The following is a 57,671-nucleotide window of genomic DNA, read 5'->3' on the forward strand; positions in this document are numbered from 1 at the left end:
GCCGCCGTTGCCGCCGCCGCCGCCGTTGCCGCCGCCGCCGCCGAGGCCGCCGTTGCTGCCATCGCTGCCATTGTTAGCTGCTATCTTCTGCAACGCAATACCACCACCAAACTGCACATTGCCCCCTTCGCCATTACCACCTATAGCTTGATTCCCCTCAAACTTCACCCCATCAACCGTGACATTGCCATCATAAATAAACAGTGCCCCTCCCATCCCAGCACCGCCACCTGAGTTAAAGCCATCGCCTCCCTTAGCGACTCCGTTTTTCAGGGTGAGGTTCTTAAAACTCACATTCCCTGATTTGACAAAGAAAATCGGACGGTCATTTTTATCAGGGATGCCATTATTATTGTTATCCCCATTGATGGTATGTCCTTGCCCATCAACAGTCATATCGCTATCAATCAAACTCCACATCCGAATCACATCGCTACCAAAATTCAGACGCACATCGGTATTGAGTTTGATGGTATCGGCTCCGGCTTTCTCGTTAGCCGTTTTAATTGCCCAACTCAGGCTTCCTTCCGTGTCTCCCTTACCGTTATCTAAATCGTTGGTGACGGCAATGTAGTCCTCCGGTAATGTAGAAGGTAGCTCAAATGGCTCTGTTGTAGAATTTGCCGGTCCTGTAGGTGTAGGAGTTGGTGTGGGAGTTGGTGTGGGAGTTGGTGTGGGAGTTGGTGTGGGAGTTGGTGTGGGAGTTGGTGTGGGAGTTGGTGTGGGAGTTGGCACTGCCGCTTGAACACTCACTCCAAACGAATCGCTAACGCTTTTCCCGCTGCTGTCTGTGGCTGTAACTTGGATTGTGAGTTCACCAGAATCGCTATTAGTCGGAGTGCCGCTGAATTGCCCCGTTACACTATCGAAACTTAACCAACTGGGTAAAGGCGAATTGGCTAAAGGCGAATCAGCCCATATTGCACTATAAGTTAAGGTATCCCCCGCATCAGGGTCGCTAAAATTCCCAGAAACATCCAGACTGAGACTTTTTCCAGTCTCCAGACTTTGGTCGGCAATTTCGCTGGCAACCACTGGCGCTTGATTGGTCTGGGTGGGAACAGCTTTCGTAATCTCCAGAGTGTAGCCTGTAGTGGCGTCCGGTGTATTCCCCACGGTGGGGTCGTCTACCTGTACTGTTACGCTGTAGCTGCTTTGGCTGGCAAAATCCAGACTTGTCCCCGCTTTCAGATATAAACCAGAATCAACGATTTCAAATAAACTGGCATCGGCACCAGCCAGACTCAGGTTATTTGTGCCTTGCCCATCATCGGTAATCCCAATATCAGCAACTTTAATGGCATTGGTAGTATCCGCGTCTTCTGCCAAGGTGGTGGTACTGTTACTCAGAGTAATCGCCGTGGGTGCTTGGTTTTCCACTTCATCGGTGACAGTCACGCTAATGGTTTGGGCTGCGGTTCCCCCCTTGCCATCATTGGCAGTTACTTCCACCTGATAGACATTATCGCTATTGCTATCGGTAGGCGCTTCATAATCGGGAGCGCTAGTAAAAGTCAGGGCACCATTGCTGCTGTCGAGACTAAACTTATTTTGGTCATCTCCCCCAGTAATGAAATAAGTCAGAGGGTCGTTATCTGTATCAGTAGCGACTACAGTCAGGACTGCGGTGCTGTTTTCCGCGATGCTGGCTGTGTTACTGGAAGTAATGGTCGGAACTGCGTTGCTTTCTCCCGTGGCGCCAAAAAAGGCTAAACCCACATTTTCTGGATAGTCATAGTTACTTGTGGCTTTGACAGTGATGCTATTCAGGGTTTTGGTGGCATCTGCGGCAAACCGGACGCCAAAAATTGCCACACTGTTTTGGGACAAATAGCTGCCATAGCTGGCACTATTTCCGCCCACGTCAAGACCGTTGGCTAGATAATATAGATCCTCGGATTCAGTAGTAGTCGTGTCCTGCCAGTCAGGAACGGTGATGGTGTTGCTGGTTTGGTTGCTGCCATCACTGTAGTTAAAGGTGACGCTGACATCCATCGGTGCGTGTCCGTTGGGACTGAGGGCTAGATGGATATAGCTGTATTGTCCGCTGGTGACATTAAACTCAAAAGTTTGGGTTGGTGCCGCAGTGCTAAAGCTGTTAATTAAGTAGCCATTCGTACCATCATTATCGTTGCTGTAGCTGAGTTGAATCTCAGGATGGTAGCCGTTCGCGGCAAAGATGCCATTGTCGGGCAGTCCGTTGCCGTTGGTGGCATCTTTGCTGGTGGCGAAGGACTGGGTTACGAAGTCGGAACCCATGTAGTCTACCCCATCTTGGGTGGTATCGGTGCCGTTGGTGCCTTGGTTGACAATTAAATCTTTGTCAAGTAGCGAACTTACGTCAAATTTGGTTGCGGCCATTGTGTTTGTTGATTCCTCTTTGAGATCGGGATTGTAAGTAGAGGCAGCCCGGTTTAGACAATATAGAGAATATATAGAGAGCGAGAAAGGGAACGCGCGACTTTTGATGCTTACTCAATTTTATTCTGGTTTTTAAGCGGCGCCAGGAGTTTGAGGGAAATAGTTAGTAAAACTTAATCAAGGTTCGGTAATTTCGGTAATGATACCAAGCCCGAAAAATCATTGCGACACATCAACCAGCATCGATCCCCCCAACCCCCCTTCTCAAGGGGGGCTTAAGCTGGAGTTTGTTGCATAATTTATTGAAATTGGTATTAAAAGGAGGAGGAAGGGGAGGGTGGGGAGAAGGTTATTCAGCAGTGGATGATTCACCAACATCTACTTACATCCGCTAACATAAGGCTTTGATGGATGCGCCAGCATCTTGCATTTGTTAATGTTTTAGGACTTACGCAACGAATCTATATATGGCGTATTGGTGCGTTACGCTTCGCGCTTCACACCCTACAGATAGCGTTCATGCGTAAGTTCTGTGTTTGTTAGCAGTTTGTTAGCAAGAAGGTATCGGTAACGGCATGAATTTTAAGGCAGATAGCAAAGTTTTAATCCAGGGGATTACAGAATCTTTGGGAAAAGTTCACAGTCAATTGATGAAAGCTTATGGCACTCAGGTAGTTGGCGGTGTTAGTGCGGGCTATGGTGGGCAGCAGATTAATGGTCTGCCAGTGTTTGATATGGTCGAACAAGCTTTGCTGGAAGTCGGCCCCGTGGACACCACCGTGATTTTTGTCTCCCCTTATCAGGTGCTGGATGCGGCTTTAGAGGCGATCGCTTCGGGAATTAAGCAAATTATTATCATTACTGAAGGGGTTCCCCCTTTGGATATGGTGCATTTGGTTAGAAAAGCGGAAGCGTCGGAAACTTTGGTGGTTGGCCCGAATACTCCTGGGGTAATTGTGCCAGGAAAAGTCCTCCTGGGTACTCATCCCCAAGAGTTTTATACTCCGGGCAAAATCGGCTTGATTAGTCGCAGTGGGACTTTGACTTATGAAATTGCTAATGAGTTAACTAAGGCGGGTTTGGGTCAGTCCATTGGGGTGGGCATTGGTAGTGATGCGATTATTGGGTCAAGTTTCGCCCAATGGCTGCAAATTTTGGATGAGGATGACGATACTGAGGCGATCGTTTTGGTGGGTGAAATTGGCAGTGGAGGCGAAGAAGCTGCCGCTGCTTATATTGAGGAGGCGATCGATAAGCCGGTGATTGCTTATTTGGCAGGTACTTATGCCCCGAAGGGAAAACGTCTCGGTCATGCGGGGGATTTGATTGCTGCCCAGTTGTCTGTAGGCAACCCGGATAAGGTTAGACCAATTGGGGCTGACCCGGAAACCGCCCAGAGAAAACTCTCTGCCTTTAAAGCGGCAAAAATTCCGGTGGCGGAACGTCCCTCAGATATTCCTAGCTTGGTCAAAAAAGTCCTGAAGCCTGCGAGTAAGAAAAAGTAAATTTTTTTGGTTATTTGTTATTGGTTAGTGGTTAGTCGTGATTCTTGGCCATATTTTCAAATAACAAATAACCAAGAGCCAAGAATCAATAACAAATAAAAGAAATGATTGCTGAAATTGAGTTCCTGAGATCCCAAATTTCCTCATTGCTGATTTATGAAAATTTGCTTCAAGATGCGAGGGTTCAAGCGTTTGTCAATTTGTTAAATGTGTTGGTAAAAGACCCAGATAAAAATTTTAATTGTTTGCCCGCCTATGGCCATTGGTTTAGATCCTTAGCCGATCAAAATATCTCGTGGCAAGATTATTTAATTCAGCAAATTCTCGCAGCAGAAAATCCTTTTACCCAGCAGGTAAAAAAACAACCTTTGGCGGATTTATCCCCGTCACTGATTGCAGCGGTAAATCATGATTTAGAAGTGCTACAAACGGTTTATAATTGCAGCGGAGAACAAGTCAGTCAATGGGTGAAATTTGCGGCAAAGTTGTCTCAGCCACCCGTGGCATGGAATCAGATAGAAAATCCGGCGGCGTTACCAGAGTATCAAGTGCCATTATGGATGGCGTTTAAATCAGCAAAGAAATGGCCCGATCTTCTGGAAAGTTTAGCAGCCTATTATCACGAGTATGGCTGGGGAATTTTTACAGAATATCGGGCTTTTCGTTGGCAGTCAGGTGAGTTAGTTAGCATCCCACATCCTGACCGGGTTCGGTTGACTGAATTAGTGGGCTATGAGTTCCAAAAAGTAACATTACTTAATAATACCCAAAGTCTTTTAGCCGGTTTACCCGCTTTGAATGTGTTGCTTTATGGGACTCGCGGGACGGGCAAGTCTTCTTTGGTTAAGGCTTTATTAAATGAGTATGGCGATCGCGGTTTACGGTTAATAGAAGTGAGTAAATCTACCCTGAAAGATTTGCCCGCGATCGCGGAACAGTTGCGCGATTTGCCCCAAAAGTTTATTATTTTTGTTGATGATTTGTCTTTTGAAGAAGATGATGATGATTTTAAGGCGCTGAAGATGGTTTTAGAAGGCAATTTAACCGCTAAACCTCAAAATGTGGTGGTTTATGCTACTTCTAATCGCCGCCATTTGGTGCGAGAGTTTTTTGGCGATCGCCCCCGTCCCAGTGTTGAGGAAATTCACGCTTGGGACTCGGTACAAGAAAAGCTTTCATTTAGCGATCGCTTTGGCTTAACCTTAACCTTTGAAGCGGCGAATCAAGACAAATATTTAACCATTGTGCATCATCTTGCTGCTTTAGCTAATATTACCATTTACCAGGCAGAATTAGACTATGAAGCATTACAATGGGCGACCCAACATAATGGGCGATCGGGACGTACTGCCCGTCAGTTTATTGACTTTCTCATGGGCAAGTTAACCGCTAAATCACCGATGAATTAAAATCTATCCCTACAATAAAAAAATCCGCTAATAGCGGATGATCAATTCTTCCTTAAGACCGAGGCGGTAAATTTATGATCGACGGTTACACGCAAACATTAATAACCAGGATTTCTTAAAATGATTGATGAAACTGAATTACTTAATCTAGCGATTAATCATATCAGCAAAGTTCGAGAGTTTGACCCCTACAAAAGTTATCAGGGTGTCAATAGTCGAGAAGAATTTCAACAACTCATTTCACGGGATCCGGCATTTAGTGCTTTAGGGTTAGACGATGAGAGATATATTATTGCCAGAGTGGGCGGAAATCTGATCACATCTCTACATCGTAAGCTGGGTGATATGTATCAGGCTTTGTTTGGCTATCTTTTGAAACAAAGTTTTGACTTAGATGAAAATGATTTGTATTTCAGCGTAGATGTTCAAATTGGCGAACGAATTCAAAAGCGTTCTACTGATGGTTTAATCAAAAAAAATAAGTTTAATCAGCGGATTCCTCAAGATTGGATGTCTTATCAAGGAATCGGTTTTGAAGTTCGCTCTTGTTATCAAATTGGCGATTCCAAGAGAATTCAAGCTGATTATGATATGTCATTAGCATTGAAGTCTTATGACATTTTACCTGTCATGTTGGTTTTTTGTAACACATCACTGAGAAGTCCTTTAGCCCGGTTATCTAAAAGTTGGCATCTTTACGAAGGAATTTCCAGTTTCAACTTAGTCGAATCAATTACGGGTTTTAACCTTTACAACTTTTTGCAGAATAATTCTACTATTCTGACTCAAGAAATCGATAATATTCTTTCTATCCTCTAATGCAAACAGCCGTCTCATACAATCGCTTTTTGCCCCCTCGCTTGCGAAAACAGATTATTTTTTCCACATCAAACCCTTCGTGGGCAAAAATTTTGCCTAAGATAGATTCCGTAAATATTTCTACCCCGGAAAGTCTAGAATTTCCCACAATATAAGCCCCCCGAAAATTTTTACTTTTAACCTGCTGGAGTAATTTGATATGTCTCCACATATCAATAAAGTATTTGGTGGCATAATTACACATTAAAATACTTTGTTCTTGGAGGGGTTCATAATAGCAAAGATAGGGTTTTATCTCACGGGGAACCGGAAGCAATTCATTTTGCAAAATAGATGTCGCCCGACCCCAAGTTCCTCCCACCGCCTTTAAGTCAATTTCTGTAGCTTGTCCAACATTCTCTAAAATTTCCATAAAGTGTAATTGGGGTCTAGTTTGATGAACGTAGCTATACCGATTGGGATAAGGCGGTGATGTAATGACAAAATCAACGGGATGCTTAATTAGTGTTTTTAAGTCATCCGTTGAATTGCCTAAGCGAATTGAGTTGAGTTGTGAAAATAATCTTTGTTCTGCATTTAGGTTAATTAAATCATCATAAACTATTTTTAAATTATTGGCAATTTCTTCCATAACATCAATGTCTCTTTGATGATTGTCGTCAAAAGTTATTGTGGGATGATTTCTGTGAATATTGGCGCAGTCTAAACAGGCTTTATTTACCGCCAGCCATAGATAATCCTGCACGGGAAAGTATTCTGCTTTTCCTAAAATTTCGCGGCAGATGATTAGGTTTTTCAGCACAGGCTTTTGCCACCATCTAAAAACGTTATGAATAATCGGAATCCTGGTTTGAAATTCCGTGACTACCTCTTCGATGGTTAAATTTTTATAAGCTTCGATTAAATTAGAGACTTCCGTGATATATTTTGCCAATAAATTTAGATGGCTGGTATCCCATTTTAGAGATTTATTGCCCACTTGTTCTAACACTGGGTTAATTTCAATGCCGATAGTTTTTATGCCATGTTTTTGGCATTCTATAGCGGTGGTGCCTCGACCGCTAAAGGGATCGAGGACAAAATGATTTCTGGAAATGCCCAATTCTTTGAGCAAAAATCTGACTAAACCGGGGGAATAGCTGGGAGTTAGACGATACCATCTATGCACCGATTCCACTTGTCCGCCTTTGAAGGTAATATCGCCGATGTCTAATTCTTGATAATCAAAACCAGACTCTTGGATATTTGTGTGAAAAGACCTGGTGCGATTCGGCAAAGCCGATCGCTGCCGCGAATCGCGGGTTTCTGGAGAAAATAATGATAACTGTTCAAACATCGTGAATCTGATGATCTGATTTATGATCTAATGATAGTTTATTTTATTTTAGCATATTTTGTTAATTTTAATTCTCAAAAAATGATTAGTCGTGATTTCAAATTTTACTTGGTCAACGACTGGCGTAAAACTAATGGTTTATGTTCCCTTATTTTAAATTGCCTTAATTGGTGGCCTGATTGTCCAACTTATTATGGAAAGTTTATAATTCTTGAACTAAGAAACCCGGTTTCTTCTGGGCGGTTCAGAAACCCGGTTTATTCAAATTTCGGCTTCGATGCCAAGAAACCGGGTTTCTTGGCAAAGTTAATCCGTTACGATGCCAAAATTATCGCAGAAACCCGGTTTCTCCACAGTCCTGGACGCTGGGCGATTCCGCGAAGCGGATCGCTAAAGCGAATTGCTCCTAGCAACTTTTCCGAATACCCACTATAATAAATAATATCAGTGTTAATGCTTGTAGTCAACTAATATACCCAAAAACTATGACAATTGCTCAAGAAAAACAACCGATAATTATTCCCGAAAATGTTATAATACCAGGGAGTGATTTATACAGTGATGAACCTCCCTTGGAAAGTAACCTACATTTGCGGCAAATGATGCTGCTGATTGAATGTTTAGAATGGTTATGGCAAGACCGGAATGATTTTTTTGCTGCCGGAAACCTAACCATTTACTATAGTCCGAATCAAAAGAAATCAGAAGATTTTAAAAGTCCAGACTTTTTTGTGGTACTGAATACTAAGCCTGACCGAACTCGCAAAAGTTGGGTAGTTTGGCAAGAAGAGGAAAAATATCCCGATTTGATCGTCGAAATTCTCTCGGACAGTACGGCTAAAACTGATAGAGATTTGAAAAAACAGCTTTATCAAGACACTTTTCAGACCTCGGATTATTTTTGGTTTGACCCATACAGCTTAGAATTCGCAGGCTTTCATTTAGTTGATGGCAAATATCAGCCCATAGAACCGAATGAGTTTGGTTATTTATGGAGTGATTTACTCAAGTTATACTTGGGAGTATATGAGGAAAAATTGCGCTATTTTACGGCTGATAATAGCTTAGTCCCGACTCCAGAAGAAGCGGCTTTATGGGAAAAACAGCAAAAAGAGTTAGCCCAACAGGAAAAGCTGCGGGCTGAACAGGAAAAACTGCGGTTTGAACAGGAAAAACTGCGGTTTGAACAAGAAAAACTGCGGGCTGAAGAAAAAAATGCCAAGTTAGCGGCGAAATTGCGGGAATTAAATATCGACCCAGATAGTTTATAATTAACAGGTAATTAACGATGACAATTGCTCAAGAAAAACAACCGACAATTATCTCCGAAAATGTTATAATACCAGGGAGTGATTTATACAGTGATGAACCGCCATTGGAAAGTAAAATACATCTACTCCAGATTATCATACTAATGCAATGTTTAGAATGGTTATGGCAAGACCGGGACGATTTTTTTGCGGCGGGAAACCTGACCATTTACTATAGTCCCAATCAAAAGAAATCAGAAGCATTTAGAGGGCCAGACTTTTTTGTGGTAATTGGCACTCACCGTTATCCACCCCGCAAAAGTTGGGTAGTTTGGCAAGAAGATGGAAAATATCCCGATATTATTGTGGAAATTCTCTCAGAGAGTACGGCTAAAACTGATAGAGATTTGAAAAAACAGCTTTATCAAGACACTTTTCGTACCTCGGATTATTTTTGGTTTGACCCATACAGCTTAGAATTCGCAGGCTTTCATTTAGTTGATGGCAAATATCAGGCGATAGAACCGAATGAGTTTGGTTATTTATGGAGTGATTCACTCAAGTTATACTTGGGAGTATATGAGGGAAAATTACGCTATTTTACTCCCGAAGTTAAGTTAGTTCCTACCCCAGAAGAATTAGCGGCGAAGTTAGCGGCGAAATTGCGGGAATTAAATATTGACCCAGATACTCTGTGATTTTTCAGAGGATTAGAGAAGTGATGATAAGATTAGAATTGGCAGGGGAATAGAAACCGGGTTTCTTGAGCGATTTAGCGATACAATCAAGATTTTTGGCAGAAACCCGGTTTCTTTGCATTCAAGATTTATTTTTTCCGCAATTCATCAGCTTTCTGAAAATCTGCTTTTGCTTTTTCATTTTCACCTAATTTCCGGTAAGCAAAACCCCGGAGGCCGTAAGCATTAGCATCCTGGGGATTAATTTCAATCGCTTTAGTGTAATCTGCGATCGCTTTTTCAGATTCACCTAATTTACCGTAAACAACACCCCGGTTGTAGTAAGCATCAGCATACTGGGGATTAATTTCAATGGCTTTGGTGAAATCTGTGATCGCTTTTTGCGATTCACCTAGATTATCGGAAGCAATACCCCTGCCGAAGTAAGCATTAGCAAACTGGGGATTAATTTCAATGGCTTTGGTGTAATCCGCGATCGCTTTTTTATATTCACCTAATTTCCGGTAAGCAACACCCCGGTTGCGGTAGGCACCAGGCAACTGGGGATTAATTTCAATAGCTTTGGTGTAATCCGCGATCGCTTTTTGCGATTCACCTAATTTCTTGTAAGCAATACCTCTGCCGAAGTAGGCATCAGCAAAATGGGGATTAATTTCAATTACTTTAGTCCAATCCTCGATCGCTTTTTTATATTCACCTAATTTACCGTAAGCAAGACCCCGGTTAGAGTAGGCAGAAGCAAACTGGGGATTAATTTCAATGGCTTTGGTGTAATCTGCGATCGCTTTTTCAGATTCACCTAGATTATCGTAAGCAACACCCCGGTTTTTATACCCTTCAGCTAAATTAGGATTAACTTCAATGGCTTTATTACCATCGACCAATGCCAGTTGATACGCTTCAAGCTTCCAATGGGCAAAACATCTTTGACTATAAGCTTCGGCAAAATTAGGATTAATTGCGATCGCTTTATTCAGATAGATAATAGCCTCGTGGTATTCCTCACGGTCTAAATGGGCAACTGCTTGCTGATAATAATCGGTATGATCGGGGGTCGTAGGGGCAGAATTGCTGGCTGGTTTTATTGTCCACCATTGCTGGATATTCTTCGGTCGTTCTTCTTGCGACAAATGCAAAGCAGCCGTGACAATACTCTGCCAAGGTTCGCTTAAATTCGCTTGCCAATTTTTACCAATCATTCGACCGAGTGCCGGTTCTGGTAGAGTACCCGTCAGCATTTCATGCAGCATCATCCCCAACTCAAAAATATCGCTTTCTGGGCCAACAACTTGACCGGGAACTTGTATTTCCATTGGCGCATAGTTAGGAGTAAAAGCACGAGTGCTGTGGGTTTGATTCGTGGTATTTGTTTGCTTTGCTGCCCCAAAATCGATTAAAATCACTCGCCCTTCTGGTGTCAATAAAATATTATCCGGCTTAATATCTAAATGATAAACTCCAGCGCCGTGAGTCAGCGCCAACGCATCAACTAAACAGGTGACAATTTCTGTCACTTGTTGAGGAGATAGCTTTTTATTCGGTCGATCGTCTAATTCTTGCCGCAGGGTTTTTCCTGATAAAAATTCCATTACCAGATAAGCCGTACCCCCAGCTTCAAATAAATCTTGCACTCGCACCAAATTAGGATGATTCAGTTTCGCTAAAATCCGCCCTTCGCGAATAAATCGATTTAACCACCGTTGATAGATATCTTGTTTATTTTGGGGTACAGAAAGGTCGCCGTTATTTATCTGGCGGTGGGCTAATTCTTGAGGATAATATTCTTTAATGGCTACGGTCTGTTCCAGCATCGTATGATGAGCCCGGTAGGTGATACCAAACCCACCCCGACCGATCGCATAGTCGATTTCATAAGTATCCGCTTTTAAACGAGTCCCAGTAGGCAGCACATCTCGCAGCAGGGTCGGCAAGTGAACGCCACATTTAAAGCAATATTGAGCTTGCGGGAGAATTCCCTCGGTGTGACAATTGAGACAGCGCATGGCTTCAATAATTTGTAGGAATTAATCTGATTGTACTCCTGAAAATAACCTCAGATACAGCTTGTTCGCCATTCGCTTAAAACATTGCCCTCACCCTAAATCCCTCTCCCTTTTTGGGAGAGTCCGTAGGGTGGGCAAAAAATTTTACGCACCCTACCATATATGATGGTGAATTTTTGCCCACCCTACAATATAAATACTTATTATAAATTTTTGTAAATGGTATAAATAGAGAAACCGGGTTTCTTTCCATAATTTTTGCTGTTGTTGCCGCAATTGTCGCAGAAACCCGGTTTATTTATCGTTGCGACTATATAGCGGTTATTGTCCGAATTACAGAAGTTTTCTGGATTCCCGCCTTCGCGGGAATGACAAATTTTTTTTGTACTTCATAACTATGACAATCGCTATATAGCAATCCTAAATGACTATAATTGTAGGGGTAAAGGGTTTGGTTTGGTGAGCTTACCCCTAGACGCTGCGGGGCAACCACCGCCTGGGAAAAGCCCCTACAAAAATATTACGATTGAAATAGGATTGCTATAAAATATCTTGAACTTTGGCTAAAAACCGTTTTACTTGTTTTTCCCAAGTCCAGTTTTCCATAAACTTGGCAGCTTTTAAGCCTTTTTGTTCGGCTTCTCGACGATTCACATAGACTCTTTCTAGGGCACTAATTGCCTCACTGACTTCAGACTCTCCCCACCCAACTACCCCAGTAAAAAAATGAGGGGTGGGTTGCACTGGACGCTGACGAGATAAGGCATAACAATGGTGGTCATGGATTAAGTCTAAGTGGCCGGTATTTGCTGATAAAATAGTGGGAATTCCACAGGCCATAGTTTCCATTGCTGCGAGGTTTGTTCCCCCTTCACAACGACTGGTGAAAATTGCTACATCCGCTTCTCGGAGAATTTGGCCGATTTGATGATTGGGAACTATTCCTAGGTCAATAAATGAATCTGGGGGTAAGCCATTGGCGATTAACCATTCCGCAATTTTAATTTGGTTATTTTCCCCAACTTCGGGCAATCCAACTACATTGCCTGCTTGTTCTAAGCCTTGCATATATTGCGGCCAAAAGTTATGCCATGCAGTGATAAGTAAGGCTTCAGGATGGCGGCGGTGAAATTCTTTAAATGCAGCAATGACAATATCTTGTCCTTTGCGAAATTCTAGTTTTCCACCGGAAAAAATTACAAAGCGATCGCTCCATAAGTTTGATTTTGGTGCATGATGAAATATGGTCGGATCGATGCCTTGTTGCACGGTGCAAACATGGTTAATTCCGTGATACTTTAATAATTTTTCATTCCAGGTAGAACCGGCAATAATCAGATCGTATTTTTCGGCATTTAGACGCGCTTCTGCGGTCATATTGGTATCTTCTAAGAAAATAACGCCGATATTTTTATTGCCCCTGGGAATATCTAAGCTAGTCAGGTTTTTGCCCAAGGCATGAATCACGGGAAAATCACAGGCAATTTGTTTCCCCGGATTCCGGGAAATTAATTCTTGCAGTTTTTGATAATTGCTAAATACTGGCTGTAATAATGCCCGATATAAGGGATTTAATTCCGCTGGATTTATGGCCGGGGGCGTTAACAGAACCGGATAAAATCCAGAACTAACGCTGGGAGATTTTAATAATTGTAGGGTGAGATTCATCCCATAAATTCCCCAGCCAGTCATTTGACTTAATTGCCAACCTAGTCCTAGTCTTAACCGGCTATTAGATGATAGATTCATAGGTGTTGATGATGTAAGATGTGCATAAATTGGTGATAAATTGTAGGGGCGATCCTCCGGCGATCGCGCTTCATCCTCCCGTGGTAGTCCTCGATCGGATATTTCTTCATAATCCGGTTGCTGGGCAATAATTTGCTGTAAATTTTTTCCCTCTACTTCATAGCTATCTGGAGAATTGCGCCATTCCGTCAGAGTTGCTTCTATGGCAGCAAAAACTCGCTGAAATAACTCATCCCAGTCACCGGATTTTGACAGCCGAAATAGTCTCATGGTGGGATACCAAGGACTATCGTCTCTCTCTTGCATCCAGCGCCAATCTTGATGATTTCCTAATAATAACCAGACGGGTTTACCCATTGCCCCGGCTAAATGCGCGATCGCTGTATCCACCGTGATGACTAAATCTAATTGGGCAACAATAGCGGCAGTATCCGCAAAATCATTTAACTGACTATCTAAATTTTCAATATTACATAAATCTGTTTTTATTTCCGACGCTATGGTTTCTATATCTTTAACGCGATCGCCTTTTTGCAGACTATATAACTTAACCTCTGGTAAATTCAGCAATGGTAAAAAATATCTCAAATCACAAGAACGCAACGCATCTTGTTTATGATTGGGATTACCAGCCCAAACAATGCCGATTTGAAAATTAGATGTAGGGGCGAAGCATTCGCGATTAAAATTGTTGCTTTCTTCGGAATTTAAAGCCGCGAATGCTTCGCCGCCCTGACTTTCTTGGATTCCCGCCTTCGCGGGAATGACAGGTGTTAGCCCTTCCTGCAAAAAGAGGGGGATGACGATCGGCGGAAATAAATAAGGAATTGGGGCGGGAATGGTTGCTAAGGTAGTGCCGAAAATATGCGGTAAACTCATTAAAGGACAATGCCAATCAAATTCTGGTAGAGGTTCTCCTTTAATCACAATTTGCTGGACACAAGGAACCGTTTCAAATAAGCGGGCTAAAGGTTGCGGACATTCAACAATTATCCGTCCTCCCTGTTGGGCAACTAAGGCAACATAGCGGATAAATTGAATTTGATCGCCGAATCCTTGCTCACTATATAATAGAATTGTTTTGCCGTTTAATGGGGTGCCATCCCAAAGCGGTTGCGGGAAAGAACGGCGCGGAAAATCTGCGGTTTGCCACCGCCATTCATACTCAGCAAAACCCCGTTTTAAGTCTCCGGTAGTTAATAAACTAATCCCTAAATTCCAATGGGCTTCAGCATAATCGGGTTTAATCGATATGGCTTGTTCATAACAGTTAATTGCCTCCGCTAATTGGTCAATATTTTTCAAGATATTGCCTAAGTTACTATAAGCTTGGGCAAAGTTGGGCTGATATTTGATGGCTTCTCGGTAATGCCATATTGCCGCTTCTGTCTGACCAGCGTTTTCTAATAAGCGGGCTAAATTATAATGGGCTTCGGCAAAATTTGGAGATAAATTAATTGCCGATTGGTATGCGCTAATCGCCTCAGCAAATTCGCAGATTTCTTCTAAAGTTACGGCTAGGTTATGATAAATTGTGGGTAAGGGTAATTCACTGGCATTACCAAATTTAACCGCTTGACGATAATGATCGATCGCTTCTAATAAATTTCCTTGCTGTTTTAAAGCAACAGCTAAATTATTATGGGTTTTGGCATAATTCGGGTTAATTTCTAACACTTGGCTATAATAGGCGATCGCCTCTGATAAATTCCCCGCTTGATAAGCACTTACTCCTTGTTTATGCAGGCGATCGCTTTCGGTTTCATCCGCAGACAAACCAGGAATATGCAAACTTTTTAAAGGGGAAGCATTATGGCGATTAATTTCCGCTGGTGAGTTATCGATTTTTTGCCCAAATACTTCGCCCTTACCAGTCGGATTAATTAAATCTTTTAAAGCCAATTTAACTCCATCGAATACCCCCTCCCAGTCTCCCGGTTTAGGTTGGCGAAATAGCCGCATAATTGACGGATACCAAGGGCTATCTACACGATTTAACATCCATCTCCAGTCTGGGGCAAAAGGCAATAAAACCCAGACAGGTTTACCCATTGCCCCAGCTAAATGGGCCACTGCTGTATCGACGCTAATCACTAAATCTAAGGGCGCGATCGCATTTGCCGTATCCGCAAAATCTTTCAACTTACTGCCAATATCTCGGATATTATTAGCCGATAAAAGAGGTAATTCTGCCTCGGTGACTTCCTTTTGCAAACTATATAACTGAATGGGAAGATTCGCCGCTATTTTATAATCCAATAACTGCAAAAAATGCTGGGGCGAACAGGCGCGATAACGACTGCGATCGCCTGGATAAAAAGGATTACCCGCCCAAACAATACCAATTTTCAGCGGAACTTCTCTCACCGCTGCTTCCTTCTTGAACAAATAGAAGCTGGTGGGTATATCTTCCGCATATAAATAAGGAATATCTGCGGGAATAGTTGCCAGAGTTGTCCCCAAAATTCGCGGCAAACTCATCAACGGAGCATAAACATCAAACTCTGGTAAAGCATGACCTTCAAGAATTAGTTGATCCAAACGCAGCAGCGATTCGCATAATCGGAACAAAGGCTTAGGACATTCTAAAATTACTCGCCCGAATTCCCCTACCCGTTGTTTGACTAAATCCACATAACGAACAAATTGGATTGTATCCCCAAATCCCTGTTCACAATGTAATAAAATTCTTTTGCCCAATATGTCTGAACCATCCCAAAGGGGTTGGGGAAAATTCCGGGGAGAACGAAAATTGCCGCCCCGCATTTGCCAGCGCCATTCATACTCTGTAAAACCCCGTTGTAAGTCACCAGCTAATAATAAAGTAAACCCTTGATTCCACCTTGCACCCGGATGATTTGGATTCAGTTCTAGGGTTTTTTTGTAGCAATCTAATGCCTCTTTTAACTTCCCTTGGGCTTGCAGCACATTGCCTAAATTATTATAAGTTTCGGGATAATTAGGATTACGGCTTAATGCTTGTTGATAACTGTTAATCGCCCGATCTAGTTCACCTAAAGAGGCGAATACATTACCTAGCCCATACCAAGCATCCGCATAATTGGGATTAGCGGTTAAAGCTTGTTGATAATGGGCTTTCGCGGCTTCTAGCTGATTCTCTTGCCAGAGAATATTGGCTAAATTGTTATGGAGATAAGGGGCATTTGGTTCAATGGTTAATGCTTGTCGCAACAAGGCGATCGCCTCGGTAAATTGTTTCTCTTGTTTGAGGGCGATCGCCAAATTATTCAACGCCTCCAAATTATGCGGTTGACAGTCAAGCACCTGACGATAAAATTGGATTGCTTCCTGCCGTCGTCCGGCTTCATGCTGCGATCGCCCTTGGTTCAACAGTTCGCTAATTTTTTGAAAATCCACAGACAATTAACCTTTACTTGTATTAAATTAAAAATCCATCAAAATCCATCAAAATCCATCAAAATCCATCAAAATCTATCGCCAATTGCTCTTGCAAACAATCGCGAATCACGATATGATGTTGAAAAGCCAAATCAGTTTGCAAGGCGGTTGCTAAATCAACCCATTTCACCTCTTCCACCTCCCCGGATGAAACTTGCGGTGACAGTTCCGGTAAACTATCCACCCAAAACATCAGGGCAAATAAAAGCGTGACATTTTGTTTCCCTCTGGGGAGACTTTTAACCAAATAAGGGTGATCAAAACTCCCGTGAAACTTGTCACAGCGATCGCGAATTTCCAGTAAATTTAGCCCCAACTCTTCATAAGTTTCTCGAATCACCGCCTCCGTTGCGGTTTCATCCCAATCCAGATAGCCCCCAGGAAGACCCCACTTACCCACTTCATCGGGTAAATCTTTCCCCCGTTTGCCTAAAGGGACAAAAATGCGCTGTCTTTCATCCCCAGACAGCACAAATAATACCACTGGCAACACCGTTACACTGCGGCTAATCCAGTAAACTTTATCATCGTGTTCGATACACCAATTTTGACGATTCTTAAATTGCATGACTGATATTTACTCCATATTTGTGGTTAGTTGTTAGTTGTTGGTTGTTGGGTAGGGATTCTTTGGTTGTTAGTTGTTAGTTGTTAGTTGTTAGTTGTTTGCTATTTGTCATTCGTTGGCAGCTATTGGTTATAGGTTACAGGTCATTTGTCATAAGTTAAACAAGACAAACACCAAGCAACAGATAACCAACAACAAGTAACCAAAAACAAATAACAAACAAGAAATAATAAATAACGAGTAACAAGTAACAAACAACAACCAAAGAATCCCTACCCAACAACCAACAACCAACAAACAACAAATAATTAATTTATCCACTCTATAAGCAGAACTTCCTGATTTTCTCACGCTTACGCTAAACTACAAATGTTACTTCATCAGCAGCATTTCGTTATTTGTTACTGGCTACTCATTATTCGGGGAGTTTTCCCATAAGCGAAAGATACAACTAAATTAATTACAAATAACTTAAGCATAAACAAGAAGAAAAATCATCTTAGGAAAAATATGAAACCTACTTCACTTTGGATTTTGTTGGCCACCATTTCTTTAGGGTTAAACATAGGAATCCATCAATCTGTAGCCAGAGAATCGATGCACAATTCGATTAGAGAAAATTTTAGAGAAAATTTTCAGAGTTTTTTCAACGCTTCACTGGAAGGAGAAGCCCAAGCCGAAGCTTTATATCAACAAGGTAATTTCCACCAAACAATTCAAATTTTAGAAAATTTAGCCAATCAATATGCGGCATTAGAAGACGATTTCAACCAAAGCAGAATTCTCCGTAATCTCAGCTTAGTTTATCTAGAAAATGGGGAATTGACTAAAGCCGAAAACTCAGTTCAGCAAAGCTTAGAAATTATTTGTCAAAATATTAATTGTGCAGCACCTAAGTTAAATGCAAATAGAGAATATATCCAAATTTTTGCTCAAGCCTTAGAGGTGAAGGGTAAACTAGAATACTATTCGGGAAATGCAGAAGATGCCCAAGAAACTTGGAAAAAAGCCGTTAATCTGTATGACAGCCTTGGAGATATTCAAAATTCGATTCGCACCAAAATTTCCCAAGTCCAAGCCCTGCGATCGCTCGGACTTTATCGCACAGCCCTGGAAAACTTAATCGCAATGGAACAAGTGTTAGCCGAAGAACCGGATAACTTAGTCAAAGCCCAAGCATTGCAAAGTTTAGGCGAAGGGCTCAGAGTAGTGAGAAAATTACCTGAATCCACAAAAATATTAGAGCAAAGTTTGGCGATCGCAAAAAAAAAATCCAATCAAGACATGATTGCTGGAGTGCTAATCAGCCTGGGAAATAACGCAGAATTCAACCACGATGATGACGCCGCATTAAAATTTTATCAAGAAGCGACTCAAACCTCTGATAACCCCAGAGTGATTATAGAATCTCAGCTAAATGAAATGCGCGTATTAATCCGCCAAACAAAACCTAATGAATCTCTATTTAATTTGACGAATAACATCAAAAATACTTTAGAAAACCTGCCAAAATCTCAACAAAAAAATTATGCTCAAATTAATTTTGCATTGCAGCTAATCGATCTAAAAAATAATCAAAATATCACTGATAAAGAACAAATCACTAAATTATCTGAAATTGCCGAACTATTAGCCGTCTCAGTTCAAGAATCTCGGCAGTTAGGGGATCAAAGAGGCGAAGCTTATGCCCTAGGATATTTGGGACATTTATATGAACAAAATGAGCAATGGGAAGAAGCCAGAACCGCCACCAGAGAAGCCTTGCTCATTGCTCAAGCCATTAATGCCGATGATATTGCCTATCAATGGCAATGGCAAACAGGCCGAATTCTCCGCGCCCAAGGAGAACGGGAAAAAGCGATCATCTCTTATCAAGCGTCTGTCAAAACCTTGCAATCTTTGCGCGGCGATTTAGTGGCCATGAGTTCCGACGCCCAATTCTCATTTCAAGAAACCGTTGAACCTGTTTACCGAGAAATGGTCAGCTTATTATTAGCCCCGAATCAAGAGGTGACACAGGCTGACTTAATCATTGCTCGTGAAGCGATTGAAGCGTTACAACTGGCCGAACTTGATAACTTCTTTCAAGATGCTTGCTTAGATACAAAACCTGTACAAATTGACCAAGTAGACCCAACCGCTGCGGTATTCTATCCGATTATTTTGCCCGATCGCCTAGAAGTGATTGTCACCATTCCCGGACAACCCTTACACCGTCACAGCATCCCAGTTGCCCAAGAAAAAGTGGAAGAGACCCTCCTAGAAATGCGGAACGCCCTCACCGCCCCTTGGCGACGGCGCAGCGTCCGTTACTTTCTCCCCTTCTCCCAGCAACTCTATGACTGGTTAATTCGGCCCTTTGAAGCCGACCTAGCCGCCAACCAAATCAAAACCCTAGTCTTCGTCTTAGACGGCGCCTTGCGTAGCAGCCCGATCTCCGCCCTTTATGACGGAGAAAAATATCTCACGGAAAAATACAACATTGGTCTGACTCCGGGTCTACAACTCCTTCCCCCCCAACCCATTGCCCAAGAAGAACTCCAAGCCCTCACTGCCGGACTCACCGAAGCCCGCCAAGGCTTCCCAGCCCTGCCTGGAGTGGCGATCGAATTTGACCGGATCGAGCAAAAAATCAACACCAATAAACTCCTGAATGAATCCTTCACCGAACCGAATTTTAGAACCATCTTCCAGGAAGTTGAATTTCCCATCGTTCACCTCGGCACTCATGGGGAATTTTCCTCCAACGCCGAAGACACCTTTGTCCTCACCTGGGACGATCGCATCAACGCCAACGAACTAGACAACCTCCTGCGCTTAGAAGAACGCCAAGGAGCCACCATTGAATTACTCATTCTCAGTGCTTGTCAGACCGCCGTGGGAGACAAACGCGCTGCCCTAGGACTCGCGGGAGTTGCCGTCCGCGCCGGAGCCCGCAGCACCCTAGCATCCCTGTGGTATGTCAGCGACGAAGCCACCGCCGAACTAATGAGTCAATTTTATCAAGAACTCGTCACCACAAATCTCACATTAGGCCGTCGTCAAACCAAAGCCGAAGCCCTCAGTGCCGCACAACGAGCCATGATTCAAAATCCAGAATTTTCTCATCCCTACTACTGGGCGGCTTTTGTTTTAGTGGGAAATTGGTTGTAGGCTAAATTAACAAGTTTAAAATCTGCCGCTGCGGTAAGGAGCGGTTAGGCTAAGTAACAAGTTTAGGTTTCCGGCTGTGCCAAAAAGCCGGGGATCTAAGCGCAAACTTAAAATTGTGGGTTGGGTTTTGTGGACGGTGGACCCAACCTACACGATTAATACACGATTACACTGAGTTCATTTACTTAAAACAAGACCATGAAAATTAAGAGTGGCATTACTGGCATTACTAAAGTCGCTACCGCAACCTTTTTAACCCTGGCGGTAGCGCTTCCGGGCTTCGCCCAATCGATTTTTGGCAAAAAAGAAGTCGATCAAAATAGCTTCATTGCCGTAGCCCAGCCTCGTGCTGATGGGAACTACAACCTAGTGATTATCGAACAGCAGTCAACCGCCAAAAGCTGCTGGAGCGAAAGCGGATCTAGCCCAGTCACCGTCAACTTACTGCTGCTCACCTTTGACTTTACGGGCATTTGCGGACGCAGTTTAGACAGTAACGGCTACTCAATTAGAATGGCTGATGAAGACCTGGGAATTAATTACAGCTTAAGAGCAGTACGACGAGGCAGTGAGGTTTATTTACTAGGGATGTCCCGTCTTGCCAGCCAACCAGAAGTGGTGATTGGCAGAACCTTCGGCCTTTCCAGTCAGGCAATGAAAATTTTTCTGAATTCCGGTTGGCGTTTTACCAAAAGAACTTACGAAAACACCACCCTCGGTCATGTCTATGTCACCAACGACCAAACCCTAGCGGCTGTGGCTGGTAGCACCCCGACCCCGACTCCGACTCCGACCCCGACTCCGACCCCGACTCCGACCCCGACTCCGACTCCGACCCCCGGATTTGCTGATATTACTGGGGATATTTATGCCCAAGAAATTACCCAGGCGATCGGTGAAGGGTTTATCTCTGGCTTTCCAGACAATACCTTCAAGCCACGAGAAACCCTGACTCGCGAACAAGTGGTTTCAATGGTGGTCGAAGCTTTACAAAAGATTCCCGGAACCAATATCTCAGTTCCCACTCAAGCCACGGTCAGACCTTATCCAGATGTGGTGTCTACCCGTTGGAGTGCGGCAAAAATTCAATTTGCTCGCGATAACAATATTATTACCGGCTATCCCGACGGGACATTTCAGCCCGGTCAACCTGTGACCCGTGCTGAACTGATGGCAATTTTGCGACGGGCCGCCGAGTTCGCCAAGTCTCGCAAAGGGGCTACGGTTGCCTTAACTTCTACCCGAACCGCCACCAGATTTGCCGATACGTCGGGGCATTGGGCGTCCACTCTGATTGGTCAAATGTCTTCTTATTGTGAAGTGGCTTCACCGTTGAATGAAACCGGCAGTTCATTTTTCCCGAATAGTTCCGCCCAACGCAACTATGCGGCTGCGGCAACTTTACGCATGATGAATTGTGTGAAAACCGGGAATTAATTGATTTGTTGGTTGTTGGTTGTTGGTTGTTAGTTGTTGGTTGGTGGTTGTTAGTTGGTTGTTAGTTGTTCGTAAAAGGCCAACAGTAAAAACAAACAACAATCAACCAACAACCAAGAACCAACTATTTTGCCTGTTGACGCGCTTGTCTAATCATAGCAATTAAGGTTTGATGCGCGTCTTCCGAGTCTTGGAGGACATGATCGAATTTAATTTGAATTGGCACAGTTTCTCCGTTGACTTCAGCCACTAAGTCCATGCTTTCCGGTACAATAGAATTCATGGTGGCTGCGGTGGCGGCGGGTAAGTTGCCAAAGGCTTGAGCGTAGATTAAAACTGCATCAGCATGGTCTTCGTTCATGTGTTTGCATATGCGATCGCTCACGGTTTTGGTAATCGGATCGGCCATACTTTACTTTCCTTACATTACTGGCAGAGATTGACTTTTTGATTCTATCAAGATTCGGGACGGAAATTACTGGCAAATTTTATAGCAATTGTCAGAGTTATGAAGGACAAAAAAAACTGTCATTCCCGCGCAGGCGGGAATCCACAAAACCTCTGTAATTAGAACAATAACCCCTAGAAAAAACAACTTTTAGGAAAATTTCCCAATCAGCGCATTCAACAACTGCCAAGAAGAATAGCCAATAAAACTTACCAGAAAAATAAACAGACTGATACTTAAAAGCGATCGCAATTTTGACAAAAAATATTGGTTCATGTGTTTTATCATTCGTAATTTGATATTATGTGTTATTGGTTATTTATTATTGGTTAGCCAGTAACTACCAAAGATAAATTAATCATTACCAATCAATAATTACCAATTTTTCCTGACCAACAACAAATAACCAAAGAATCCCTACCCAACAACCAGCAACAAACAACAAACAACAAACAACAAACAACAAACAACAAACAACTAATTATTGAAAACTGGACACCGCAGTCATCACCGTTCCGAACAAAGACCCGCCCAGCAACGCCATTGTAGCCAGGGAAGCCATGCCGAAACCCACAAAGCGTTTTTCCGGGGCTTGATAATAACCCCAAGCATACAAAATTCGGCCAAGAATCCAAACTGCCCCAACGGATGCGGCCCAAATCTCGTTAATAAACAGAGAAAATATCCACAAAGCGGGTAAAAATATAATCAATTGTTCCAGGGTATTTTGCTGTACTCTGACTACGCACTCAAACTCTGGATTTCCAGACATAGCCGGTGGTTTTACCCCATACTTGGCTCTGGCTCTGCCCACATTGATTGTCACCACAAAGTACATTAATAAAGCCAGAACCGTGACTAAACTAGGCCAAGGATACATAAAATTTCTCCAAAAAATCAGTTACTTCATTGGCATAACTAGCCAATTATTAGCTAGTTTATTTTACCATAAATTCAGCGTAAAAATGTCCCAAATAATCTAAAAATTAGATTATTTTTTAGATTATTTTTGTTTAAATGCTATAATTATAGCAGTAAAATTATAATTTTTCAAGTCAATGTCACAGTCTAGACCCGTTTTATCAATTTTTGTCACGAATCATGGTTTTGGTCATGCGGTGCGAGCGGCATCGGTGGCCGCCGCAATTCAAAAGTTGAATCCAGAAATTGTGCTGATTATGGTCACAACGTCGCCCCGTTGGTTACTGGAAAATTATATTCCTGGGGATTTTATTGTGCGTCCTCGTGGGTTTGATGTGGGGGTGATTCAAAGTGATAGTGTGAACATGGATTTAGCAGCGACGTTGCAGAAGTTAAAAGAAATTCGCCAAAAACAAAATTATTTAATTGCTTCAGAAATTGATTTTCTGCGACTGAATCGGGTGGGGTTAATTTTGGCAGATATTCCCCCTTTAGTGGCGCCTTTGGCTAAAGCCGCAGGAATTCCCTGTTGGATGATGGGCAATTTTGGCTGGGATTTTATTTATCGTCCTTGGGGTGGTGAATTTGTGGCAATGGCTGATTGGATTGGCGAATGTTTTAGTCAGTGCGATCGCCTATTTCGTTTACCGCTGCATGAACCGATGAGTGCTTTTCCCCAAATCACAGAAGTGGGATTGACTGGGGGCGATCCGCGCTACTCTGCTGCCGAAATTCGGGAAAAATTTGCCTTGACAGCCCCCAAAGAAAAGACAATTTTACTGACCTTTGGCGGATTGGGCTTACAGGGGATTCCTTATGAAAATTTAAGCCAGTTTTCCGAGTGGCAATTTATCACCTTTGACCCCCAAGCCCCAGATTTAGCTAATTTGGTGAAAGTGAGCGGTAATCAATATCGCCCGGTGGATTTGATGCCCGTTTGTGGGCGGGTTATTTCTAAGCCCGGATATAGTACCTTTGCGGAAGCTTTACGCTTAGAAGTGCCTCTAGTTTCTTTGTTGCGAGAAGGTTTTGCCGAGTCACCATTACTGATTTCGGGTATCAAAAACTACGGTTTGCATCAAATTATTACCCCCGCAGAGTTTTTTGAGAGTGAGTGGGAATTTTTGCGTCAAGACCCCGAACCACCGAAAACATCTAATGTGCTGGCTAAAGATGGATCGCAGGCGATCGCCCAAGCAGTTGTGGACTATTTCCAGAAAGGTGAAGCCAAAAACCCTGAATTGACCTAGGCATTTACTGCCTATTTTTTAGTCTACTTTTATTTAATTGCAGAAAATGGGTATAATCTTTTATAGATTATAATTAAAAAATCTCGGTAAACTTCCGTAAATTTCAAGGTTGCATCTATGACTTTTTTAATGGGTCGCCAGCGCCAACTATTTTTGAGCATTTGTGCTTTTTTCGCCAGTGTACTCCTGGTATTATGCTGGGGAGGAATGGGCGATCGCCTCTGGGCAAACCCCAGTAATCAACCCCAGGCTGTACCCTTAACCGACGGATGGAAGTATCGTTGGGGTGACTCTCCCTTGAATGATGCGGGGGTGCCCATTTGGACGCTGAAAAATGGCAATACTTCTCCCCAAGAGTGGCAGTCATTTAAACTGAAGGAAAAAATTTCTAAACCGCCGAATGTGGAAACCGTCTGGGTGCAGGTTCCTTTGCCCGACAATGTTTGGCGGTATGCCAGTATTTATCTGCGAGGATTGCCTTATGAAGCGGATATTTATTTAGGGTCGAAATTACTGGCTAAAGACTTTATCCCCATGTCAGCCTTACGAGAATTTAAGTTTGATATATATCAATATCAACTGCCGATTTTATTGCTGAATTATTTAAAAAATAAAATTTTATTTTTTAGGCTAAATGTTGCTAACACTGAATCCATAATCATCGCTAATTATGATGAAATTTTAATCGGAAATCCATCACAGCTTTTAGAAGATTTGCTATGGAAAGATATTGATAATTTAGTTTTAGGTTTTTTTCTACTTGCTGTGGGTATTTTTGCGCTTTTTATTCTGGCTAAAAATAAAAATCACCAAGAATATTTACCGTTTGGTTTTGCAGCGATCGCGATCGCCTTGCAACTGCTTGTTTATACAGAAACCATTTATTTACTAATAAAATTGCCGATATTATTATATAATATTCGCAGCCTTAGCTTATACGCTATTCCGGTATTTTTCTATAATTTCTACAAACATATTTTTGGTTCAGGGTACAAAAAAGTCATTACTAAACTATGGCAAATTCACGCTGGATTTGCCGTTATTGCCTTCGGGCTAGAAGTATTGAACTTAGTGGACGGATTCCTGCTGAAAAAAGTCTTTTATGTTTTGGCTTTAGTCGGATTGTCGATTTTGATCATTCATGTGATTAACTCCTCGGTAAAAGGCGATCGCGACTGCCGACTATTTAACGTCGGATTTACAATTTTATTGCTTTGTGCCGTTCACGATATTTTCCGGGATGCAGAAGGGTTGTATATCATCAACTATACCTTATACCCCTGGGGAATGTTTATTTTTATTGGCTGCTTGGGATTGATTTTAGAATCGCGATTTTCTCAAGCAAATTTTCAACTAAAAACTTATTCCAAACAATTAGAATCCCAGAATTTAGAATTACAAAAACTAGATCGGTTAAAAGATGAATTTTTAGCCAATACTTCCCACGAACTGCGTACCCCCCTGAATGGGATTATTGGTCTGGCTGAATCCATGATTGATGGCGCCACAGGTGCCCTAACAGATATTCAGGCATCGAACTTATCCATGATTGCCTCTAGTGGCCGTAGACTCTCGCAATTAGTCAATGATCTGCTGGACTTTTCTGAACTCAAACATCGGCAACTTAAACTGCAAATTAAACCTGTAGGTATCCGAGGAATTACCGATTTAATTTTGCAGATATGTCAACCACTGATTCAAACAAAATCGCTGAAACTGATTAATCAGATTAGTCGGGATCTGCCACCGATTGAGGCGGATGAAAATCGCTTACAACAGATTCTCTATAATTTAATCGGCAACGCCATTAAGTTTACGGAAAGTGGGGTGGTAGAAGTTTCGGCAAAAATTATCCCAGAAACCAGTGAATCATCTAGCGAATCATCTCCGGGAAATCCTCAACTGGCTATTACGGTTTCTGATACAGGAATTGGCATTGCTGAAGATAAGTTAAGCATAATTTTTCAAGAGTTTGAACAAGCCGATGGATCTACTGCCCGAAAATATGGCGGCACCGGGTTAGGGTTAGCGGTGACAAAGCAACTCGTAGAACTCCACGGCGGTCAAATTTGGGTAGAATCTACGGTTGGAGTGGGTTCGCGCTTTACGTTTACCTTGCCCATCAGTCAAGCAGAAGCAACCACAACCGGAAAAGATGTTCCTCTATTTCGGGAAAAATTAGAAACCATCTCTAAAAGTTTACCTTGGGTGGAACGGCTGGTAGACCATTCAGGGCAATCCAATTTAATGGACTCTAATTTATTAGATCGGGTGGTGGATTTAGAACAGTTTCCCGAAGCAGCTTTTCAAAATCAGCATTTCCAGATTTTAATTGTCGATGATGAACCCGTGAATTTACAGGTGTTAGTGAATCAACTCTCGGTGCAAAATTATAAGGTGGTGTGGGCTTCTAGTGGCACCGAAGCTTTAGATTTGATTGGACAAGGGTTTAAGCCTGATTTGGTTTTATTGGATGTGATGATGCCCGGAATGACCGGGTATGAGGTTTGTCAACAATTGCGGCAAAAATTTCCGGCTACGGAGTTGCCGGTGGTGATGTTAACCGCTAAAAATCAAGTGTCTGATTTGGTGATTGGCTTGGAATCTGGGGCGAATGATTATTTAACTAAGCCGATTTTCAAGAATGAACTCTTGGCCCGAATTAAAACCCATTTGCGCTTGGCAAAAATTAATATTGCTTATGGTCGGTTTGTACCTTATGAATTTTTGCAATTTCTAGAACGGGAAAGCATTATTGATGTGCAGTTGGGCGACCAAGTGCAGAAAGAGATGACAATTTTATTTTCTGATATTCGGGCATTTACTACGTTGTCAGAACACATGACTCCGAAGGAAAATTTTGATTTTATTAATGATTATTTGCAGCGAGTTGGGCCGGTGATTCGCGATCGCCACGGGTTTATTGATAAGTATATTGGCGATGCGGTGATGGCCCTGTTTCCCCAAACCGCTGATGATGCAGTACAAGCAGCGATCGCTATGCTGGAACAAGTGGCCAAATTTAATGGGGAAAAACAAGCGCAGGGTCAAGAAATGATCGCGATCGGTGTGGGCTTACATACGGGCACCCTGATGCTGGGAACCATTGGCGAATCACAACGGATGGAAAGTACCGTGATTTCTGATGCGGTTAACTTAGCCTCACGGTTGGAAAGTTTAACTAAACTTTACGGCGCCTCGATTTTAATTAGCGAGCAAACTTGGAAAAATTTGCAGCGTCCGATTTTATATCAATGTCGATTTTTGGGGCAAGTGCAAGTGAAAGGCAAAAAACAGCCGGTGGGGGTGGTGGAAATTTTTGATGGCGATCGCCCGGAAATTAAACAGCTAAAAGAACAAACAAAAATTGACTTTGCCGAAGGGTTATCCTTGTATGAGCAAAAACAGTTTAAATCCGCGAAAAAAATCTTCCAAGATATCTTAACTATAAATCCAGCGGATCCAGCCGCTCAATTTTATATTAGCCAATGTGAGAAAATGTCTCAAATCAAGCATATTCCTAATGAATGGACTGGGGTGATTATTTTGGATGAGAAATAATTTTATTATTTGTTGATGGTTGATTGTTGATGGTTGATGGGTAGGGATTCTATGGTTGATTGGTCACTCTCGCCCGTACCCATCAACCGTCAACAAATAACGACCAACGAACAACAAATAACAAATAACAAATACCAAACAACAATCAACAATCAACAAATTAATTTTAAATCTTCCATCAAAATAGCCAAAAGGTTCACCGCGTCCACTTGAGAAGATACCCAAGCATTCACCGATTGCTTGGGGAGATGTCGGCGATCTAAAATAGTTTGTCCACGGGTGAAACTGCCTTGAGTTTCTATCTCAACTTTTGCCCGCTGAAAGTGCAAAGTTTCGGGATAAAATAAATAGGCGATCGTGGCCGCATCGTGGACTAAAAAACCCTCAATTCCCCCGGTTTCTCGATAACTTAAACAAGTAGTTGTCATAAATTGGCATAAAGCCCGCATAAACTGAGAAATTGCGGATTTTGGGTTTTTCTCGGTGATGGTTTCAACCATTAAATTAGTTAAAATTAACTGATGGGTGACATCCAGGGTGATCATCACAATATCATCCCGACTGCCTAAGACGGTTGCGGCAGCTTCTGGATCGTAGGCAACATTAAATTCAGCCTGGGAAGTGATATTTCCTCGGTGCTGAAATGCCCCGCCCATGATGACAATTTCTTTGGCTTTTTTTAAGATACCGGGGCTTTTGGTTTCTGCTGAAGCTAAGTTGCTTAAAGGCGCGATCGCTACTAGGGTAATTTCCCCCGGAAAATGGTTCAGCTTTTCTACGATAATCTCATCAGAATATCGGGCGGTATCAAACCGATGAATGCCATTGGGTAATGTCTGAGAAAGATTGCCCATACCATCCATTCCATGAATCGCCGCAGCATCTTCAATTTCCCCAGTCTTGACCGGAACTCCTCGGCCAATTTCTATTTGATTTAATCCACCTAAGTGGATAATTTTACTAGCAGCCCTAAAAGTATATTCAGCACTGACATTTCCCCCAGCGGTGGTGACAGCAACCAATTCCGCGATCCCTTGTTTGATTAAACTTTGTAACCAAAATAAGGCAAAAATATCGTCGCCCCCTGGGTCTGTATCGAGGATAATTTTTCTGTTCATGGTTTTTGTTTCTGGTCGTTTCTGGTTGATTATCTGGTTTCTTAATTTAGATGTGTCTCTACAAATTTTAGAACAAGCAGCAATAATTATTGATAATTAATGCTGGTTATCTATAATTTAAGTAAGTTGTTCGCGGCAGCGTTGAAGATAAAATTCGGCGATCGCATCTTGGGGATTTTCCTGTAAAACTTGCTCAAAAATGACCATACTTTGGGGAAAATCTTGTGCCAACCAAAATTTTATTGCGGCTTCAAATAAAGCTTTATTTTTTACTTTAAGTGCATCTACAATAACATGGTGATTGCCCAACAGTTCATAAATTTTCATGGAGTTAGTTTTGCCTCGGAGTACCAGACAATCGAGCGATCGCACATAGACAGTTTCCGCCAAACCAGACTGAAAAATCTGATTAATTACCGCCTCACTGACAATCACTTCACAGCTATAAATTTTGGTTAACTCTTCCAGTCGAGATGCGGTATTCACCGCATCGCCAATCACCGTTGAATCCATCCGCGAATTTGAGCCAATGGTGCCAATCACTGCTTTGCCTGTGTGAATTCCCATCCCGATTTTCAGGGGATGTTCTAGATTAAATTGGTGCCGGTTTAGATTAAAATTCTGTAAAGAATAGGCCATCGCTACGGCTGCATTAGTCCCATCAATTCCATGAAATACCGGACGGTCAAATACAGCCATAATTGCATCACCGAGATATTTATCAATAAATCCATAATTGGCAGCGATCGCCTCACTCATTTGAGAAAAAAAAGCATTCAACCATTCATAAGTTGCTAAAGCTTCCTGGGATTCAGCCAATGCCGTAAATCCGCGAATATCACAAAATAAAACTGTCAGTTCTTCTTCTAAGGCATTCCCCAACCGAATTGAATCCACCCCTTCAGGAGCAATCCGACAAAGAAATTGCTCCGGTACAAACAAACGAAACTTTTCGATTAATTCTGCATTCACCGACCAAGCCAAATCAAACTGAGGTTTAACTTTTTCTGCTTGCTGTTTTTCTCGGATGGCTTGTAACTGCAACAAGCTGGATATTTTGGCTAACAATAAATTTGAACTAATCGGCTTGGTGAAATAAGCATCTGCCAAACTTTCTAGCCCTTGAATTTGAGAAGCTTCATCATCTAACGCCGTGAGAAAAATAATCCGTGTACTTTGCAATTGAGGATTTTCTCGCAAACGGCGACATACTTCAAACCCATCCATATCAGGCATCATCACGTCCAATAAAATCAAATCTGGGACTTGAGTCCCAGATATTTCTAATGCTTCCATCCCGGAATTAGCGGAACAAGTGTGATAGCCTTCAGACCCTAATAACTCTTCGAGTAAGAGTAAATTTGTTGGGTCATCATCAACTAGCAAAATTAAAGGGGACATATTTTTATCAGTTATCGGTTATTGGTTATTTGTGAGCGGTGAGCCGAGGACAGACTTGCAAATATTCAACTTTTCTGGCTGGCGGACATCAGGACAAATAACCAATAAAGTGACTGGGATTTACGGTGAATTGCGATCGATAATCGATTCAATTGTTGATGATAATTCAGCCAGCTTAAACGGTTTGCTCAAATAAGTGGCTGCCCCCGCCGCCAAACAGCGCTCGCGATCGCCGGTCATTGCCAAAGCCGTCACTGCCACCACGGGGACTCGTTGCCACAGGGTATGAGCTTTGATTCGGCGGATCAGTTCCAACCCATCAACCTGTGGTAATTGAATATCCATCAAGACTAAATCGGGCAAAGATGCTTCGGTGATTAGCTCTGAATCAATGGTTTCCACCATTGTCTGTCCATCACAAATCAACTCAATTAAATATCCCAAGGATTCTAGGTACTCAGCCATCAAAATTTGATTAGACGGTTGATCTTCCACAATTAAAATGCGTTTACCCGTAAATCCAGAGAGGATCTGCTCATCACGCTCCGATAAATTTTGGCTCATTCCCACGGAAGAATCAGGAACATTGGTGACAACTTCTGTCACCGGCAACCAGACTCGGAAGGTACTGCCGACTCCGGTTTTAGACTGGAACGAAATTGTCCCCCCATGTAACTCAGCCAAACGTTTAGTCAAAACCAGCCCTAAACCCGTCCCTTCGTGACTGCGAGATAAAGACGAGTCCACTTGCTGAAATGGTCGAAACAAGAGATGCCAATTTTCTTGGGGAATGCCAATCCCAGAATCTTTGACTTCCAAGCAGAGGTAAGGAGTGCTGGAATTGATCGTGGAACAATCCGGTCGATAGTCTCCTTGAATGCGATCGCCGGATTTCAGCTTGCCAGTAAGCTTCACCTGACCGCCTTCTGGGGTGAACTTAATTGCATTAGAAAGTAAATTCACCAGAATTTGCCGGACTCGGCGTTCATCCAGTAAGACCTTAGAAAGGCGATAATCTAGCTCCAGAGATAAGGCTAACTTTTTTTTATCCGCTCGTGGCTGAATCATTTTCAGACAGCTACTACAGAGTTCGTGTATGGACACGGGCGCTAGATCCAGATCCACTTTACCCGCTTCAATTTTGGACAAATCCAAAATATCGTTAATCAGTCCCAGCAAATGCTGGCCACTTTTAGAAATCGCTTTCACATGATTCAACTGACGATTGGTTAAAGTGCCCCCTATCTGCCGTTGTAAAATATCCGAGAAGCCCAGAATGCTGTTCAGGGGAGTACGCAGTTCGTGAGACATAGCCGCTAGAAACTGAGATTTTAAAGCGGAGGCTCGCTCCAATTGTAGATTTTTCTGACGTAAAATTTCCTGAGTTTGCGCCCGTTCGATCGCGGCTCCCAACAAGCGACAAGCCCCAAACAATAAATCTTGATTCGGCGCTTCCTGGAGTTTTTGCACCGTGCGAGATTCCAAAGTCAGCACGCCGATAATTTCTCCCGTGGTGGCGGGAATCGGAAAAATCCCCAGTTGCCCAATCCCAGGGTGGCGCAAGTTGGCTACAGCCTTGGGATGTTGGGCATAATTTTCCACAAACACAGGTTTACCAGTGTCTACCACATCCCACAGCAACCCTTGACCATAAGGAATTCCCTGATTGAGTAGATCCTGCATCTCCCCCACCACCGCGTCCCCGTAGGTGGCAATAAATTGGCTAGAAATTTTATTGGTCAAGACCCCAGCATAGCGATTTTGGGCATCACCGCTAATCACTTTCACATCCCCAAAGGCGGCATTCATGGCTTTGACCAAATAGGTCAGGGCAAACTGGCCAATTTCCATTAAATCCCCACCCGCTTGTAAGCGTTGGGTCAGACCGAGTAAAAATCTGAGTCGCTTGACTTCGGCTTGCAGGCTTTCTTGAGAGCGGTGGTATTTGGTTAAATCCCGAAAAACCAGAAGATATCCGCGATCGTTCGTCACGGTGATATCCGCTTGTAAGTTCATCTGTGGGAATGTCAACAGACAACTGGTGGTTTTTTGCGGTTCCGTTTGGGCGATCGCCTCTTGGAGTTGGGTTTGGTGTTCTCGACGCCAATAACCCATCTCGATTAAATGAGTGGTAATTTCAGCGAAACGGGGTTGGCAGTTCAACCATTCTGGCTCTAAGCCCCACAGGTTCTGTAATGGTTGGTTATATAAAATTAGCTGACCTGCCGGATTAAACCAGGCGATCGCATTATCCACCTGATTCAAAATCAGTTCTTGCTCTTCGGTTAACCGAACCAGTTGGTTGCTCATGTTTTCTCGTGAGTTGTTCATTAAAATCAGTATTTTTTAAGCGTTATCTTTTAAGGGTTTACATCACGGATCCAATGAATCATCCCCTTGATGCCAATGAATCATCCGTTCCCTGGGCGGCCAAAATTATGAACAACACCCACTTAAATCTTGGCAAAATTTACAAAAAAACAGACCACTGTCTGATGGATCGTTTTCTTTATTTAAAGTTACAAAACTTAATATTGTCAACAACAAATAGGTATTTTAAGTATTGGCTCGTGGCAGTGATTTAGCTCACGAATTATCTAAAATTTTGTTAAAGTTTTTTATTGATCGCATAAACCTAGTTTCTGGTTCACATCTGTGGATTTGAGGGAGTCCAGGCAAAAAACCTCCCAGGGATCCCGTATTTTCCTGTGATATGTCGATGTTGTGCCGATGTTGTGTCGATGGCCGATGTTGTGCCGATGTTGTGCCAGCCAGGGTTCGGATATTTCGCTTTCTCAGCGTCACCCTTCTGTAATAAGATCCTAAGTGTACTTTTGTGACGCTCAGATCAGAGATTTTTAATCTACTAAAAGCCGATACTGAGCCGGTCAATGCTGCATCCAAGCAGCCTGAACCTCACAGCACTTAGGAGAGAACAGAACACGATGGCTTTTGAACTACCGACCCTACCCTACGCCCAAAACGCCTTAGAACCTTATATCTCAGCCAATACCCTCAGCTTCCATCATGGCAAGCACCACAATGCTTATGTGAACAACCTGAATAACCTGATCAAGGATACCGACCTGGCTGATAAGTCCCTAGAGGAAATTGTCAAAGCCACCGCCAACGATCCCGCCAAAGCTGGAGTATTCAACAATGCCGCCCAAGTGTGGAACCACAGCTTCTACTGGAACTGCATGAAGCCCGGTGGTGGTGGGACTCCTACCGGCGCCTTGGCCGATAAAATTAATGCGGACTTTGGCAGCTTTGAGCAGTTCAAAGCCGAACTGAGTAATGCCGCTGCTACTCAATTTGGTAGTGGTTGGGCTTGGTTAGTGCTGGACAATGGCACCCTGAAAGTGGTGAAAACTCTGAATGCAGAAAACCCCGTCACCAAAGGTCAAACTCCTCTGCTGACGATTGATGTGTGGGAACACGCCTATTATCTCGACTACCAAAACCTCCGTCCCAAATACATTGAAACTTTCTTCAATTCTTTAGTGAATTGGGACTTTGTGGCGGAAAACTTGGCTGCTGCTCTCTAACGGTTCCTGATACAGAAAAATAAAGAAACCGGGTTTTTTTGGCAAAAACCCGGTTTCTTTATCCCAGAGATAACTCTAAATAACTAACTGAAAACCGTGTCTAAGCGGCGGGCTTTCAGCCAATCAGCAATAATTGGCGGTAAATCGTGTTGAACTTTGCCACTGACATACATCCCAATATGTCCTACGGGAAAAGACTTGGCGGTATAATCTTCGCTGCCGATATATTTTTCTAGGGCAATGGAAGATTCTGGGGGCACTAAGTGATCTTTTTCCGCATAGATGTTTAATACTGGCATTCTAATGTTGCCCAAGTCTACCGGGCGATCGCCGATTTTGAGTTCGCCTTTAATCAGCTTATTCTGTTGGTAGAAATCTTTCATAAATTGGCGATAAGCTTCCCCCGCTTGATCGGGACTATCGAAAATCCACTTTTCCATCCGCATAAAGTTGAGCAGCTTATTTTTATCGGCCATTACTTTAGGAAAGTCGAGATATTTATCAATAGCCAACTGCCAGGGTTTCAGCATCAAGAATTCTAAATTCAGGAATTCTCCGGGCATATTTCCTAACGCTTTCACCAATAAGTCTATATCGAGTGCATCAGCACCTATTGTCGCTCCGCCCCAAAGATTTAGCAATCCGTCGCCAACATGAAAATCAATTGGTGTCACCGTGGTGACGAGATTTTTGACTTTATTGGGATGCATGGCACTGTAACAGACGCTAAATGTTCCCCCTTGGCAAACTCCTAAGAGGTTAATTTTGTCTAATTTGTGGCGATCGCGCAGCACATCCACACAATTATCAATGTAACCATTAATATAGTCATCCAAGGTTAGCCAGCGATCGGCGCGAGTCGGATATCCCCAATCAATCAGATAAATATCCAGCCCCAATTTCAGTAAATTTTGCACCAATGATCGACCCTCTTGTAAATCCACCATATAGGGACGGTTCACCAGGGCATAAACCAACAGAACGGGAATTTCAAAAGGCTTTTCTACCAGGGGCTTAAAATGATAAAGGATCAGTTTATCTTCCCGATAAACTTCTTCTTTTTCCGAAACCCCAATCTGAATATCTTCTTCTCGGAGGCTCTTTAAATTTTCCAGCCCTGCCAACAGGTTACTGGTCATTTCCGTATATTCGTGCATAGCATCTTCTAAACGAAGTTGCGTCAAGAATGGTAGCATAGTTTTTCCGTCTTATTAGACAAAAATCAACAATATTTTTTTAATTGTTGTTGGTTGATTGTTAATTGTTGATTCTTGATTTTTGATTTTTGATTGTTGATTGTTGATTTTTGATTGTTATTAATTTTTTTTCTATCAACCAACAATCAACCAACAACCAACAACAACCAACAACCAACAAACAACCAACAACCAACCATTAACTCAGTTGTTTCTTGAGAGCTTTGATTTCTTTTTTCAGTTCATAAATGCTCTGATGAATTTCATCAACTTCGCTCCGAATTGGCGCATTCAGCATTTTCATATTAAGTTCCATTAACTCTTGCTGATAAACTCGGTAAGCATTGAGAGCGTTGATAAAATTACCCCGCAGTTTCAGGTTATCTTCTGACTTAAAGGCTTCGGCAAATACATCGTCAGCTACTTGACTCCAAAGCCCTTGGAAGTCTCGCCAATTTTCGACTTTTTGCCCTTTTTCGGCTAAAGCCACTAATTTTTTCATCAAGGCATCAAAAGAGCGAATCTGAACATCACTAATGACTACTTGATAATCCAAATTGGCTTTATAAAGTTTTGTCCAAGCATCAAAGCCATCCATCAGCTTTGCACTCAGTTCTCGGTTTTGGCCCAAACCAGGAGCCTTGACAAAACCGCCCAAACTGCGCTGATATAAATCCCAGTAAAGGTTATTTAATTCCAGCAAACCGCTGGTATCCCCTAAGCCCACTTTGCTCCAAGGTTCTAAGGATAAGCCTAAAGGAGTGCCCCAAAGTTGGCTGAAAGTTTGCATTTCTTTCATGTAAAGTTGCCATAACTGAGCCGTATCTTGGCTAGTTTTCATGGCAGACATGGGGAAATTGCCAAATTGTTGGCGCAGTTGCTCATTGTAACTATTAAGAATAGATTGCCAGTCACCGCCAGATTCAACTTTGGGTAACATATCTTTCCAAGCGCTGGCGGACAGTTCGAGAAATCGCACGAATAAATCGCGATTGCTGATAAAGCGTTCGGTGGCGGTTTTGACTTCTGGTTTGGCGGCAGATACTTGTTCCGGGGTGGGGACAGCAGCCATTAAGTCAAACCAGCTTTTCCACATTTGGGTTCCCATTTCGGTCCATGTGTTAGCCATTTTTGCGGCCATGTCTGTCCATTGAGCAGTTTCTTTATCCATTGTTTTTTTCCTCAATTTGTTATTGGTTGTTTGTTATTAGTTATTGGTTAGTTATTAGTTATTGGTTGAGATAATCACGAATAACCAATAACCAATAAGTAGGTGAACATAATTAATTGCACTTTTCGTTCCCCGCCGATAGGCTGTGGATTCCCGCCTGTAGGAAGGAGAGAGAATAGAGAATAGAGAATAGAGAATAGAGAATTTTCCTATGCATCCTCTTTCCTATGCATCCTCTTTCCTATGCATCCTCTTTCCTCTCATGGGGTCTGTGGTGCATTTATTTCTGCCCACCTACTTAACTAATAACAATTTATTAAGTGTGATGAGCGCCGTTGACTCGGAGCACTTGACCGCTGACGTAGCTGCTGGCGACTGGCGAGAGTAAGAATGCTACCGCCCAGGCGATTTCTTCTGGTTCGCCGAAACGACCGAAGGGAATTTCAGCGGTAATTTTTTCTTTTACTTTGTCGGGAATTTTGGCGGTCATTTCGGTGTTGATGAATCCAGGGGCGATCGCATTGGCGCGGATTTGGAAGCGAGCTCCTTCAAAGGCCAAAGATTTCATCATGCCAATCACTGCGGCTTTGGTGGCGGAGTAGTTGGTTTGACCAAAGTTGCCCCGATCTCCGGAAATGGAACTAATGGCAACGACGGAACCGCCGTCTTTCGGGCCTTCTTTTTTCGGGTCGTTGCGATCGCGCATTTTAATAAAGAAAGGCTGGATGGTATTTTTCACCCCTTTGAGGTTGACATCGATTACTTTATCCCAATCATCTTCGGTCAGTTTATGAAATAAGTTATCGCGGGTAATCCCTGCATTCGCCACCACCCCATACACTGGGCCGAGTTCCGCTTCAATTTTTTCCGCAGCGGCTTCCATGTCCGCTAATTTAGTCACATCGGCTTTCATTGCCAGTCCGCCTTCCGGGGCTTCCCCATCGATCACGTCCAGGCAAGCCACTTTAGCCCCTAAGTCGGTGAGTATTTTGGCGATCGTGGCCCCAATTCCTCTGGCACCACCTGTCACGACGACGACTTTACCTTCTAATCCGAGAGACAACATAATTTTTGCTCCTTTTTTATTTTGTTATTGGTTATTGGTTATTTGTTGTTTGTTGTTTGTTGATGGTTGTTTGTTGATGGTTGTTTGTTGTTGGTTGTTTGTTGTTGCCCCCCTTTGAAGGGGGGGGTTGGGGGGGTTATTTGTTGTTTGTTGTTGGTTCATCCCCGATTGGCGGATTCAGGGGGAATCTTCCTTAACTAACCAATAACCAATAACTAATAACCAACAACTAATAACCAACAACTGATAACCTTAAACCAATTCCACAGCGATCGCGGTTCCGCCGCCGGTGCCATGACAGATAGCTGCAAGGCCGAGTTGTCCGCCTTCTTGTTGCAGGGCATTCACCAGAGTGACAATGATCCGGGCACCGGATGCGCCAATGGGGTGTCCGATCGCGATCGCGCCACCATAGATATTTTGTTTGTCGCGGGAAACGTTGAGATCCTTCTCAAGCAGCAGACTATTCAGGGCAAAGGCTTCATTATTTTCAATCAAGTCAAAATCCGCGATCGACTTGCCCAACTTATCCAATAATTTCTTAATCGCATAAACCGGATATTCCGGGAAACGCCAAGTTTCACCCCCAGCGATACTGCTGCCGAGGATCTTGGCAATGGGTTTCAGACCATATTGATCCACCGCCGCTTGAGACGCCACCACTAAAGCCGCTGCCCCATCAGAAATTTGACTACTATTTCCAGCGGTCAAAACTCCCTCTTTATCAAAAGCGGGACGGAGTTTGGCCAGACTTTCTGCCGTAGTACCGGGGCGAATGCCTTCATCCGCTGCAATAATTTCCGGGCCTTTTTTACCCTTAATCTCAACTGGGGCAATTTCCTGATTAAATTTGCCGCTGTTGGTCGCTGCTTCAGCCCGTTGTTGAGACAAGGCAGCAATTTCATCTAAGTCTTGACGAGTGACACCGCGATCCACACAGAGGCGATCGACCTGATTGCCCATGCCTTCCTGGGCTGTAGAATCATAGAGGCCGTCATTCAGTAACAAGTCTGTTAGCTGTTCCGGTGCGCCCAATAAGAACTTATATCCCCAGCGAGCCCGGTGAGAGAGGAAAAACCCGGTTTGTGACATTGATTCCATCCCCCCGGCTAACACCAGGTTCGCTTCTCCAGCGCGAATGGCGGTTACAGCGTTCATTACACTCAGCATCCCCGAAGAGCAGACCATATTCACCGCATACCCATCAACGCTCTTAGGAATTCCCGCCTTAAATGCGGCTTGACGGGGTAATAATTGTCCATGTCCCGCCTGTAGGACATTACCAAAGATATACAAATCTAAATTTTCCGCTGCCACTCCCCCTGCTGCTAATGCGGCTTTCATCGCGTGGGCGCCTAGTTCAGCCGGGGAAAAACCGGATAGACCGCCTCCGAAGCGACCGATCGGGGTTCGTTTTGCGGCAACAATATAGGCTTCGTTCATAAATCCTCGCTATTTTTTAGACTGCTACGTTTCCTCGGCCTGTTCCGGGAATAGATGATGATTAAATTGAGATTCCCTGTACTGGTTGATTTTCCTTAACTTTTTGGCGGTTTTTTTCGGTTTTTTCCTGTTTGACTTCAGTAATTTTCTCGGTTCTACTTTGGAGAAACTATTTCGCCCGCAAAACGATCAAATTAGACGAATTATCCTGGGTTACACTATATTTTTACTGGGTTTTAAGCCAGAAATACATTGATTAAACCCAGATAGGTTTTCACTCACTTGAGGAGATTCAACAAATTTTACGGTCTAAGTTTAACAAACTTATCAACAAAAATGTTAAACTTTTATTTTTTTTTAATCTCTTCTCGGAAACGCAGATTTTTCAAGGGATTTTCGTGAATTAATGGTTTTCCATCTTACCATGATTATTTTTCAATTATTATAACTTAAATATTAACTTTTGTTACAAAAATTAATTATTTTTGAAGTTTTGAGGCAAAAATAATCACAAGGTGGCAAAACACGGGAAAAACTATCCGCCAATTAGTCTTAAACAGGAACCTGACAATTTTATTCAGGCGATCGATCTCCCATTTCCCTTGCCTCCATGAACGAATGAGCAAAAATTGAGCCTCCGGGATTTCGCGGACAAAATATTCTGGATGATTTTGGATTCACACTGAGGCTTCTCCAGCTAGACAGACCAAAAATTTAGCCAAACATGTAGCCAAACATTAGGGTAAACATTAGATTAAACATTAGGCTAAACATTAGATTAAACATTAGGCTAAACATTAGATTAAACATTAGACAAAACATTGCCGAGAAGCCTACCGGGAATATTGGCCGGTTAATGTCCGCTGTCGATCGCCCGCTATGGTCAGAGGATTTAGTGCTTCATATGATGTGAGAAGACCACCGATAGATTCACATATATATGTGATTCGGCTAATAATTGGTTTAATAGACAATTCTGGCTTTCATAACGGATCGATCCCCCCCAACCGATAGCGGATCCATCGCCACTCTGCTTTTTAGCATTTTGCCAGAATTGTCTAATGACTGAGGAAATACTCAGGAAATAATGACTGAACCCATGATGACAATCCTTTGCTCTTGATAATTGTCTAATAAATTGTCTAGTAAATTGTCTAGTGATTTGATTAAGAAATATAAACCCGATTGGTCTTGACTAAATATCGGTGATTCAGAAAATTAAGTGATGAAATATTGACATAAAAACTTAGGTGGTTGACCACCAAAGCCCATAATGGTTTTACCAGGCAAAAACTCCCCAGGAAAAATTGTCCAAATTGCCATAGTATGATGACATATCACCGTTGACTAAGTTGGCCGGATACTTGTAATATATTTTAATATAAAATACTAAAAAGTCGTGTACAATACTAAGTATCAATAAAAGACAAGTAAATATCTCAGGACAACATATAAAACCGCAGAGGGATATATCCCCCATCAATCCTCAAACCAAGGAAGATCGGCAAGCTCTGCTCTCCTAGTCAAATCAGCGATCGCTTCAATGTTTCGTCAATCACCAGCTAAATATCCTGAGAGAGTAAAACTCAAAGGCTGGGAGCAGGGGGTTCTTTGTACCTATTTGCCAACAAGTCAAGAATTGATCATAATCGCCAGAAATATCTGACAATTTTTCTTTTCTATCTGTACTAACAGCATTGATGGATTCAGCGATGCAAATAGACAGATACTTGTTCAGGGTAAGGTTGTGAAACTTTCGTCGGATTTTCCAGACAGTTACACAACCAATAAATCAGGTTTTCCCAACAAATTTTCCCAAAAAATGCTTACATCTCCATTGATTGCTAACGAGGTTAACAGGCGATCGAGGCAGCAATTAAGTGAGAATAGCAGGAATCAATCAGGCCAAGTGACTCAATTAACCGAAAATTGACCTCGCGGATAATTGAGCGAATTAATCTCTATGAATGAGGAACATATTATGAGTAGTCAAAATGACACACCAGTGGCAACCCAAGCCCCAGAAAAATCAGACAACACCAATGGAAATATTTATCGGAATGTATCAGCATCATCACTAATTTTAAAAACTTTAGCTGACAGAGAATCAGAAATATTGAGTGATGGCAAAGCAGACAATTGGGATCATCACAAAAAAAACACCTATGGACTGGAATCGTTACAACTGAAAAATCTGGGCAATGTTTATCGAAATTTATCGGTTGCCAAACTGATTGAACATTCCCTCGCCCGTGGCGAAGGTGTTTTAGCAGAGAATGGGGCGCTATGTGTCAAAACTGGCAAATATACCGGGCGTTCTCCAGATGATAAGTTCATCGTTGATGAGTCTTCTTGTCACGACGAAGTAGACTGGGGCAAAACCAATGTACCCATCACTGAGAAAAACTTTAATCGGCTCTATCGACGAGTAATTTCCTACGTTCAAGGTCGTGACCTTTATGTCTTTGATGGCTATGTTGGGGCTGATCCTAAATACCGTTTTGGGGTGAGAATTATCAACGAGTACGCCTCCCAAAACTTATTTGCCCATCAACTCTTTATTCGTCCCACCGCAGAAGAACTCAGCACTCATCAAGCAGATTTTACTGTGATTGCCGTTCCTGGTTTACAGGGAGATCCTGAAATTGATGATGGGATTAATTCTGAAGCGTTTATCGTGGTTCATTTTGCCAAGAAATTAGTCATCATTGGTGGTTCTAAATATGCCGGAGAAACCAAGAAATCTATCTTTGGCATGATGAATTATTTTATGACCAAGCAAGATGTGCTGCCCATGCACTGTTCGGCCAATATGGATGAAAACGGCAAAACTGCTCTATTTTTTGGTCTATCCGGTACGGGTAAAACCACTCTGTCCGCTGACCCAAATCGTAAGCTGATTGGGGATGATGAACATGGCTGGTCTCGGGAAGGAATCTTTAACTTTGAGGGCGGTTGCTACGCCAAAACCATTCGCTTATCCCGAGAAAATGAGCCGCAAATCTGGGACGCAATTCGCTTTGGGGCGATGATGGAAAATGTGATTCTCCATGCAGACACTCGGATTCCTGATTATGATAGCGATCGCCTGACGGAAAATACTCGTGTGGGTTATCCTATGGAGTTTATTCCCAATGCGGTGATTCCTGGGGTGGGCGGTCATCCAGATGCAGTGATTTTCCTCACCGCTGATGCCTTTGGGGTGCTGCCCCCGATCGCCAAGTTAACTCCCGAACAAGCAATGTACTATTTTATCTCCGGGTACACCAGCAAGTTAGCAGGGACAGAACGCGGTATTACTGAACCAAAAGCGACATTTTCTGCCTGTTTTGGTAAACCATTCCTGCCCTTGTCCGCCACCGCTTATGCCCAAATGCTGGGCAAACGGCTGGCCGAACAAACTCACGAGGTGGGAGTGTATCTGGTGAATACCGGCTGGTCTGGTGGCCCCTATGGAGTGGGCAAGCGGATTGCGATTAAGCATACCCGGGCGATGATCTCTGCCGCCCTGGATGGGTCACTGAAAAATGTGCAGTTCCGTCCGCACCCGATTTTCAATATCTTAGTGCCGGAATCGGTTCCTGGCGTTCCCGACAGTATGCTCGATCCCAAGAATACCTGGAGCGATCCCGACGCTTACGATCAGCAAGCCAAAAAATTAGCCAGTCTCTTTGTGCAAAACTTTACCCGCTACCCAGAAGCAGCCCCAGAAATTGTTGCCGCAGGCCCGATTGTCGATTAAGAGACAATGAGTTTGATTGATTAGATGAAATCCCCAGCAATCTAGAACTACTGGGGATTTTAAGTCTCTCGATCATGCCCTAGGTGGTGCCCTAGGTGGTGCCCTAGGTGGTGCCCTAGGTGATGGGCAAGGGATGGGCAAGGAATGGGTAAGGGATCCCAGGCTGATGCGCGATCGCCCCCACAAGTGAAAACTTTCTAAAGACCCAAACTCATCACAAATCTACTCTAAAGCTTGACTGGAATTAGCTTTCAGACCCAGATCAAGCGCCAACCCTCCTCAAAGACTCGTTGTATTGTTAATTCTGTGGACTCACAGGAGTTTTGGATAAATTATGGCTACCTTAAAAGTCGGTATCAATGGATTTGGTCGGATCGGACGCTTGGTTTTCCGGGCTGGCATCAACAACCCCAATATTGAATTTGTGGGCATTAACGACCTAGTTCCCCCTGATAACCTGGCTTACTTACTAAAATATGATTCCACTCAGGGCAAATTCTCCGGCACAGTGGAAGCCAAAGAAGATGGGATGATTGTCAATGGCAAATTTATTCCCTGTACCGCCGTTAGAAACCCCGCCGAATTGCCTTGGGGTAAACTGGGCGCGGATTACGTCGTAGAATCTACAGGATTATTTACCAACTACGATGGCGCTGCCAACCATATCACTGCTGGGGCAAAAAGGGTGATTCTGTCTGCACCGACCAAAGATCCAGAGAAAGTGGCAACTTTTTTGGTCGGCGTCAACCATGACAAATTCGATCCGGCAAAAGACACCGTTGTATCTAACGCCAGTTGCACCACAAACTGCTTGGCCCCCATTGCCAAAGTGATTAATGACAAATTTGGTCTGGTGGAAGGACTGATGACCACGGTTCATGCTATGACGGCCACTCAGCCCACCGTTGACGGACCGAGCAAAAAAGACTGGCGCGGTGGTCGTGGGGCCGGACAAAATATTATCCCCGCTTCCACCGGCGCAGCCAAAGCCGTGACTTTGGTGTTGCCAGAACTGAAAGGTAAACTCACCGGGATGGCTTTCCGGGTTCCCACCCCTGACGTTTCCGTGGTCGATTTAACCTTCCGCACCGAAAAAGCCACCAGCTACAAAGAAATTTGCGCGGCTATGAAAGAGGCTTCGGAAACTTCCCTTAAAGGCATTCTGGGTTACACCGAAGATGCTGTGGTGTCTATGGACTTTGTGGGTGATTCTCATTCCAGTATTTTTGATGCTGATGCCGGAATTGAACTCAACTCCCATTTCTTTAAGGTGGTTTCTTGGTATGACAACGAGTGGGGTTATTCCTGCCGGGTGATCGATCTAATGACATCAATGGCTAAGAAAGAAGGAATTTTGAACTAACATTTCTTTTGCATGAAGAAGCCCGGTTTGTTTATAAACCGGGCTTTTTCCCATCCTTACAGCGCTTTTCTTTCTTCCTGAACCACGGTAGGTCCCGCGCATTCCGGCAGTAGGGACCCGCGCATTCCGGTAAATAGCTTATTACTTAAAATATTAACTGGACTGCCGGAATGCGCGGACCCGTACAATCTTGTAGGGGCGAATGGCCATTNNCTACAGGTATTTGTGGTTTACTAAACAGACAATTGCTGTAAGCCTGCCCCCGTGAACACGGGGGCAGCCCCCCGCTTTAGAGAAAAGAGAAGTGAGAAAAGAGAAAAGAGAATTTTCCTCCTCTGCTCCCCCGCCCCTCCGCTCGATTGACGGCCTCCTCATGGATCAAACCCTATATCCCTGTCCTTGCTGTGGCTATCACACTTTAACGGCACCGCCACCAGAAACTTATTCAATTTGTCCGATTTGTTGTTGGGAAGATGATGGAGATATCCAGCGATTATTTGGCGATCGCATTAGTCAATCTAATCAAGTTTCTTTACGACAAGCCCAACGAAACTTTATGGAATTTGGGGCTTGCGAACCAGAATGGTTAGACTGGGTGCGATCGCCTACCCCTGAAGACTTTAGAGATCCAAATTGGCAACCCCTAGATATTATTATTGAACAGCGGCGAATTGCCCTGATTTCTAAAATTACTTTAGCTTTTCAAAACACCGAACTTAAAGGGGGCATTACCATCCATCAAGCCAGGGCATTAGATGACTATGAAGACCCGGAACAGGCTCGCCAAATTGATGCTCATCTCCCCTGGCAGGAAATCCCAGATAAGTGGCTGGAGAATTTCTCGGATGTTTTTGCTTTTATGGATGGCAAAGGATTTCGCTATTATATCCCAGCTTATATGATTTGGTGCTTGAAATATCAACAGTTTGAGAGTAACTCTTACTGGAGTACCATTGACTATTTGAAAAAGCCTCATCACGACCATTTTGATTTTTTTAGTGATGAGCAAATTACTGCGATCGCAGAATTTATTGAACTGATAGATATTACCTAAAAAAATTATATCTCTTGCAAAATACCGGCTTCGATCCCCCCAACCCCCCTTAAAACCGCCAAAGTGATCCGCACCGCAGCATAGCTGCGAACGGCTTTTCAGAATTTTGCAATAAGTCTATTGTTTTGCCTCTTTACCCGTTATAATAATCCCGCTGCTTGACTAATTGCCGAGGCTAATTTATGCGGTTGATCGGTGCCAATCAGAAAATGCTTGCCCGATCGCCGGGTAATTTCTACCGCATCTAAACCGGATACGTTAAACATCCAACCTTTGGGGGTTAACCGAATCCCCCAGCCGTAATACCAAGGATAACGAATGGTTTCCACGGCGGTAATTTCTGCTAAATCAAACTGTTTGCGAACCAACCCAAGCCCAAACCAGCAATAAATTTTAGTTTCAGTAATTTCCACGGTCAAACTGCCAAATAAAATGGTCATCAATATCAGCATAAATGCCGTGAATCCAGCAATTAAAAGAAAACCCTTGAATACTAAGAAAATAATCATGGGTACAATCAAAGCCGCCCCGATTAAAATCATGGTGCCAATTTGGGTATGTTTATAAGTGTTCATCTTTTTACTCCTGCTTATTGGTTATTAGTTTTTGGTTATTTGTTGGGTGGGGATTCTTTGGGTATAGATTCTTTGGTTATGACGTACCCAAGAACGAATAACCAATAACCAATAACCAAAACAAATAACCAATGAATGCTGTTAACCCTCGATTAGAATATGCTCAATTTAATCTGCTTGCCGCCGCCGAACATGATAGGTGGGAAATGTGCCATAGCCTTTAGCTAGGGGAATTTGTCCTACATAATCGCAGGTAAAATCTGTGACTCTTTCCGAGGAAGTCATGGCGGCAAATTCTTGACTGGCGTAAACTTTTCCGGGGGGAGAAATTGGCTCAATTCTCGCTGCATGAGAAACATGAGATCCAATATAATTAATTTGTCCAGTAACCGGATCAATGAGTCGATAAACTGGGCCTGAATGTAAGGCAATGCGTAAATTTAAATCTTTGGGTAGGTTTTTTTCTTCCCAGTTGGTACGGTTGATAAATTCACAGAGTTCTAGGGCAAATAATCCGGCATCTCGGACGGTATTAAAGACAAAATATAGTCCATCGCCCCAGGTGTTTTTCATTACGGGGGCATGGGGCGATCGCTTGATTAAATCGGCAACGGCACCGAGGAAATTTTGCAAAAATGGCAACATTCGATCCTCCGTTAATCGGGAAAATTGCACCACATCGGCAAATAATAAAGCCACGATTTGCCGTTCACAAGATGTCGGTTTCTTGTGCAGAGATTCTTCAATTCGCTTGGCGATCGACCATTCATAGATCCCCGGCTGTTTCAAAGCCAGTGATCTATGAATGGCTGTAATCGGGCTAGAAGATATTTTTTGATCGTAAGATGACAAAATCGCCGTTAAATCAATCACCTCTACTTGATAACCCCATTTTTCCCAGTCTTGAACTACACTGCCAGTCCCCCCAACTCCTCCCGGTTTGCCATCCCATACCGCCAAGGGTACTAAGTCAGTTTCTAACTGTTCTGATCGCATTTTGGCTAACCCATGAAGCAGCCGGTTAGCATATTCATAAACCACGTTGCCATGTTCCAAACATTGGTGCGAAGGCACGATTACTTCTGTGGCTTGTTCCAGTACCCGATGGAAGCGTTTTACCCAATTGCTCCCAGGAATAATATCCACTGATTCTTTAATAAATTGTTCTCGTTCGTAGGGCAAAACTACATGGGCTTCACCTCCCAATTCTAGGATCGCTTCCAGAAATAAAATATCTGCCCCGCAAGCGGCAGAAGCATAACCCAAACGAGCGTCTAATTTTTGGAGGCGATCGCGAATAGCTTGATATACTTCGGTTTCTAATTCTAGGGGAAATCTGGGAGATGGGCGATCGGGTTGGTCAATCATGTGTCCTGTAAATACCGCCACGCGAGGAATGGGCAATAAGTCCCGCATAGTTGCCGATGGCCACCCGGTTTCTGCATATTTTAATAATAAAGTGGCATTGCGTCGAGTAGAACTTAAATCCCCAAAGCGTTTTTCTCCCAACTGGACAGCGCGAGCATACCATTGTTTGGCTTCGGAAAATTGCTGTAAAATTAGACAACTTTCGCCTAAAGTCGCCACCAACCAATAATCATCACTGGTTCTTTGCTGCAACCGTTGTAATTGCGCTAAACAGCGATCGCGCACCTCTTCTGCTAGGGTAAACGCCTCTTTTTTGTCCCCGATTAACATAGCCATTGTTGCGGCGTTAATTCCCGGATAATAACTATCACTACGCTGATAGGCTTCTTTATACCGTTTCGCCGCTAATTTTAACTGTTCTTTTTTCTCTTCTGGATCCGTAGTTTGGAGACCTAAATCTTTATGAGTCCGAGCCAAAAGACTAATGGTTTCTTCATCGTGATGCCCTGATTCTAGCAGTTCCAAGAGCATCGAATTAGCCCGATGAGTGGCACCGCTACGCGCCAAAGCTAAAGCCATTAATTGCTGTAAACGAATATCATTAGGCCATTTTTCTAACCCTTCAGCAATCACATCATAAGCCATTAAAGGCTCACCTAAACGGAGGATTGAATCCCCCAATACTCGATAAATATCGGGAGTTTTCGGATGGAGATGAATAGTTTCTCGTTTTATTTGCAGCAAAGAAAGTAAATTCAACTCAGAGGACTTTTTTAAACTTTCTAAAATTGGCACTAAATTTGTTGTCGGATCGCCGTTATTTTCATTCTGATTGGGGAACCAATTTTGATATGCTGATAAATTAGTGGCATTTCCTTCAATCCGATAGCCTAACGCCAAAAAAGTTTTAATCGCACCTAATGCGGTGCGGCGATCGTATTCTTTCTCCGATTCCGGTAAATCTTCATAAGGAACTAAACAGGGATGTTCTTTTTTGACATCATCCCGTTTTTCTCCATATTTCCAACCATCGGCTAATCGCTGTTGTGACCAAAGTTCGTGGGTGTTTTTCGCTAACAACTCAGTGAGTTTTAGGTGTTCAGTGGTCAGAATCACCTTTTCCGTATCTATGGGTTTTGGCTGGTAATTCAAGATATTTTTCTCCTTTGCCTAAAAAATGATTCAATTGAAGACGGTCACTTTGTGGGAAAATATTTGTTTATATTATATCTATGGTTATATCTATTGTGGCGATTCCCTCGCCCTCAGAAAGCGGATCGCCCTTAACCTTCTTTAATATAGCCGTGAATATAGCCGTGAATCTCTGACATTTTTTCGGGTTCCATATCCCTGGGCTGACTAAAATTTTTAGCAAAAAAATTGTTATTGCCAAAGAATTGCATCTACAATTTTAATTAAACAAATAGATTTCGGAGCATCAGAAATGAAACTCTCTAGTAAAAATCTGGAAACTCGCCTGGACACCCTCTATGATGCCATAGTAGTCGGTGGCGGTATGGGGGGAATTTCTGCCGCCATTTATCTCGCTCGCTATGGTCTGAAATGCCTGATAGTGGAAAAAGGCAAAGGGCGATCTTTTTGGATGCAGGATCTTCGCAACTATGTCGGACTAGATCCTCATACCCCTGGGCGGGATATTTTAAAGGATGGCACCGAACAAGCGATCGCCTGGGGTGCGGATCATCTACGGGGCTATGTAGAAGAAGCGATCGATGAAGGGGAAACCTTTGCCGTCCGGGTGAAAGTGGGCAAAAAAGATCCTACAGGTTCGGTATTTCGCAGCAAATATTTAATCGCCGCTTCCGGGATTATCGATGTGCTGCCCCAACTAGATAATATGCAAAATGTCTATGATTATGCAGGCTACACCCTCCATGTCTGCATGATTTGTGACGGCTTTGATATGTGGGATCAAAAAGCAGTCTTAATTGCCGGGACTGAAGGGCAAATTAATGCCGCATTTGTCCTCAACTGGTTTACTCCTTATATTTCTGTGCTGACTCATGGTTTGTGTTCGGTCAGTGATGCCATGAAGCAGAAACTCGCGGATCATGGCTATCCCCTCTATGAAGCCGCGATCGCCCGCTTTTTAGGCGAAAATCATCAACTCAGTGGCGTCGAACTGGTAGATGGCACCATTGTAGAAGCCACCACAGGTTTAGTCAGCATGGGTTCGATTTACCACAACCAATACCTCAAAGGAATTCAAGGACTAGAGTGGGACGGCGAAAACTTAATCACCAACAATATGGCCCAAACCAGTCATCCGCGAATTTTTGCTTTGGGTGATTTAAAACAAGGACTCAATCAAGTCTCGATCGCCGTCGCCGATGGGACTTTAGCTGCCACTCAAATCTGGCGCAACATTCGGCGGGCTTCTCCTCCCCGTAAATGGGAAGAAAACTTATTAGCCACTCGGTAATTATTAAAAATAAAACCCCCTGCCATCGACAGGGGGGTTGGATCGCGAAATCATTCTGATTCAATATGAGTGCGAGATCGGTGAGTGATGTTCGGCGATGTTTTATGGGGCTAAAGCATTCCCACGGAGTAAGCTACCAATGGTCTTGGCGGTAATCTTTAGCTGCACCAAAGGATTCGCTGGAACCACCGTTTTGTAGAGATAGCTGTCAAAGGTGAGTTTCTGCACATCCATATCCGCGCACATTTCCACGAATGCCTCGCGGGTAGCGTCGGAACGGTAAAACACTCGTTGCAGAATATCCAGCACCAAATAGGTCATGCCATACTGTTTATCCCACTTTTTCAGATAAACTTTCAGGTCATCTTCCGTAGGAATCCGTTGGCCACCATTGGAGGCTTCCACAATGGTTTCCGCACACATCCGGGCTGATTTTGCCGCAAAGTAAATCCCTTCACCGGAAGACTTGGTGACGGTTCCTGCGGCATCACCGACTAAGGCAACCCGACCGACTACGCGACGCGGACGGGGATGTTCGGGGATGGGGTGTGCTTCAACTTTAATAATTTCGCCGCCTTCGAGACGTTTGGCGGCGCGAGCCCGAATTCCGGCCTGGAGTTGTTTAATTTTGGCTTGGTTGACTTTCATGGTGCCGGTTCCTACGGCCACATGGTCATATTTGGGGAATACCCAAGCGTAGAAGTCTGGGGAAACATCGTTGCCCACATACATTTCCGCTAAGTCTTGGTAGTAGGCCATTTTATCTTCCGGCAGCCGAATGCGTTCTTGGAAAGCGATCGCATAATTATATTCACCGGCATCAATGGCTTTAGCCACGCGAGAGTTTGCCCCATCTGCACCAATCACCAAATCCACTGCCAGAGTTTTCTGGACTCCAGTAGCGCTGCCATCGGAATGATCCGCATAGTGCAGCACATAAGGACTGGTATTATTTGTAGGAATTTCCAGCTTATGAACGGTGCCGTTGATTACCGTCGCGCCCAACTTGGCAGCGCGATCGCGCAGGAACCCATCCAGGATTTCCCGACGGCACATCCCAATATATTCATCTGGTTTAACTAAGTGCAGATCCACTTCAATATTAGAAGGCGAAATCATCTTCATATTTCTGACTCGCCGATCCACAATTTCCGGAGGAAGGTCAAACTCACTGACCATACACAGGGGAATCGCGCCGCCACATGGTTTGGCATTGTCTAGCTTGCGCTCAAAGAGGTAAGTTTGAATTCCTGCTTTCACCAATGTTTCCGCAGCGGAAGATCCTGCGGGACCCCCTCCCACAACAGCAACCCGTAGTGCCAAAACTTTTCTCCCAAAACTTTTTCAGTGATCGTATCCGATCCTATCACGGACTGTAGGAGCCGATAATTCTCTCTTGACGAATTTCAATGAAATGCAACAGACTTTAACATTTCTACATAAATTAACAAAATACTTGATGATTATCCTTAGAATTACCCATAGAATCAGGGGTCAACCATAGACTTCTGGCAAAATTTTGGTCAGACTGCAACTTACGAAAATGCTCCAAACCACAAAAAAACCGACTAATTTTTTCCTAGAATTAGTCGGTTTTTTGATTTATTTTCATCCCATGAAACATGGTTCATGGTGTTGCCAAATCGGAGCGGCGGGATTCGAACCCACGACCCCTACCACCCCAAGGTAGTGCGCTACCAAACTGCGCTACGCCCCGTCTTGCCTGTACCATAATAGCACATTATTTTGTCCTGGCAAGGGTTTTTTCAAAAAGTTTTCAGAACTTGTACCGCTTGCAGCAATTCCGGGACAACGGTCTCTGGCCATAAGGCTTCACAGCGTCGCCCGGTATTGAAGATCGCCTGCAAATTATAGGCATGGGGATAGCCTTCTACTTGCATCCAGACTAAATCCGTCTCCGCTTCACAAGCAATTTTTTCTGAGTCCATCAACTCATCGGCCATCACAGTCATGTTTTGGGCTAATTGGATCAGCAAGCGACAAAAATCATCTAATTCCCCCTGAGTCAGTTCGATCGCCCAGTCTTCCGTCCCGACCAAGCCTTGATATTCGGGGGCATCTGGATCCCAGCCAATGCGCCAGCCATTGCCACTTTTGAGTAATTTTGCCATTGTTTTTTGTCAATCAGTCGGCAGAGAAAGGAGTAGGGGTGAACGGCCGTTCACCCCTAGGGCTCCCCGGCAGTTCACCCCTACGGCTCCCCCCTTTCAAAGGGCTGCTTCCTTTGCCCCTTCTTCTCTGGATCATCGCTGATAGTGCCAGCACTTAGTCAGCGATAATTTCTGGTTGATTCAATTCTTCCCACATTTCAACCACCGCTTGGATCACTGGCTTCATCGCCGGTTCGTCCATACTGTCAAAATCTTCTGCCCGCCGACGTTTTGCCCGATTTGCCACTTGGACGGTAATCCGGTAACGATTAGATGAGGCGGCAATCAATTCTTCTGCTTGACGCATCAGTTGATTATTCTGGGAAGGAGGACGGTGATACATATTACTGATAATTGATTGGGATAATCGCGGTTCAAACAGTCTGTCACCAAAAGGACTGACCCATCCGTCTTTAATGGTCTGCGGACAATGTCCACCGACATTTAAGATAGAGGGACTAAAGGCTTAATTTGAGTAAACCCTGACAAATTCAACCTTTATTTTAAGCGCAGAAATTCTTTGTCCAGGTTAGGGACAATCCAGAATCTCAACCTTTTGGGTCAACCTGTCTGCAACACCTATATTTATTATACTGCTTATGATACTGCGATCGGATTTTTTTCTAGATTTTTCTGGACTTAAGTAATTTTAATTTTTTTGATAAATTTTTTTGAATCGTCCTGATGATTTGCTGAATTTAAAAAAATCAGCTAACTGGCGAGGCACTCAAAAGCACCCAAAACCAGGCTAAAGCACTCACTAAGCCAACGGTAAATAAATATTTACTAAACATTAATATTTTTTTTGATGATTGTTTTTCATGTTTTTTTCCAATCAGTAAAGGGCATATTTCAATTTTTTACCTATATTTAAACGCTGATTTATCATTATATTTTTGCTTAATTAAAAATATGAATTAATCAATCGCCTCTGGGTATAAAAAAAATTACTTTTTTCGTTCAATCATAAATCGTTGATTCACATCTAAACCTACTCTAATGGTAATATCAGAATTAATATCTCCAATTGAACTGGCTTCAACTTTGCCCACGGTCAATAAATTTTGCAGCCATTCTGCTTCTTGAATATTGCCTTTTTGCGCGATAATCAGACTTTGACGTTGGGCGATCGCCCAGGGTTCAATTTCATAAACGTTTTTAAATCCTTGGGATTTTAGATATTGGGCTAATTTCTCACTGTCTTTGTGGTGATCTGTAGCATTTTGAATCGCAATTTTAATCGTTTTAGGAACGGGGCGATTTTCTGCAAAGTTTACGGGTTTATCCTGAAAATGTTCTTGAATAATTTGCTGTCGAATACCCGCATCAACCAACCAATCGCCACTTGCATCCTTGGGGGAATTACTAAATTTACCGGGCAGCATCAGCATTTTTAACTGCGGGGGCTGGTCTTGAACGATAAAATTGACTAAAGTCAGCATTTCTTCCGTGGTCAGGTTGGTGTCAATGTACTGTCGAAAAATTGAAATTATTTGAGGCCAAGCGCTGATTAAGGCTGGATTATAAATCCTTTGACGCAATGCCCCTAATAACGATTGTTGTCTTTGAATGCGCCTAATATCTCCTAATTCATCACTTCTAAATCGGGCAAATTGCATCGCTTGATTGCCATTAATGGTTTGCCAACCGGGAGATAAATTAATGGTTAATTGGCCGGTGATATCTGTATAAGACATGGCAGCGGGAACAAATATTTCTACCCCGCCAAGTAAATCAACTAATTCACTTAAAGCGCTAGTGCGAATTCTCACATAGCGATCGATGGGAATATAGTTAAAGTTAAGACTGACTACTCGTGACGCTAAGGCCGCACCCCCGATCGCATTTGCTTGATTAATTTTCCCGTAGCCATGTTCGGGAATTTTGACTAAAGTATCGCGAGGAATCCATAAAAGTGTAATAGAATAATTAGCGGGATCGCAGCGGAGTAAAATCATCGTATCACTGCGACCGGAAAACATATCGGCTGCGGGGAATTCCCCAGATGCTGAAGCAGGAATTACCGGATCGACTCCCATGATCAAAAGATTGATTGGTCGCGAGAGTTGATATTGCTTAAATCCTGGGGTTAATTTATTTTTGGGATAAAAATAGGATTCTAATGGCAGTGGGGGAAAATTGGGTCGCAATAAAGCGGCAACCCCGCCAAGAGTGGCGGCGGTGATGGCGATCAGTGAACCAGTAAAGCCCCAGTAGATTAGCCGTGCTACCATCTCAATGAATGATTTCGGAAGAATGAGTATTTTTGTCGGATCTGCATTCTAGACGCATTCTATCTGCATCCTAAAATAAGCACACCACATATATCACATATATAATGATAAACCACACAGTAATGATACCTGTGATTCTGGCGGGAGGAAAAGGGGAACGCTTCTGGCCCCTCAGCCGCCAGCAACGACCGAAGCAGTTTTTAAGCTTAGATGGCAGTGGCCGATCGCTGTTACAAGCTACCGCCGATCGCTTATTAGATATTAGTGGCGGTTGGCAAAATTTATGGGTAGTCTCGCGGGGTGATTTAATCGACGCTTTGCGAGAACAGTTGCCGGACTTGCCACCGGAAAATTTACTCCTAGAACCGGAAGGACGAGACACCGCCCCAGCAGTGGCTTGGAGTACCTGGGAAATTGTCCAACGTTATGGGGAAGATGCGGCGATCGGGTTCTTCCCCGCAGACCATTGGATTGACAAACCAGAGGTTTTTGAGCAAACTTTAACCGCTGCCAGTGAGTTAGCCAGAGAAAAACGGGCGATCGTCACCTTGGGGGTCAAACCGGGTTATGCCGCCACCGGCTACGGCTATATTGAACAAGGAGAAGCCGTAGGAGAATTTGGTGGGTTGCCCGCTTACCAGGTCAGCCGGTTTACAGAAAAACCGGATCTGGCTACTGCTGAGGAGTTTTTGGCCACGGGTCGGTTTAGCTGGAATAGTGGGATGTTTATTTTCCGAGGAGGCGTGGTTCTCGACGAACTAAGGCAATATGCCCCAGAAATTGTCAACCCGATCGCATCCATTGGGGTGGCTGGTTATGGGGAAGTTCCCAAAAAGAGTATTGACTATGCTCTGATGGAAAAGACTAAACTGGCTTATGTCTTACCCGTGGATTTTGGTTGGGATGATTTGGGGGACTGGAATGCGATCGCCCGCTTACTTCAAGGGGACAAACCCAATGTAGAACTAGCCCAACATTTGGGACTTGATACCACCGGGTCTTTATTCTATGCCACTGGGGAGGACGATCTAATTGTCACCATTGGACTAGAAGATATGGTGGTGGTGCGCGATGGTAAAGTCACCCTAATCGTCAAAAAAGACCGCACCCAAGAAATCAAGCAAGTTCTGAAAAAACTGCAAGACCATCCTAAATTTAGTCAAGAATGTTAATTGTTGATTGTTAATTGTTGATTGTTGTTTGTTGTTTGTTATTTGTTGATTGTTATTTGTCGATCCAACCAAGAACCAAAGAATCCCTACCCAATAACCAACAACCAACAACCAATAACCAACAACTAACAACCAACAAAAAATTATCGGAGAAAATAATGAGCAACGAAATCAAAGAAAGTCAACAAGATCCCATCCCCACCACCCAAGCAGCAGAGGGAGAAACCGAATCTAAATATTGGGGCGCAGTTACAGTCTTAGAAACCGGATCCCGTTATCGGATTAGTCGGGTAGAAGTCAAACCCGGACATCGGATGATGACCCAAGTTCACTATCATCGCAGTGAACATTGGATCGTAGTTTCTGGTACAGCTAAAGTCGTTTGTAACAACAAAGAAACTTTGGTTATGCCCAACCAGTCCACCTATGTACCTTCTTGCACTCCCCACCATGTAGAAAATCCGGGGGTTATTCCTCTGGTGATGATTGAAGTCCAAAATGGTGACTATTTAGGCGATGATGACACCGTTCGCTTATCGGACGAAGAAGCCGTAACCTGGAAATAGTATGATTTATAAACAGGGTTTTTTTGTGCAAAAAAACCCTGTTTTTTTTGTTGATTTTTGTTTTTTGAATAGATAAGTTTTTACCACAGAGAGACAGAGGAAGATGAAACTGCTGTAAGCCTCCGTTTTTAAGGGGGGTTGAGGGGAGCGATCGGCGATGAAAGCTTTGTTGTCTATTGATTAGCGAATCATAAAAATCGCCTTTAATATTCTTGATATAGCGAGTCTAAATCAGTTTGGCAAAAGCATCGTACATTTTCAAATTAGGAGAATTAATTGATCTTTGAAGCAAATCTCCACCAATCTTTTCACTGAACCAAAACTCTTACATCGGTAATGGAAGCGCCTAATTTTTTAACTTGTAGCCAAATTACCTCAACTGTATTTTCTTCCATAAGTCCGAAGAATATCGCAAATAATTGACTAATGTTTTCGCGCTTTTTCGTGATTTTGTAATTTTTTTTCATTTATTCTTCGATAGCTGGCACCGTCTCAAATTAAGCGATTCGCGCAGCGATCCGATCAAAGCGGAATCGCCTATCTTACTACCAGAAAAGCGATCGCACCCTTAACCCTTAAAATTCTCTTACCAATAATGGTAATTAGTGATAAGTGTAAAAGCGAAGAATCTTTGATATACTTCGCTTCACTACGTTACGTTCAGTATGACATTTGAAACGTTTTGACTTTCGCAAGAGGTCTAATCACTAAAAGACTGAGTGTAAACGGTAATATTGCCACCCATGTCAGCCTGGAAAAAAGGTTTAAAAACACCATTAACAGGAAATTGTGAATTCATATCTCCCCAGTAGTTACCATCTTATGTATGAGCATGGAAATAGATGTATCGGTTACTAATTCTTGCATTTTCACCCAAGACGAATATTTTTTGACCTGGTTCAATTTGCCAATATCCATCAGTGATCCACTGTGTTGGTTCTTCACCAACCATACAAGCTTCGCCACCATCATGTGTTGAACATTCCTCACGAACACCTTCCTTGCCATCACGACGAGAATGAACAGCAACCCAGATAGTTTGGCTTGACTTGTTATATAGATATACATCAAAAAAGTCACTTCCTGGAATAACTTCTGGAAGAACTTCATCTGGAATGATGTCACAATCATCATTCCATACATCAATACGCTTGAGTAGAAGCTTGATTAATAATAAAACTACTACTAAGCAAACCTAAACAAAGACCACTAACTAATGCCGTTTATTTAACTATTTTAATAATTTTTTTAACACTAAATTTACCTCTTTTAACAAATTATTTTCAATTAAAATATACGTCTTAATTATACACAATAAGCAATCTTGATTACCATAAAGCCGTATTTTATCGTCTAAATTGTTAATAAAATTTTAGAATAATGTCCTAGATTATCGTAAAATATCGTAGGACAATAAAGTTTAATGAATAAAAACCTTAGTGTTAATGAGTTCTATGACTATTACAGAAATTTTACAAATAACCGATCGCTTAATTTTATCCCAAACAGGAAAACACTTAAATGATTTACAAGAAACAGTCATTAAAGGAGCATGGCAAGGTCAAACCTATCAAGTTATAGCAGAGGAGTGTCAGCATAGTGAAAGTAGAATTAGAGATGTAGGTTATGAGTTATGGAACCTTTTATCTAAAGCATTAGGTGAAGATATAAAAAAGAATAATTTTTGTTCTACTTTTGAAAAATTAAATATTGAATCATACCCAAACTCATCCCCAAAATAATTCTTAAATCATGTTATTATAAATAGCAATAATAAGAATAATTTTTGTCATACACAAGCTTTAAGGCGACTAAATAAACAAGAACAAGAAAATATTATCAAGAATAAATTAAGTTATCTCGATTTAACCTTAGCGCCTAAAGTAATCAAATTTTCTAACAGACAAACTGAATTACAAACCCTTTCTAACTGGATATTTAATCAAAATACTCCTTTAATCTCGGTTTTAGGATTATCAGGAATTGGCAAAACTGTTTTAGTTAGAAGATTTATTGATTTAAACTTAGATAGCTTTCAAGTAATTATTTGGAAAAATCTTGAATTAACTCCCTCCTTAAATCAAGTTATCACCGAAATATTAACCACAGTTGAAACTCCAGAAAATTTTAAAAAATCGCCGGTTCGCCAGTT

40 protein-coding genes and 1 tRNA gene are annotated in these 57,671 nt (G+C 42.9%); 17 read left to right on the forward strand and 24 right to left on the reverse strand.

From position 1 onward, the window contains the following. A partial coding sequence (locus AM228_RS20570; RefSeq protein WP_197285350.1) for a putative Ig domain-containing protein occupies positions 1–2,361 on the reverse strand: 2,361 nt, incomplete at its 3' end. 575 nt (positions 2,362–2,936) lie between these two features. On the opposite strand from AM228_RS20570, the gene AM228_RS20575 reads away from it, so the two are divergent. From AM228_RS20575 to AM228_RS20585, 3 genes are all read left to right on the forward strand, one after another. Then, positions 2,937–3,866 (forward strand): succinate--CoA ligase subunit alpha, encoded by a 930-nt coding sequence (locus tag AM228_RS20575; RefSeq protein WP_054468759.1) that lies wholly within the window; start codon positions 2,937–2,939, stop codon positions 3,864–3,866. Between the two features lie 104 nt (positions 3,867–3,970). Continuing rightward, on the forward strand, positions 3,971–5,275 hold the full coding sequence (locus tag AM228_RS20580; protein ID WP_054468760.1) for an ATP-binding protein: 1,305 nt from the start codon (positions 3,971–3,973) through the stop codon (positions 5,273–5,275). A 120-nt stretch (positions 5,276–5,395) separates the two neighbouring features. Further along, entirely contained in the window at positions 5,396–6,094 is a 699-nt protein-coding gene (locus AM228_RS20585) for a hypothetical protein (protein ID WP_054468761.1), read from the forward strand. On the opposite strand, the gene AM228_RS20590 is transcribed toward AM228_RS20585, so the two are convergent. Both AM228_RS20590 and AM228_RS34400 read right to left on the reverse strand, forming a co-directional pair. Continuing rightward, a complete protein-coding gene (locus AM228_RS20590) occupies positions 6,084–7,430 on the reverse strand; it encodes a DNA methyltransferase (RefSeq protein ID WP_054468763.1) in 1,347 nt (448 codons plus the stop codon). The two genes, AM228_RS20585 and AM228_RS20590, sit on opposite strands and share 11 nt — an antisense overlap. A 314-nt stretch (positions 7,431–7,744) precedes the next feature. Beyond that, positions 7,745–7,897 (reverse strand): hypothetical protein, encoded by a 153-nt coding sequence (locus tag AM228_RS34400; RefSeq protein ID WP_197285351.1) that lies wholly within the window; start codon positions 7,895–7,897, stop codon positions 7,745–7,747. 18 nt (positions 7,898–7,915) lie between these two features. Between AM228_RS34400 and AM228_RS20600 the strand changes: the two genes are divergently transcribed. Both AM228_RS20600 and AM228_RS20605 read left to right on the forward strand, forming a co-directional pair. Continuing rightward, positions 7,916–8,701, forward strand: coding sequence for a Uma2 family endonuclease (locus tag AM228_RS20600; protein ID WP_054468768.1), 786 nt, complete (start codon positions 7,916–7,918; stop codon positions 8,699–8,701). Positions 8,702–8,718: 17 nt separating this feature from the next. Next, complete coding sequence (locus AM228_RS20605; protein ID WP_054468770.1) at positions 8,719–9,378, forward strand: Uma2 family endonuclease; 660 nt, start codon at positions 8,719–8,721, stop codon at positions 9,376–9,378. 128 nt (positions 9,379–9,506) lie between these two features. On the opposite strand, the gene AM228_RS31155 is transcribed toward AM228_RS20605, so the two are convergent. The 3 genes from AM228_RS31155 to AM228_RS20620 all read right to left on the reverse strand — a co-directional run bounded on the left by AM228_RS31155 (position 9,507) and on the right by AM228_RS20620 (position 17,118). After that, positions 9,507–11,381 carry a serine/threonine-protein kinase gene (locus AM228_RS31155; RefSeq protein WP_082348978.1) on the reverse strand — a complete coding sequence of 625 codons (1,875 nt, stop codon included), beginning with the start codon at positions 11,379–11,381 and terminating at the stop codon, positions 9,507–9,509. Between the two features lie 540 nt (positions 11,382–11,921). Then, positions 11,922–16,508 carry a tetratricopeptide repeat protein gene (locus AM228_RS20615; protein WP_054468772.1) on the reverse strand — a complete coding sequence of 1,529 codons (4,587 nt, stop codon included), beginning with the start codon at positions 16,506–16,508 and terminating at the stop codon, positions 11,922–11,924. Between the two features lie 58 nt (positions 16,509–16,566). Next, on the reverse strand, positions 16,567–17,118 hold the full coding sequence (locus AM228_RS20620; RefSeq protein ID WP_054468774.1) for an NUDIX domain-containing protein: 552 nt from the start codon (positions 17,116–17,118) through the stop codon (positions 16,567–16,569). A 510-nt stretch (positions 17,119–17,628) separates the two neighbouring features. Between AM228_RS20620 and AM228_RS20625 the strand changes: the two genes are divergently transcribed. Then, a complete protein-coding gene (locus tag AM228_RS20625; RefSeq protein WP_054468777.1) occupies positions 17,629–20,271 on the forward strand; it encodes a CHAT domain-containing protein in 2,643 nt (880 codons plus the stop codon). Positions 20,272–20,469: 198 nt separating this feature from the next. Continuing rightward, positions 20,470–21,708, forward strand: a complete 1,239-nt coding sequence (locus AM228_RS20630; RefSeq protein ID WP_054468779.1) for a DUF3747 domain-containing protein — start codon at positions 20,470–20,472, stop codon at positions 21,706–21,708. Between the two features lie 124 nt (positions 21,709–21,832). Here the strand turns inward: AM228_RS20630 and AM228_RS20635 are convergent, their stop codons facing one another. The 3 genes from AM228_RS20635 to AM228_RS20640 all read right to left on the reverse strand — a co-directional run bounded on the left by AM228_RS20635 (position 21,833) and on the right by AM228_RS20640 (position 23,036). Then, a complete protein-coding gene (locus AM228_RS20635; protein ID WP_054468781.1) occupies positions 21,833–22,117 on the reverse strand; it encodes a DUF2470 domain-containing protein in 285 nt (94 codons plus the stop codon). Positions 22,118–22,306: 189 nt separating this feature from the next. Next, on the reverse strand, positions 22,307–22,432 hold the full coding sequence (locus AM228_RS36305; RefSeq protein WP_255353235.1) for a hypothetical protein: 126 nt from the start codon (positions 22,430–22,432) through the stop codon (positions 22,307–22,309). 205 nt (positions 22,433–22,637) lie between these two features. Further along, on the reverse strand, positions 22,638–23,036 hold the full coding sequence (locus tag AM228_RS20640) for an MAPEG family protein (RefSeq protein WP_054468783.1): 399 nt from the start codon (positions 23,034–23,036) through the stop codon (positions 22,638–22,640). Positions 23,037–23,214: 178 nt separating this feature from the next. Between AM228_RS20640 and AM228_RS20645 the strand changes: the two genes are divergently transcribed. Both AM228_RS20645 and AM228_RS20650 read left to right on the forward strand, forming a co-directional pair. Beyond that, positions 23,215–24,327: a glycosyl transferase gene (locus AM228_RS20645; protein ID WP_054468785.1), complete on the forward strand. Its 1,113-nt coding sequence runs from the start codon at positions 23,215–23,217 to the stop codon at positions 24,325–24,327. 117 nt (positions 24,328–24,444) lie between these two features. Then, positions 24,445–27,888, forward strand: coding sequence for an ATP-binding protein (locus AM228_RS20650; protein ID WP_054468787.1), 3,444 nt, complete (start codon positions 24,445–24,447; stop codon positions 27,886–27,888). A gap of 152 nt (positions 27,889–28,040) precedes the next feature. On the opposite strand, the gene AM228_RS20655 is transcribed toward AM228_RS20650, so the two are convergent. From AM228_RS20655 to AM228_RS20665, 3 genes are all read right to left on the reverse strand, one after another. Then, on the reverse strand, positions 28,041–29,006 hold the full coding sequence (locus AM228_RS20655) for a nucleoside hydrolase (RefSeq protein WP_054468790.1): 966 nt from the start codon (positions 29,004–29,006) through the stop codon (positions 28,041–28,043). Between the two features lie 117 nt (positions 29,007–29,123). Beyond that, the gene (locus tag AM228_RS20660; RefSeq protein WP_054468791.1) at positions 29,124–30,407 is read right to left on the reverse strand and encodes a response regulator; all 1,284 of its coding nucleotides are present in this window, start codon (positions 30,405–30,407) and stop codon (positions 29,124–29,126) included. A 120-nt stretch (positions 30,408–30,527) separates the two neighbouring features. Then, positions 30,528–32,738 (reverse strand): ATP-binding protein, encoded by a 2,211-nt coding sequence (locus AM228_RS20665; protein WP_231636886.1) that lies wholly within the window; start codon positions 32,736–32,738, stop codon positions 30,528–30,530. Between the two features lie 614 nt (positions 32,739–33,352). Here AM228_RS20665 and AM228_RS20675 point away from each other — a divergent pair. Beyond that, entirely contained in the window at positions 33,353–33,955 is a 603-nt protein-coding gene (locus AM228_RS20675; protein ID WP_054468796.1) for a superoxide dismutase, read from the forward strand. 83 nt (positions 33,956–34,038) lie between these two features. On the opposite strand, the gene phaC is transcribed toward AM228_RS20675, so the two are convergent. The 4 genes from phaC to AM228_RS20695 form a co-directional block, all read right to left on the reverse strand. Next, on the reverse strand, positions 34,039–35,151 hold the full coding sequence (gene phaC / locus AM228_RS20680) for a class III poly(R)-hydroxyalkanoic acid synthase subunit PhaC (protein ID WP_054468798.1): 1,113 nt from the start codon (positions 35,149–35,151) through the stop codon (positions 34,039–34,041). A 199-nt stretch (positions 35,152–35,350) separates the two neighbouring features. Further along, positions 35,351–36,322 (reverse strand): class III poly(R)-hydroxyalkanoic acid synthase subunit PhaE, encoded by a 972-nt coding sequence (gene phaE, locus AM228_RS20685; protein WP_054468800.1) that lies wholly within the window; start codon positions 36,320–36,322, stop codon positions 35,351–35,353. 316 nt (positions 36,323–36,638) lie between these two features. Further along, positions 36,639–37,388 (reverse strand): SDR family oxidoreductase, encoded by a 750-nt coding sequence (locus AM228_RS20690; RefSeq protein WP_054468802.1) that lies wholly within the window; start codon positions 37,386–37,388, stop codon positions 36,639–36,641. A 252-nt stretch (positions 37,389–37,640) separates the two neighbouring features. Beyond that, complete coding sequence (locus AM228_RS20695) at positions 37,641–38,831, reverse strand: thiolase family protein (RefSeq protein ID WP_054468804.1); 1,191 nt, start codon at positions 38,829–38,831, stop codon at positions 37,641–37,643. 1,981 nt (positions 38,832–40,812) lie between these two features. Here AM228_RS20695 and pckA point away from each other — a divergent pair. The 3 genes from pckA to AM228_RS30020 all read left to right on the forward strand — a co-directional run bounded on the left by pckA (position 40,813) and on the right by AM228_RS30020 (position 44,990). Beyond that, positions 40,813–42,573 carry a phosphoenolpyruvate carboxykinase (ATP) gene (gene pckA / locus AM228_RS20700; protein ID WP_054468806.1) on the forward strand — a complete coding sequence of 587 codons (1,761 nt, stop codon included), beginning with the start codon at positions 40,813–40,815 and terminating at the stop codon, positions 42,571–42,573. Between the two features lie 334 nt (positions 42,574–42,907). Continuing rightward, on the forward strand, positions 42,908–43,936 hold the full coding sequence (gene gap, locus AM228_RS20705) for a type I glyceraldehyde-3-phosphate dehydrogenase (protein ID WP_054468808.1): 1,029 nt from the start codon (positions 42,908–42,910) through the stop codon (positions 43,934–43,936). Between the two features lie 373 nt (positions 43,937–44,309). Continuing rightward, a complete protein-coding gene (locus tag AM228_RS30020) occupies positions 44,310–44,990 on the forward strand; it encodes a DUF6714 family protein (protein ID WP_072160875.1) in 681 nt (226 codons plus the stop codon). Positions 44,991–45,130: 140 nt separating this feature from the next. Here AM228_RS30020 and AM228_RS20715 read toward each other — a convergent pair whose 3' ends face one another. Continuing rightward, the gene (locus AM228_RS20715; protein ID WP_054468810.1) at positions 45,131–45,565 is read right to left on the reverse strand and encodes a hypothetical protein; all 435 of its coding nucleotides are present in this window, start codon (positions 45,563–45,565) and stop codon (positions 45,131–45,133) included. Between the two features lie 168 nt (positions 45,566–45,733). Further along, positions 45,734–48,085: a TRAFs-binding domain-containing protein gene (locus AM228_RS31160; protein WP_082348980.1), complete on the reverse strand. Its 2,352-nt coding sequence runs from the start codon at positions 48,083–48,085 to the stop codon at positions 45,734–45,736. A gap of 292 nt (positions 48,086–48,377) precedes the next feature. Here AM228_RS31160 and AM228_RS20725 point away from each other — a divergent pair, with 292 nt between their 5' ends. Next, complete coding sequence (locus tag AM228_RS20725) at positions 48,378–49,376, forward strand: NAD(P)/FAD-dependent oxidoreductase (protein WP_054468813.1); 999 nt, start codon at positions 48,378–48,380, stop codon at positions 49,374–49,376. A gap of 102 nt (positions 49,377–49,478) precedes the next feature. Here AM228_RS20725 and chlP read toward each other — a convergent pair whose 3' ends face one another. The 5 genes from chlP to AM228_RS20750 all read right to left on the reverse strand — a co-directional run bounded on the left by chlP (position 49,479) and on the right by AM228_RS20750 (position 53,781). Beyond that, positions 49,479–50,699, reverse strand: coding sequence for a geranylgeranyl reductase (chlP, locus tag AM228_RS20730; protein WP_054468815.1), 1,221 nt, complete (start codon positions 50,697–50,699; stop codon positions 49,479–49,481). Between the two features lie 320 nt (positions 50,700–51,019). Continuing rightward, positions 51,020–51,093 (reverse strand) — tRNA-Pro (locus AM228_RS20735). A gap of 49 nt (positions 51,094–51,142) precedes the next feature. Further along, positions 51,143–51,508, reverse strand: coding sequence for a DUF1818 family protein (locus AM228_RS20740; protein WP_054468817.1), 366 nt, complete (start codon positions 51,506–51,508; stop codon positions 51,143–51,145). A gap of 154 nt (positions 51,509–51,662) precedes the next feature. Next, the gene (locus tag AM228_RS20745; RefSeq protein WP_054468819.1) at positions 51,663–51,890 is read right to left on the reverse strand and encodes a DNA-directed RNA polymerase subunit omega; all 228 of its coding nucleotides are present in this window, start codon (positions 51,888–51,890) and stop codon (positions 51,663–51,665) included. Between the two features lie 604 nt (positions 51,891–52,494). Beyond that, complete coding sequence (locus tag AM228_RS20750) at positions 52,495–53,781, reverse strand: LCP family protein (RefSeq protein ID WP_054468821.1); 1,287 nt, start codon at positions 53,779–53,781, stop codon at positions 52,495–52,497. 122 nt (positions 53,782–53,903) lie between these two features. Between AM228_RS20750 and AM228_RS20755 the strand changes: the two genes are divergently transcribed. Then, positions 53,904–54,953: a mannose-1-phosphate guanylyltransferase gene (locus tag AM228_RS20755; protein WP_054468823.1), complete on the forward strand. Its 1,050-nt coding sequence runs from the start codon at positions 53,904–53,906 to the stop codon at positions 54,951–54,953. A 158-nt stretch (positions 54,954–55,111) separates the two neighbouring features. Further along, positions 55,112–55,519 carry a phosphomannose isomerase type II C-terminal cupin domain gene (locus AM228_RS20760; protein WP_054468839.1) on the forward strand — a complete coding sequence of 136 codons (408 nt, stop codon included), beginning with the start codon at positions 55,112–55,114 and terminating at the stop codon, positions 55,517–55,519. A 308-nt stretch (positions 55,520–55,827) separates the two neighbouring features. Here the strand turns inward: AM228_RS20760 and AM228_RS34405 are convergent, their stop codons facing one another. After that, positions 55,828–55,986, reverse strand: a complete 159-nt coding sequence (locus tag AM228_RS34405) for a hypothetical protein (protein ID WP_190878757.1) — start codon at positions 55,984–55,986, stop codon at positions 55,828–55,830. 987 nt (positions 55,987–56,973) lie between these two features. Here AM228_RS34405 and AM228_RS35535 point away from each other — a divergent pair. Then, positions 56,974–57,261, forward strand: coding sequence for a hypothetical protein (locus tag AM228_RS35535; protein WP_054468827.1), 288 nt, complete (start codon positions 56,974–56,976; stop codon positions 57,259–57,261). The last annotated feature ends 410 nt before the right edge of the window (positions 57,262–57,671 follow it).

It is taken from the genome of Planktothricoides sp. SR001 (assembly GCF_001276715.1).
In the GTDB taxonomy this organism is placed as follows: domain Bacteria; phylum Cyanobacteriota; class Cyanobacteriia; order Cyanobacteriales; family Laspinemataceae; genus Planktothricoides; species Planktothricoides raciborskii.

Excerpts from the sequence above, each read along its gene's own strand:
- gap (WP_054468808.1), top strand. The coding sequence starts at position 42,908 with ATGGCTACCTTAAAAGTCGGTATCAATGGATTTGGTCGGATCGGACGC.
- AM228_RS20635 (WP_054468781.1), bottom strand. The coding sequence starts at position 22,117 with ATGGCCGATCCGATTACCAAAACCGTGAGCGATCGCATATGCAAACAC.
- AM228_RS20630 (WP_054468779.1), top strand. The coding sequence starts at position 20,470 with ATGAAAATTAAGAGTGGCATTACTGGCATTACTAAAGTCGCTACCGCA.
- AM228_RS34405 (WP_190878757.1), bottom strand. The coding sequence starts at position 55,986 with ATGAAAAAAAATTACAAAATCACGAAAAAGCGCGAAAACATTAGTCAA.
- AM228_RS20600 (WP_054468768.1), top strand. The coding sequence starts at position 7,916 with ATGACAATTGCTCAAGAAAAACAACCGATAATTATTCCCGAAAATGTT.
- AM228_RS20625 (WP_054468777.1), top strand. The coding sequence starts at position 17,629 with ATGAAACCTACTTCACTTTGGATTTTGTTGGCCACCATTTCTTTAGGG.
- AM228_RS20575 (WP_054468759.1), top strand. The coding sequence starts at position 2,937 with ATGAATTTTAAGGCAGATAGCAAAGTTTTAATCCAGGGGATTACAGAA.
- AM228_RS20715 (WP_054468810.1), bottom strand. The coding sequence starts at position 45,565 with ATGAACACTTATAAACATACCCAAATTGGCACCATGATTTTAATCGGG.
- AM228_RS20755 (WP_054468823.1), top strand. The coding sequence starts at position 53,904 with ATGATACCTGTGATTCTGGCGGGAGGAAAAGGGGAACGCTTCTGGCCC.
- AM228_RS20695 (WP_054468804.1), bottom strand. The coding sequence starts at position 38,831 with ATGAACGAAGCCTATATTGTTGCCGCAAAACGAACCCCGATCGGTCGC.
- AM228_RS20650 (WP_054468787.1), top strand. The coding sequence starts at position 24,445 with ATGACTTTTTTAATGGGTCGCCAGCGCCAACTATTTTTGAGCATTTGT.
- pckA (WP_054468806.1), top strand. The coding sequence starts at position 40,813 with ATGAGTAGTCAAAATGACACACCAGTGGCAACCCAAGCCCCAGAAAAA.
- AM228_RS20665 (WP_231636886.1), bottom strand. The coding sequence starts at position 32,738 with ATGAACAACTCACGAGAAAACATGAGCAACCAACTGGTTCGGTTAACC.
- AM228_RS20740 (WP_054468817.1), bottom strand. The coding sequence starts at position 51,508 with ATGGCAAAATTACTCAAAAGTGGCAATGGCTGGCGCATTGGCTGGGAT.
- AM228_RS36305 (WP_255353235.1), bottom strand. The coding sequence starts at position 22,432 with ATGAACCAATATTTTTTGTCAAAATTGCGATCGCTTTTAAGTATCAGT.
- AM228_RS20645 (WP_054468785.1), top strand. The coding sequence starts at position 23,215 with ATGTCACAGTCTAGACCCGTTTTATCAATTTTTGTCACGAATCATGGT.
- AM228_RS20660 (WP_054468791.1), bottom strand. The coding sequence starts at position 30,407 with ATGTCCCCTTTAATTTTGCTAGTTGATGATGACCCAACAAATTTACTC.
- AM228_RS20760 (WP_054468839.1), top strand. The coding sequence starts at position 55,112 with ATGAGCAACGAAATCAAAGAAAGTCAACAAGATCCCATCCCCACCACC.
- AM228_RS35535 (WP_054468827.1), top strand. The coding sequence starts at position 56,974 with ATGACTATTACAGAAATTTTACAAATAACCGATCGCTTAATTTTATCC.
- AM228_RS20620 (WP_054468774.1), bottom strand. The coding sequence starts at position 17,118 with ATGCAATTTAAGAATCGTCAAAATTGGTGTATCGAACACGATGATAAA.
- AM228_RS20585 (WP_054468761.1), top strand. The coding sequence starts at position 5,396 with ATGATTGATGAAACTGAATTACTTAATCTAGCGATTAATCATATCAGC.
- AM228_RS20750 (WP_054468821.1), bottom strand. The coding sequence starts at position 53,781 with ATGGTAGCACGGCTAATCTACTGGGGCTTTACTGGTTCACTGATCGCC.
- AM228_RS20580 (WP_054468760.1), top strand. The coding sequence starts at position 3,971 with ATGATTGCTGAAATTGAGTTCCTGAGATCCCAAATTTCCTCATTGCTG.
- AM228_RS20745 (WP_054468819.1), bottom strand. The coding sequence starts at position 51,890 with ATGTATCACCGTCCTCCTTCCCAGAATAATCAACTGATGCGTCAAGCA.
- phaE (WP_054468800.1), bottom strand. The coding sequence starts at position 36,322 with ATGGATAAAGAAACTGCTCAATGGACAGACATGGCCGCAAAAATGGCT.
- AM228_RS30020 (WP_072160875.1), top strand. The coding sequence starts at position 44,310 with ATGGATCAAACCCTATATCCCTGTCCTTGCTGTGGCTATCACACTTTA.
- AM228_RS20690 (WP_054468802.1), bottom strand. The coding sequence starts at position 37,388 with ATGTTGTCTCTCGGATTAGAAGGTAAAGTCGTCGTCGTGACAGGTGGT.
- AM228_RS20655 (WP_054468790.1), bottom strand. The coding sequence starts at position 29,006 with ATGAACAGAAAAATTATCCTCGATACAGACCCAGGGGGCGACGATATT.
- AM228_RS20590 (WP_054468763.1), bottom strand. The coding sequence starts at position 7,430 with ATGTTTGAACAGTTATCATTATTTTCTCCAGAAACCCGCGATTCGCGG.
- AM228_RS20725 (WP_054468813.1), top strand. The coding sequence starts at position 48,378 with ATGAAACTCTCTAGTAAAAATCTGGAAACTCGCCTGGACACCCTCTAT.
- AM228_RS31155 (WP_082348978.1), bottom strand. The coding sequence starts at position 11,381 with ATGCGCTGTCTCAATTGTCACACCGAGGGAATTCTCCCGCAAGCTCAA.
- AM228_RS20605 (WP_054468770.1), top strand. The coding sequence starts at position 8,719 with ATGACAATTGCTCAAGAAAAACAACCGACAATTATCTCCGAAAATGTT.
- phaC (WP_054468798.1), bottom strand. The coding sequence starts at position 35,151 with ATGCTACCATTCTTGACGCAACTTCGTTTAGAAGATGCTATGCACGAA.
- AM228_RS20640 (WP_054468783.1), bottom strand. The coding sequence starts at position 23,036 with ATGTATCCTTGGCCTAGTTTAGTCACGGTTCTGGCTTTATTAATGTAC.
- AM228_RS20675 (WP_054468796.1), top strand. The coding sequence starts at position 33,353 with ATGGCTTTTGAACTACCGACCCTACCCTACGCCCAAAACGCCTTAGAA.